This is a genomic window from Legionella stuttgartensis (genome assembly GCF_977063405.2).
Map to the genome: position 1 here is coordinate 1 of NZ_CDRUHA020000001.1, position 57,671 is coordinate 57,671.

Below are 57,671 nucleotides of genomic sequence, written 5' to 3' on the forward strand. Positions count from 1 at the left end.
CTGACTTTCCTCATCACTCACGACCATTGCTCTTAACAACAGCCGCATGAGGTGGTTTGAGACCTATCGCTGGTGATCGATCTCGGTGGGTCTACCACCATCTCTTCCGCAGCTTGCTACGGCATACCCCCGTTTCTGTAATTTAAGCCAATACGGCGATCGCTTCAAGCAAAGGCTTGTCAACTTCGCAAACAAATAGACTATAATAGAATATGCTTATTTAATCATTACATTTAATTTGTTTGAGTAAATGATTAAACATATTTTGTTGTAAGCGTGTTAAGAGAACAAAATATTTCGGGATCAGTCAAAGCCTACCGCAATAAGAAAAAATAAGAGAATTACCTATGCAAAATCTTTAAACCTGAGCTTTCTTCTAGATCGGATCCTCTACTAAATTCAGTACTGTAATCTGCTTTTATTTTAACTCCCACATGATGATTGGGGTCCAAAAGCAGGGGGTTTGTATGAGGATTTTGGTCTATTCTTAATGAGGTATTATTCCCAATCATCGCCTCAACGCTTCCATACCCCCACTCATTTCCTGTGTATGCAAATGCATCGGAAGGATTTAATATGCAAGGAGTATACTTTTTAATTTCTTCTTCCGTTAATTTAAGTACATCTCGTTCACTTCTATACACCTTGATTGGTCCCTTATAGTCCTCAAATACTCTATCGAACTGCTCCTGCTGTGCTTCATCAAATATTGGAAATTCAATTTCTGCTATCCAAGGATAAGATTGCTCTACAAGGAGCTTCTTATAAGCTCTTAAATAATAAGGAAATAGTAAATGCTGTATTCCATAAGATGTATCTATTTTTGCATAAAAGCCCATTCCAACTGCTGTTGCTTTTAATAAAGCTGGCTTTCCTGCTTCGAGACCTTTCTCGTTTACAGCGCTAAGAAGCATAGAGACATCTTCTAGTTGATGACGAAAATAAGGGCTTGTTAAAAAGATAATAGAGCTGTCTTTAAATAGCGTCGGCCGATAACTACCGTCAGTTCTTCTTCCTAGCAATGTAAATAATCCAACCCTGATTCGAGACATAGTCTCATGAGTATCGTAATCACCGATGGCCTTTTTGGCATCGCTAAAATTTGTTGGCACACCATCGTACAGATGAGAAAAGTGGGTACTTTTATGTAGAGATTGATTAAACTGATCCAGTGTAAAAACAGTAGCATGTTGATGAGGAACTTCAAAATTTGCTCCAGCTAATGAGAAAATAGAGGCAAAAAAAGGTTTGTTGTACTGCTTCAATGGATTTGTATTCGGGTATCCTCCTGTCGCAAAAACTAGACTGTCTGAATAGACAATTTTTTTAGCAGCAAGAAGCCTTTCTCTTGGGGACAGTAGATATGGATGACCGTTGGGTATTTTTGCAAAATAATCCGGTTTGCCCTCATTTGCTAATCCATCCTGAAAAACAACCGCCCTATCACCCGCTACGTTTATTGCAGGAATTTTAATTAAGGCATCATGAGGGCTCTTTAAATAATGGTTGTTATAATAAACTCGAACTGATGGTAAGGATTTTTCTAATTCTTTTTGTGATATTTTCTTAAACAGCCCAGAGTATTCCAATTGCTTTTTAAACCATTGCTCAGAAGCTTTTGTTCGACTATCACTGCTCAATTGTCTAAACATGTTGCTACCAAAAAAATTACCAGCACCCTTTGAAAACATATAAATCCCTCGCCACCAATGATTCTATTAGGTACATTTTGGCACAAATTAGAACCAAATATCAAATATTTTTTGATTGAGATGCTGTCTTGAGATGATGTGTAAAATATTGGGCTTACGAGCGGGTGCCCCCTTGACCTAGCTTTTCAACTCAGCCAGAAAAATCTTTAGAGTTGAATCAACTGTTACCGGTGCTTTTCGCACAATCATAAATACCCAGTAAGTTTCAAGATAATCATCTTTCAATTTCCAAATTGGTTTTGGTGAGAGGCGACAGAACCGAATTCTAGGCTAGACGAATTAGAAAAAGCATTTTGAGCATACCAACTAGCATATTCTTCTCGACTCGCGGTTGTTAATGCTTTCCAATCCCATCCGATTTTTTCTTTATAAGAAAATGGGCCTAAATCAAGCCCTTTAGACTCTGCTAGTCCTTTAATTAACAATTCAACGCAACTTGCATTTCCTAGTTTAACAGGTAATACATGAGCAAGAAGATGAGATAATCTACCTGCATTTTCCAGAAACGTTTGTACGCTTTTCTCATCACATGCGTGTTCCATTTCAGAATAATATTTATCGGCCAGTAATAAATCACCTTTTATCTTATCTTTATTAACTAGTGGGTATGATAACTCTATGACGCTTTTATTTCTTACATAACCATGCTTTTCTGCAACCTTGAAAACATGATTTTGATCGTCCTTTGTCAGATCTTTATTTTCAGATAAACAATCTTCTATAGATTTTAAATGCTCCCCAAACTCTTCATTTTTGATTATTATCTTGCTATTTTCACCAAATTCATTTTTAAATTCCAACACCATGTTTTCTTCATCTTTGTATAGATATAACATTCCCATTTGAATTCTTGTATTTTTTGGCGGCCTACCTAAGGCAATAACATACCAACCATCCTTTCTGTCACTTAACATGATGGTAGAAAGATATACCGAATGATCTTGTTCCTTACCCTGAAATTTAACTGTCTTAGACTTTTCTGGTGATTTTATCTTTATCGTGTATTCGTCAGATACTCTTTCCTTAAAATTAAAATCAGGGATGTGGCCAGTGTTTTTTGTTATCAACGTCTTAATTTGATTACCACTAAGACGCAATACGTTTTTTTTCTCTTTGTTCAGGTCATTGAGATCCTGTTCAAATTGGACAAGATCATCAATCACCACTTCTTTATCTATTCCTTCTGGTGTAATATAGTACAGCTTTTTTGTTCCATTATTACTCAAAAAAATATAACTCTCTTTATATTCTTTAAAATTTTGAGGCAGTTCAGACATCAAACGAATACAACCTTCAAATTCAGTAGTTCCATAACATTCAACGAACCTTCTGTGTAAGATGGAATAATCTTCAAAGTCAACTTCTTGATATTCAGGTAAATTTGCCTGAAGAGCCTTTTTCACTAGATTATGACAATTTTCAAAAATCTTATCTTTTTGTTGTTCCCAAGCCGTAACATCGTCTGAATAAATCATTTCAATTGATTCAAAATCTTGAGGTCTAATTGCTCCATACCACTTTGTTCTCTTTTCTTGTTTTGCATGCTCTAACGTTCTTGCTATTTCTGCTCTCTTGTCAGCTAAAAATGCATAAGCACACCCAACTTTAGTGTCTAAAAAATTATACTCATTGAGCAAGTCTCCATTTTCATCAAGAAATGATTGGCTTAGGTTTGGTTTGGTTTTCGGAAAATCAGGTAATAAATTCATCAAAGAGTATATTGTTTTTTCACAATGAGCTATCCATTTTTTTTGGTTCTCCGACGTGGGGGATCCGAAATCTTTAAATCTATCAGGAGATGATGCGTATCCATTAGGTGTATTAGGTTTAGAAAAAAAACGTCCAAACATTATTTTTTCTCCTCTCTATTTAAGTTAATAAACACAATAACTAGAGAATTGCTTCAAAATAAAATGTCGCCTAGCTGAGAAGTTGTTAAGAAAAAACTCCCCCAAGTATACTAGCTCGGTAAAAGGTCACCAACTAAACCCCTTCGACTTTATACTTTCAAGGTCATTGACACTCCTGACCACAACTTATACTGTATTTATAGCACAAATACGTCGCAATATGTTGCAAATACAGACACTTAATTCTGGTAGTAGTAAGGACAAAATGAGTGAAGAAACGCTGTATGCTTCTGCATCCAGCCCATGGCTGTTGTTGAAAAAAGTGTTTGCGTCCATTATAGGACATGAATTAGGACATTTCCGAGGCTATGACACCTTTTATATCATGCGATTTTCTACTGTTTATGTTGGTTTACTGATCATGTCTGAAATTTTCTGTTTAAACTTGATGAAGGCCTCAAATCAGCTTAGGAGAGACTCCATCTTTTAGATAAATCCCATCTTTAATTTGAGACTAAACCTAAAAATTGAGTCATCTATATACTGTCTTTAGGTGAGCTGGTTTAAGATTAGCGCCCCTTGAGCGCTCATGATTTGAATGAATAAACTAGCTCAAAAAACTAGACTAGGTTGCGTAATAAGCTGGTCAACGCTGCTATACACGTTCTTCAAATTTGATTTTTTTGTTTCACAGAATTTTTTAACTCCTTCAGCGTGTGCCTTAGGAGAGCCATGCCCTGAAGGCTCCGAACAGCCTATAACTTCAACGCCAAAGTCGCCTCCAAGGCCATCAAGAGAATTATCTGAATCAGTAATAGGAAAATCACCCTCATTATTTTTAAATTTATAGGACCTAATCACATTCTCGTTTTGGTCCATTATCGTGAGAACACTCTGCGCCGTTACACATCGATCAATGCCAGGGAGGCGTCTCATTTCAAAACCGATTAATTGCCGCCACACTAAACGAATCTTGTCATAATCATTACCGCTTGATTCATATAAATTATCCCATTCCCTGTCAAGTAATTCGAAAGCATGTTGAAGGCTGGCATAATTGTAGTGCATGCCGGGTTTAGTCAGAACTCTAGGCGCCCAATCTTTGCGAAATTTAACAAGTGCCTTACACAGTTCATTGTCGCCAGTCATGTTTTTATTAAGTAGTGCTGTTACTTCTTGAAGAGTTGCTTTTTTTATCAACTCAAACAATGGAGATAAATCATAAGGCTTCTGGTCCAACATGCTTTCAATATGCGGTTTATATCGCTCATATTGGCGCATCATTTGCTTTTCACCATCGTTTATTCTTGAAAAATAACCCTGTACAATCTCTGCCAACTCATAATCCCCAGCACCTAAGGCAAACTCATAAATAGTGACACGCCTTATTTCATCACCACCAGGTGTTTTTACATTGCCTGTTTCAAGCAGAAGACGTGGATTATCCTCTAACATGTTAATGAGCTCACGCACATCTTCTTTTCGGGCATAGGCGGCATATTGCAATGCCTTGGCAATATCACTATTTGGGCCTTCATGGAAATCACCAATTTCTTGAATTAATTCCATGGGTAATGTAGAAAAAAGGTTTTCTTCGCGATTACGTAACATGAGCATGGCGTAAACTTGGTCTCGGCTTGGCATGGATTTTATACCTCGTTGCTTTTCATTATTTTTTAATGCATCCAATAACAAATGCCTTTTTTATCGTCACATCGATTTAAAGTCAAGTCAAAATAAAAAGAAATTAAAAATTCATTTCAAACTATACTGAAGTTATTTGCAAACAAAGATGACGCTGATGCACATATAAAAAAGCATACTCAAAAATCCGAGTTTGATGCTCTTGAGAGCAGACCTCATCAAACGATAGCAACTGTAAAAAATACGAATACTTTATTTCGAATTTTAAGACCGGCTGGGAAAGAAAAAGGACTTGTATTAGATGTTCGTGGTAATGAGATATCTGAAAAACTTACATTTAAATAGTTTGTTGTAATTTCGGGTTGCGCAAATGGCTATGATTAAAAATGCTTATAACCAATTCTGAATAATAGCTCTGGTTTAAGCTTTGCCTATAATTATGAAATTAGTTAAAAAGCAAATTAAATTCTTTTGTATTATCGAGCATATAACTCCCAAGATGAAGATGTACCACTTGATATCGAAGATTGAGATAGTCTAAATCAAAGAATTAGTCTAGATTTCAACTTTGTTAAAAACACCCACTTATTGCGACAGCTTGGCATAGAAAAATACAAAAAAGGATCCTCATCTTGATGAAAAGTTGAGCCTTCGTCAATCGTACAAAGAACCATTTCGATTCTTATGTTTTTTATTTTAACCTATTGTTAAATAAAGAAAATCTATGTTAGATTGAAAAACTTATTATCAAAAGGAAAAGAACATGAAATATTTATTATTGGGTTTGGGAGTACTGACGCCCTTTTCATCAACAATAATCTATGCCTCTCCTCCTTCTCCAAATATACAACCTGTATCATGCATTACTTCCCAGTTTACTTCGACTGGCAACCAACATTGGAAATCCATCAACTTAAAATTGACCAATAACTGTGGACAAGTCGTTGATTTTCAAAATTCGACCATCACTTTTCAGACCACAACAGCTCTCAATACGTCTTTTTGGGGTGATTTTGGGCCATTGTCTTATCCTGATAATGCATTGAACATTAGTTCGCAGACGCAACCTGAAGGAAACTATCTGGCGGCATTAACGATGCATTTCCCAACGTTCCCCGGCGCCAACAGTAAATTACCAGCTGGCAGCTCAATCACCCTTAAGTACGGTGATTCTACTGACAGTCATATTGAAAATACAGTCAATATATATTTAGGAACGCCTGTTAATACTGGAAGTATACAACTGACGAATAGTGCTGCAAAACCTTCTAACGTAACCCAGAATTATGCCTTGGTCCATGTCACCCTTAATGGACAACCTCTCAGCGATGTGCAATTACCCTGGAGCGGTTCAAAATTAATAAACGGACTTGCCGCCGGCACTTATGGACTTGCTGCTGAAACTGTGACTGGTACGGATGGTAATACTTACCAGGGTACGGCAGTCCCCAATACTCTAACGGTCACGGCCAACCAGACGGTCAATGCAACCATCAGCTATGCATTGACACCTCAGAATGGAAAAATCACCATCAATACGCAACCACTTCCTGCTGAATTGACTGGTTACACAAATAATCCTTCGGTGCTACTGACTCGTTTACAAACGGGTGCTTCTCAATCACAAGTGGTAACTTGGGGTAATCCAGTCACGGTGAACCAACTCAAAGAAGGAGCATCTTATCAGTTTTCAACCCCTCAAATCAGTTTCAACAACACCACTTGCCAGCCTGTATTTACGCCAGCAACTGTTATTGCCAGTGAAACGAATGCACCAACCACTAATCTAGCTTACCAATGCGTTCAGGTTGTGCAAGACTCTGTCACGGTGAATGTTCAAGGAGCCCCCTCTTCATTAACAACGCTTAACTTTACCTTCACACCGAATAACAATTCTGCGCCAATTGTACAGACTATCGATTTGGTGAATGGAAGTGGCACTGCTATTGTGTCTCTGATTGATGGCGTCATTTACACTGTGTCAGGTCAGTCGGTAGCAGGTTACACCATGACTTTCTCGCCACAGCCTTTAACTGCAACAACGAATGCGATTGAAACGGTGACGTTTACGGCTAATCCAGTCAGTAATGGCCGTATTATTGGGTACTTGCCAGGCTGGAAAACACCTCCAACAGCGCAATCACTAGCTGATGCGGGTTATACCCATATGATGGTGTCCTTTGGAGTATTCAGCACCAGTACCCCTGGTCAGATTACGCCCGCATTTGATACAGTCACTAAAGCCTACATTCAATCTTTGCATCAAAAAGGTATCAAAGTTATCTTATCATTAGGTGGTGCGTTGACGAGCTTGCCGAATACGACTGTTGATTTTCACCAGGTCCTAACTGCTGCGACATCACCCGATGTCTTTAAACAAACCTTCATGGTCTCTTTGCTCGGGTTGATGAATGAATACGGATTTGATGGCTTTGACATCGACATTGAGCATGGTTTGAATGGAGGAGGAACTTTTGCCAACCCGCAAGGCGATATTGCCGTTTTAGCCAGCATTATCAATACGATGTATAGCCAGAATCCCAATCTACTGATCACTATGGCACCGCAGACAGCCAATATGGCCGCAACCAGTTTGTTTGACGGGGTCTGGGGTAACTATGCCTCATTAATTATGCAAACCCATAATTCTTTGGCTTGGGTGGGTATCCAGCTATACAATACTGGCTGTATGTTCGGCATTGATAGAGTGTGCTACGGTCCAACACCGGTAAGTAATCCTGATTTCAGTGTTGCTATGGCCACTGATCTGCTGGAAAACTGGCCTGCTCAAATTCCTAATGGTGGCAATACTGGTTTTCAACCTTATGTTAGTTATTTAAAACCATCCCAAGTAGTCCTCGGTTACCTAGCGGCCAATGCAAACGGCGGCGGTGATGGTTCCCCTGTTATCCCGACAAGCACTATAAAGCGCGCCATCCAGTGCTTAAAAACAGCAACAGCTGGCATTACAAGTTGCGGTACGTATGTTCCTCCACGAGCTTATGGAAATATTGGTGGTGTGTTTAACTGGGAAGTGACTTTTGATCAAAGTAACAACTTCAGGTTCGCTACTGACCTCAAAAATTGCGTTGTCAATGGTGTATGTAACTGATGTAGTGAGCGCTTCTTAAGAAGCGCATATCTTTCTTTAATGTCATAATAGGATGAATGATGAAAAAGCTAGTAGGAAGTATTAGTCTTGCAATGGCCAGTTTTTCGCTATTTGCTCATGGGGCTTTGGAAACACCTATTTCCAGAACCTACCAATGTTACAAAGAGGGTCCGGAAAACCCAAAATCTGCGGCCTGTAAAGCTGCGGTGCAGGTGGGGGGGACGCAACCTTTATATAACTGGCATGAGGTGAACCAGGGGACGGCCAATGACCAACATCGTGAACTGATTGCCGATGGGCAGTTATGCGCTGGTGGCAGAGATTTTTTTAAAGGATTTAATTTAGCACGTAGCGATTGGACCACCTCTGTGGTTCATCCCGACGCTAATGGCCATTTTCAATTTGTGTTTGTGGCGACTGCACCTCATAAAACCAAGTATTTCAAGTTTTATGCCACGAAAGATGGTTATGACTTCAATACTCATTTAAAATGGTCTGATCTTGAAGCAAGTCCATTTTGTACCATTACTAACGTGACCTTGGTTAATGGTCGTTATCAAATGGATTGTCAATTGCCAGCCAATATGTCAGGAAAGCGTATTTTCTACATGATTTGGCAACGCGAAGACAGCCCTGAGGCATTCTATGGATGCAGTGATGTTTTCATCGACGGAACAACGCCGGCGTCAACCTGGTATGAGCTTGAGAATTTTTATGAAACTGGCGATATTCCAGTTAATACCAAAGTCACTTTACGAATTTTTAAACACGAAACCGAAGTAGAAAGAAAGAGCATTACCGTGGATGAAAACAATCGGAAGAGCGGTCAATGGCCTCTAGCTTTAGGCACACTAGTCAATAACTCCTCTTCACTGGTACGTATCGGCCAGCTTGATCCGGAAAGCGGCCAAGTCGTACTAGTAGCCAATCAGGCCAATAAAATCTATCTCAGCGATGTTGATAAAGACAGCTACCACGTGATGGTTGATTTTACTGAGCCATCTAACAGCACGGATATAGTATACCCTGACGGTATTAGCAACTATAAAGCCGGTACGATTGTTGTAGGCCGCCTTGATCACAAACGCTATCAATGCAAACCTTGGCCTTATTCAGGTTGGTGCTCTCAGTCAGCGGCTTATTATGAACCCGGCGTTGGTCTTGCCTGGTCTCAAGCTTGGACTTTACTGGGTTAAACGTATTAATCCCCGCCTAGCGGGGATTTTTGAGCAAATTTAACTTTACTCTGTTCTGACAAAAAATCATTGAGGGCCTCTCAAATCGTTAATAAGAAGCGGTTATGCGTTCAAACGTGACTTTACCTAAACAGAGCAAACCTTAGGGACTAAAGCCAAATGCGACGATCGCACAAAGTATATTGACGCGGATATTTAGGAAATTAAGGCGATCCGGTTTTTCCTTTCGAACTTTCAAGATGTGTATGAATTTCTTCTTTTATTCTTTTTTCTGCTGAAGCAAACAGCCTCTCTACCGCTTTGTGAGAATCGGTTTTCAAGTGAAATCTGCTTGTCCATTGGCCTTGAGCTTTATCAAGAATTTGCATTTCAGGGGAGCGTAGGAACTGGTGTTTCAATTGTTGCAGTTCTTCAAGATTGTCCATTTGGTCTAAAGAGTATTTCAATTCACGAAGAATAGTTCTTTTCAAAGCATCGCCTTTTATGCTCTGATACTGCTTTTTGAAACTGGGGGATTGGAAATCATCTGAACTGACTTCGTGAAAAGTATGGGCCCTACTTTCTCGACGCCCAGATAGATACTCGCTAACTTCGATATCACTATGTTGTATGCGCATTTCATGTACCATACGAGGGGGTAAAGTAATTTTGCCTTGATTGTGAAATGCTAAGAGCACTTCAGGATAATCTGTCAACGCTTTCCCTGGGTTGTTGGTGTACCATTTGTCAATTGTCTCTCGCCATTGATTACGCTTTTTGTTATCCGGTGGAAATTTATAGTTATAGACATAGAGCCATTGATCTTTACCTGCTACTTTTGCGTTTGCTCTATCCTGATAAGGGTAAAAACCCGAATCCAAATCAATTGCTCTTATCCCTTTTTCTGTTGTAATTAAGTTTTGCGGGCTATTGTGTGTATGACTATTGGCTAAATCTGGATGTAGATAACCTAACTGATTGAGCTTTTTTAATCCGATAACAAAATCTTCATACATCAACTGCATTTGCTCTGCAGCAACATTCTGTTTTTCTTGCTTTGGCATATTAAAAACAACATTACCTCTGTCTTTAATATTCCACAATCCTAATACAAAGTACTCATCAATATTGTTATCTTTAAGCAAAAATTTTTGCCTTAGAATATCAAGGTTAGTGCCAATCTCATTACCCTTGTATTTTCTATCGCCCACCTGTTTAAAGGCCTTGTTTTCTGTTTTTTCATAAACATCTCCAAAGGTACCGGAACCAATGTATACTTTTTTGGTTTTCCCCTCACCCTTGTTACTTGTCCACAGAGATAAGAAATCAACGGGCACTGCTCCATCGTATCGAACTGCATAAACATCTTTATTGTGGCGAAAAATTTTAAATTCTTTGTTTGCATCACCAAGATAATGAGTTGTTATATCCGCGCTCTTGATAACGTCATTAATTGATATTGGCATAAAAAAAATGGATTAATCTCTTTGATTAAATTGTAGTAAATTAAATCAATTAGTCAATTAAATACCAATAATCGTTATTTTTAGTCGTTATTGGACAAATAAAATCACTAACAATCCTATGAATGAAATTTTTTATACAAAAACAGCAAGATGCACAGCCGTTAGAGTGATTTAATTAATGAGGTGACACCATAAAACCATTCATTGTAATGACACTCAAAAGTACAAGCGGTTAATTTATTCCTCATTAAAGTTTTTACTAAAAATACACCTGTTTCCGCAAAACTTCTAGGCTGGTATTTTGATTTAATTTTCCATTCTTTTTTACTGCGATCTCGTACTAGTTTAAACGCTTCATCTTTCATGCGTACTTAAGCAACGCTTTAAACAAGGCTCAGGCTGATCTTTTTTCACCAGCATAACTTTTAATCGTAGCTCCTTAACTGAACTAATAAACTTAATTTTCCTGACCACTTCATTATTGCCCTGCCAACTTAACGACCCTTGTAATCATCAGGGAGTTATTTTTGATTGTGTGAAATACCCCTGTTCCGATACTTTCTGGATCTCTTGAAATGATCGAATTATGTCGGGTAATACTTTCATTGCTTCAGCAAAACCATTGCCACACTTGCCTTCGTTTAACTGCTTTCTTAGATCTTCTTCTAACATTGAGGGCCCAGTTGGAGGCGTTCGTGATACCGAACGCATTATCTCATAATTATAAGGCATGATGTCCATAAATAATTTTAAAGATAATTTCTCAGCAGGAGTCATTTTATTCACTGCCTCATTTAACGCTATCATGGACGGAGACATGAGTACACTGTATTCACTCTCGTTGGCTCGCTTTTGGAAAGGGATAGCAACTCCTATTTTGTGAACTTCATACATGGCATCAAGAACTTCTTGAGGAATGTTATTTGCTAGCTCTGCTAGTTCAATAAGCCTGTCCTCCTGCTGATCTTTGGGACTACATAATTTATAAACTGCTTCCTTGATAGAAGGAAAATCTAACAGTTGCTGTATATCATTAGTAGTAAAATGAATTGTAGATTCTTGGCTATCCGGATTTAGGTAATCAACAAAGATAACTGGTCCATCAAGTTTTCTGAAATTTTTGATTATGTCGTCGACATTATACGCATATCCGCTCTCAGAAATGAACAATTTATCACTTGATATACCCCCTATAGAGTTTTTAACCTTTACTGCAACAGGTTGTTCTAAAGCTCTATTATTATTGCTCGTATTTTCTTCGGGCTCAGAGATTACTATGCCTAGATCATGCTTTTCGGGGGAAATAGATAACTGTTTCACGACGACCTCAGGCTTTGACCTTAAATCAGATAATATTTTCTTGGATTTTTCATAAAAAATCTGCGTGGTTTCTCCTCTTCTATTAAAAAAGCCATGCTCGTTTTCTTCAGCAGATTTTTTGAGTATTTCCTCTATATTTTCAAATGCTTTATTCCAAGTCGAATCTCCATTTTGCACCTTATCAATTTCCTGTAATATTTTACCCATCCCTTTTGGTACGGTATTTTTGATGCCTGTCTCTCTGTCAATAACTTTAAGTCCTCCAAAATAACCAATGTCCCACCTAGTGTTCAAGATTAAATAACGAACGCCTTCTAAGACTTGCTTTAGGGCTTCTTCCTCCGAACCGAGCTGAGTTTTTTTGAACTTTCTACAGATAATATATTCTCCTCAGACAATATTTGTTGTTGCCATAGTTTTACTTTATCTAAGTTATCTAATTGAAAAGTTAAGAGTTGCTTTTTAAATTCTTTTTTTACAGTACCGCTTTCTTTTGAATTTTTAATAGCCTCATGAATCTTACTAGATGGAATAGTGCGAAGGAGTGTTTCGTAAAGGAAAGCATTACCTTCAACACTACCAGGCTTGGCTTCTCTAGATACATTAACAAATATTTGTCCAGCTTGTTTGAGGGATTGATTATATTCATCAGAATCATCAATAAAAATGATACCATCGGAGTTTACCTTTTGAAAAATCTCATCAACTTCCCTTAGATAAGGCCTTTTTTTTCCGAAAATACGGTCAAGGCCTATATAAATATTCTTAATATATTTTCCATAAACCTTATCCTCTTCATTTCTCTGAACGCGTTGTGAGCCCATCACTGATGTAATATTATTTTGATGTAGGATGTCAAGCGTTAGCTTTAAAAAAGGCTTATTAGCTATGATAAAATCTGCGGGGTTGTCACTTTTTGGTAAATCTTCATTAGATTTAAATACAACAGGATTTATAAGGCTGCCAACACCCCACACTGCAATTTTTATACCCATATAAAACTCGAAATGTGAAATATGATTTTATTTTAGACTATTTTTTCAAAGAAAACCATCTGAGAGATCGATATCAGTCACTATGGATAAAGAATACATAAAATGCGAACAAATCGCGCAATACTATTACATTTATGAGATGTATAAATGAGTAAGAGAAGTTCAAGAAGTTATGATAAAGAATTTAAGCTTAATCCGGTTAAATTATATCTGGAAAGTGAACACAGCTATAGGCAAATTGAAGATGAAATAGGAGCTCCTGAAACTAAATTATCAATTATTACAACGCATACATATTCAGTTTATTAGGTGCATTATCCTGCAATAGCACTTGACCTCATCCGGTAAGCTGCAACAAATCGTATTTTGACAAATTTAACAAGCTATTGTGATCTTTTGCTGGCGACCCTTGTCTAATATTGAAAGAGTTGGGCTTTGTGCTGCCCTATCCATTTTCAGCGGGTATTCCAGCAACCTCTTAGCCTCATGAAGTTCTTCCTCGATGGCTTTGTCCATTTGATCGTGATTGTTCATGGGATTTCTCCTGTTCAAAATTTGGTTTTTGACGCTGATTTTCCAAATCCAAATCAGCAAAAGTGATTGGCATTTGATATTGAATAACTATCTGCAGGATAATCTTTTTAAATAATGGAGACCCATTCACACAAATACAGTCACCATAGCGCTGCCTTGCCATTTCCAAGGCTCTTTTAAGAGTAGGAATAGACCCGTCTTTAGAAATGATAATTTCCTTTCCATTGTCTCTAATAACACTGTTATCTTTTTTATAAATCTCAGTACCTTCTTTAGTAATAGAGTCGATTTGTCCAAAATTTAAAGAAGAAGAAAAAGTAGAGCCTAAACCTGATATGCTGTTTTTATGCGTATTTTTACGATTACGACACCGCATTGCCATTAAAGCATCCTGGTTGCCACCTTGTGCTTGTTGTTTCAGCCAATCAGCCCAGGTTTTTTTTTGATGAGAATTTAATAACTGACCACGTTCTTTTGCATAATTTTTCCTTATGTTCTCAATCTCATTATGCAGCGTTTTATTTATGTGTTGATGTAAGTACTTTCTCTGTGCTTTAGAAAGGTTCATTAACTTCAAAGCCACTCGTTTAATTCGTCCTCGCTTTTTCGCCTTTTCAATAAGTTTTGTTCTGGCCTCACGCAACTTTTTAAGTTGGTCTGAAACAAAACATTTATTGTGTGATTTTTCGTACTGATATTTAGCATAGAGATTGGTGCCAAGTACCTTTTTATTTAATGGCTCATAATGATAAACATTTGATGCAGGTCTATCGTCTTCTGGGTAAGATGGTACAAATGAACCTAGCTTGGATTCGAGATTTTTTTTAGAAAAGGTTCTGGAAATTGAACTTGCTTTAACAGTAAGCCCTTGGATATTGCAGAACACAAAACCATTGGCTTTAATACGAATTATCAACCCATGTTCTGCCAAAATACTATGTATTTCCTTCCAACTACTGGCTGCCTCGATTTTTTCTTTACAATAGCGTTTCATCCAATTAATTAAGCTTTCAATACCGGAGTGATGCTCCATATCGTCAGCAAGATTTTCTGAATGGTTTTTACGGGTTTGATGATTGGTTATTTGAAGACCTAATTCAATTTCTAGCTTGGATGCAGCCTGCGCAAAAGTCTTATATGCTCTGTAAGGTTCAATCATATTAAAGGTTTGAGGATGAATTTTATTAATCGCAACATGAATATGTAGATTGTCTGTATCATGATGAACAACGGAGATTCTTTGGTGCTCTTTAAATCCAATCGATGAAGCCACCGTATCTTCAATTTCCTGTAAAACTTGAGCCGAAGGGTTTTCTCCTGGAGCAAAGGAAATAAGCATATGGTAAGTTTTATCTCCAGTGGCTCTTTGATTTTTAGCTTGCGTTGCCAATACTTCCTGAACGGCCCAAATGGGGTCGAAACTATTACAGTTTGATAATCTGATCTTACCCACTCGCTCCTGCTTGTTCTGTGTATCAATAATGTACCTAACCAGAGATGAAAAGCTGCTTAATCTTGCTGATTTCATGGGAATATGGCGAATTATCATAGCTTTTTTACCACATCAAGCATTGCATCTTGTGTTAACCGAATCTTGCTTAACAGCGACATGACAAGTCGCTGGTCAAAATGTGCAACACGTTTATCTTGGCTAAGCCAAAGTTTTAGCAAGCCCCCAAGCCGTCCCATATCCGCATTAATTTTGGATAACTGAAGGATGCAGTCTTTATCAACAGTACTTTGAATTGGATATCCAAGGCTTACACGCCTTAAATACTCAGCAATCGATAGACCAGCCTTAGCCGCATTGGATTTGATTTGAATTTCTTCGGAGGGCAAAACAGGAACACGAAGGTGTCGTCCGTTTTTTCTGGTGGGTGTTTTAAGTTTTTTATCCATAAGGATGCTGACCTCTTCATTAAAGTGGTTTGCAATCCTTTGGGTATCAGTTTGTGAACTAGAAGCATCGATTTTTCGTTGAGCACCGAAGGTGCGAATAATACTTGTGAGATTTGATAACCAGCTTGCTGGTTAGCTAACTTCACCTATCTTGCCCTGCGTTTTAAGTTCATCTAATGGCATACTATCAGGTAATTTTATGTAATTTCAAGGCTATTTGTTTTGAAACAAAATTAATTTCTAATAATTACCAATAATTACGATAAATTACATATTTATGCGCTTTAGAGAAGGTTTAATTACGCCAAAAGGAAATAAAATAACTCCACTCATTGCACAGCAACAAAATAGTTTGTACCATCAGAAAGAGAACAATAATAAGTTGATGGTATGACATGGGAAACTCCCTCAGCGAACGAATCGCAGCAAAGCAAATGTTAAGAAAAGCCTCTGCTAAATCTGTAAATAAAGCCGCATTTCTTGCATTAAAAAATGATATCGCTTCAGCGCTAGCTGACGGCTGGTCTATAAAGCTTGTCTGGGAAACCTTAGTTGAGGAAGGCAAAATTTCATTTTCATATAAAACTTTTTGTGGCTATGTAGCACGTTTGATTGCTGCAGAAAAAAAGCCATCTATGCAGGAAAACACCAAGGATGATGAAAAGGCTAAAAGTAAGGCAAAAACCGAAATTCGCGGCTTTACTTTTAATCCCAAACCCAACTTGGAGGAACTCTTGTAATGGCAAAAATACATATCACACTGCAGGGAAAAGGCGGTGTCGGCAAATCATTTATTTCAGCAACCACAGCTCAATACAAACAACACAAAGGCCACACTCCGCTGTGTATTGACACCGACCCCATCAATTCGACCTTTCATGGCTTTAAAGCCCTAAACGTCGATCATATTCAAGTTATGAGTGGTGATGAAATCAACCCCCGTCTTTTTGATGCCCTCATCGAAAAAATTGCTTCAACAACTAATGATGTAGTCATTGACAATGGAGCTAGCTCTTTTGTACCGCTATCTCATTACCTCATCAGCAACCAAGTTCCAGCTTTGTTAAAGGAGTTAGGCCATGAAATGGTGATTCATACTGTAATCACCGGCGGCCAGGCTTTATTCGACACCATAAATGGTTTTGCACAACTGATTGACCAGTTTTCAAATGAAGCACAATTTGTTGTCTGGCTTAATCCCTATTGGGGAGCCATAGAACATGAAGGCAAAGCATTTGAACAACTGAAAGCCTATCGAGATAACAAGGACAGAATATCAGCCTTAATTCAAATCCCCGATCTGAAAAAAGAAACCTATGGCAGGGATCTAACAGAGATGCTTCAACAGAAACTGACCTTCGATGAAGTTTTGGGTATGCCAGAAAAAAGCATTATGACCCGCCAACGCTTAAAAATCGTGCGCGATCAACTGTTCGGACAGCTGGATAGCGCCAGGGTGATCTAATGTCAGAAAAACTGGATAAAATCATTCAAGACATCAGCATCAAACATGGTGTACTTTTGGGTAAAGACGATCCAATCCTCATGCTTCAGACTATGAATGCACAACTGATTGAGGAACATCGGAAAGCCCAACAGGATTTGCTGGTACAGTTCCGAGAGGAAATGGAAGGCATTTCCTCACAATGGAAAGATGATGCCAAAGAAAAAGCTGAAAAGGTTCTCAATGCAGCATTAGCTAGTAGTAAAGAAGCTATAACCAGATTGCTGAACGAATCTACCAAAGAATCGGTCCAGGCTATGCAGAAATTGATCTTGAACTCATTGACTGAGGCTCACTCCTTGACACGAAAGACACAAAAATTCAGTCAATTTGTACTGGTATTATCAGCCACATTGTTTGTTGCCTCATGTATGATTTTCTTATTGTTTTATAAATAAGGTCCTTCTGTTTAAGAGGCCCTAAATTGGGCTTCTTATTTTTATCTACTAAAATTAGGGTGTGTTGACAAAGAATATGGCACTTGAATCAAATTTCTGATCACAGCAATAACTTCAGTTAATGATTTCTGCTCTAGTTCATTTTTTCTCAAAAAGGCTTTCCACATTGACTCCCTGCTTGGGTCATTAGCAAACTCATCGGTCAGGCCAATAGGTAGCTCTTCAGGAAGATCCATACTTCGACGATTAAATGTAGCATGTATCGCTTTAGCCAAGATTTGATTATCTATCTGTTCATTACCTAATAATACATAAAGATCCAAGTAGTCTTTTAATCGACTATTAGTCATGCCCAATAATGCAATTGCGTGCAGTTTTTCTGCAATTACCGTATAAATTGGATAAGTACGGATTTTAGGGGCAGGAAGATCACTAAGAAGTACGGGATAATGGGCATCTATTGGCCCAGGGGTAACTGCATCACCATACCCTATATCAATTTGTATTTTAATCTTTGCTTTCGCCAATTCCCCAAATAACTCAACTCTTGCCCCAGTATAACCTCCATCTTTTTTGATAGTATCGGCCGTCACTGATTCAGACAGGAAACTTATTCCATCATCTGCAGAGATTCTGCAAATTTTACTGAATGTTTGTTTAATATACGCTAGATCATTATCACCAAACCCCAATAAATCAATATCTTTAGTTGGGCGATGAGGCATGTCATACCACAAGTTAAATAGTAAGGCACCTTTCAACAAAAACTGTTTAGAGTATTCTGATTCGCCAATTCGATATAACAAACGCTCTAGACCATAACGAGTCAATACCGCATTAAAATCAGAACCTTCTTTAACAGCTATATTCTTCAAACGAGAGCGTACAGACTCACCAATATTTTTTGTCATTGAATTGCCTCAATATAAGGACGCATTACGTTTGCAACGCGACAAATTTTCGCATAATGCCATAGTTCATCAACTGTGACTTTATTTTTTGTATAAGCCTCTTTGAGCGCTTCAATAGCCACATCAAGTCCAATTTTATTGCGATGTTTGAAACAATCTGCAATTGTCTTGGCAAAGTTATACACCCTTAGCTTAATATTATCTGATTCTATAATTTCAATTCCTTCACTAAAGGCTTCATCTGAATATTGCACCATTTTTAGAGGAGGATAATCCATTTTTGGCGCATGACTCCCTTTTGGCATAGCTATCCATACTTTTCGAGGTAGCTGTGTTGTTAGATCATGAATCTGCAAAGCAGTTAGCAGGCAAAACACTGCTTGGGGTACTCGGCTTGCTATAATAACCAGGCTTTCTTTTTCTGAAAACTCCGTCTCGGGCAAGCAATAGAGACCAGAAGCGAGTTTTTCAAGTTTGTTTTCGCTAACAAGCCTCGAAATGGTCGCTCTAGTGATCCCCCTTTCGGTTAGATCGGACATTCGAACAATGCCCGATTTACTAGCCATCTGGAGTACTTTTTGTTTATAGGTAGCTTCTGTCTTCATATTTAATATTATGATACATAATTTCGTTAATTACAAATAAATAACGAACATTTGTATCAAGCGACTTACATTTTACCTTATCCATCATTACGTCTCAAATAGTCATTTTTATGAAAACCAAATGGCTTTTTCAGTAAAATGCCAATAAAGTAGCTAAAATATCCTTGCGTGAGATTTGCGTGTTTGAGTACGACACTGTTATACTCTGTACGACAATTGTAGTGGTATCCCGTTGCAAATTATTAATTTAAAATCAACGAGTTAATTTTAAGGCTGGGGGCTCATAATCCGTTGGTCCTAGGTTCAAGTCCTAGTGGGCCCACCAATAAAATCAAGTAGTTACGAGTAGTTCTGAAAAAAATTATGACCTCCGTGGGACACTCACGGGGCACTTAGAAATAACAAATACCAATAACTCACAACTATTCAATATTATTTTTGATTATCATCTAAACCATATTGATGTCTTCTCAGTGCTTCATCTTCTGATGTACGTTGTTTTTCTGCCTCAATTTGCCTCTTAAGTATTGCTATGTAATTTTTAGCGAAAAGAACGACTTCACGATTTTGATCGTCTAACCACATCTCAACTTCTTTTATTCTCTCTTCATAGATGTATATAAAACCTTCTGTACCTTCAACAACTCCCGTTGATTGCAATGCGATGGCTACGGCATTAAGTAAATCCTCGTTGTTATTCGCAACCTTGATCAACTCTTTACATATTGGATATATAGACTTATTACCATCATAACCTCGTAATATATCAGCAATAAAAAAGTGAGTAAGGTCATCACCCTTATTCACGAGCTGAATCAGCAATTTTTCAAAAGCAGGTTGTTCTTCAAGTTTTGGAAAAATTAAATTTAACAACCTCGCAGCATTATAAGTAAACAGTCTATCGTCAAATTTCTTATAGGATAGAATCAATTCAATTATCTGTTCTGGAACCTTAGAAAGAGGCTCAGAAAGCGAGCTAAATTGAAATGGAAGAGCCTCAAATCTATCATCAGACTTTTCCTGAGGCAAAATGATGCGTTCACAGAAGAATTGCACTATTCTTCTAGGAGCCTGTTCAGCAATGGGCAATATGATCTCTTCAGCTTCATGACCAATTTTTTTTAGCCAAAGTAGATTTGTTAAAACAACATCATAATTACCTTCATCCATTTTATAGAATACGCTGACATACTCTTTACTAAACCACAGATCAAATATCCAATTTGAATATCGCAGTTCTGTGCATTTCTCAATGGCAGGTATCATAACCTCATTAATGAGCTTATTATCACTATTTTTATGTTGTGCAGCTGAAGTAGCAATTATTTGACTCAAAAGATGAGTGTTTTTTAAAAGCTTAGCTTTATCAAATAATTTTTTTAGAGTCGATAGTTTAAAGCTGGCAGTAAATTGCAAAAACCTTGCAACAGCAAGAAAAAACAGACCATTTCTAATCCAAGAGGAAATAAGACCAGACAGCACACTCTTTTTAGGGCTTTGCTCAACTCCTCGTAGAATTGGAACAATAAACCACCCAAGCTCCTCGGGAAACTCTGATAGTAGTTGTAACGCGATTTCAGACGATTCTTTTCCCAAACACTCTAAAAACTTCCCGAAATAAGGAAAGGTTGCCATATCATTTGAGCGAATAGCAGCATATTGAAAAACTCGCTTTTTCCAGACTGCATAATTTTGTTCATTGATACTTCCAACAAACTCAATAATCTTTTTTTCCCTAATTTTTCTTTCCTGTTCAAAATACCCTTTTTCCCGTTCTCCATCCCAATCATGAAAAATACTTTCAAACCCAATGAGTACACGAAATATTTGAAATTCTTCATTATCATCCAGTTTCTTTTTGACTGCTAATGCCGCTTTTTTTATATCGGAACTCAAGCTCCCTAAATGATAATAAAGCCAGTAGGCATCATGCTCTATAGTCTGAAGTACTTGGAGATCTTCTGATTCAACAATACAGTCACTCATAAATTGAAGAACAACCGTTGTATTATCTATTATCATTTGTTCTATTTCTTTGGTTCGCTTAGAGACACTAGAAAACCTTGTAGCTGTTAACATCACATCCAATAATTTTTTTTTGGTCTCAAGATTAGGAAGTTCGAAGTATATTTCTTTTAAAAAATTTAAAGCATTCTGGCGTAATTTGATTAATCCTTCTTCTGGAGGTATAGATGCAGTTTGAAATGCGACAGTGTTATATCCCCACACAACTCCTTCAATTGAAGGAGATAGAATTTTTTGAATACACGTAAAAATAACATTCAAATATATTTTTCTTTCATCTTTAGAAAAAGATTGAATTTTTTCAATGGCTTTTTCTTGTGGCCACCATCCTAACCGATTAAAGACATCTAAATTATATTGAGCGATAGCTTCAAGTCCTTTAATTGCTTGCTTTCTAACATCTTCATCTTCATGAATAACATATTCAAAAAGAATATTTAGAATTTTTTCAATGTCATAATAACGTACAGTTTCTAAAGCATTAAATACTTGAGTGATTAACTTTTCTTTAGTGTATATACTTTTTAATGTATCTAATGGAACATTAAGGATATCTTTATAACTTAACTCAATGGAATTTAAGCGAGGAAGTAATTCAAGATATATCGATATGACTTGTTTAGGGAGGCGCTGAGCTATAATCTTTAGGAATGCAATTTGTTCTGATATACCATCAAATTCAATACTCGATCTTAACTCTTTATCGGCTTTTTTTAGCTCATTTTGAATTGCATCAAGAGCACGCGAGTCTTTATCTGCCTTAGTAATAAGAAAATTAATAATTTTCTTTTTTTGTTTAAGATCCATGATTACTCTTACTCCAACATTCCAATGATTTCATCCATTACTCGTTCACTAGCAGCATGACAAACTTCTTTATCTCCGACGATATAATGAGTGCCGAGATCTTTTATATACGGATTGGGTTCCCCAGAAAGCATCACAGCACAAGCCTCTACTCTCCTGGGATTATACCCCTTCGAGCTTACTGCCTGTATGAGTGTGTCATGCGTTGGAGAGTCAAATGCCACTAGATAACCAAGTAGCCTCAAGTAAATTTCGCTATCTTGTTTATAAATTACTTGTTCTAGAAGGCGATTAAGAGAAGTCATGTCTACATTATCCTTCTCCATCTGAACATTTAACTCTAATTCTTGGGAATCTATATTTATTTCTGGTTGTGATATCCCAGCTTCTTCTCTATGCAAAATATCAAGCAGCTCCTCAAGTTTTATAGGGTGATAACCCAAACTTTGGAGAGCCTCTGACATAGTATTATCATTAGATAAAGAGTATCTTAACTCATATCTTCCATGCTCTGGTGTCTCTAAAACATTCTTCGCAGCCTCGTATATCCACGCATCTGGTATATCTTTCCGATTCTTTATCCCTTTAAATGGAGGTCTGCCGTGAAAATAAGCATCCCAAACCGGATCAATATGTTTTTCTAATGGTGGATAATTTTTTATACTGTTTTTTTCTAGAAACTCCTGAACAATGTTTTTACTTTTTTCGGTGAGATAAGCAATATCATCTAACTCTTCAAATATAATTGTATTCAGTAATAATTTTGAGAAATAATTTGTACCTTGATGTGAGGATATAGTGTGCCTAAACGTACGTAGATTATTTTCTAAATCCCTTATTTTTTGTGTCCGCCATTCTTCAAGACATAAGCTGGATGTACATAAAATAATTCCGCCATTCTTAGCATAATTAAATAAAGTGTTATACCCCTCATCTGTAGATTTGTATCTTTTGAAAAAACCAGTCTCTAAAAATATTATACAGTTTCCCAACAATGGCATATGTCCCTCATACTTTCTCAAAGAGTGCACTGATTAAGCGTCTATAGATAAAAATGCTATTAACCCTATATGGTAATGCATTAAATTTTAAATCACGATTATTGAGTTTTTAAAATTACTGTCCCACTAGTGCCCCATGGCTTCTTGTATATGAATATATATTTCTATTTTTCATAATCTTACCATAATTATCCATAGGATTAACTAACTGATGTTGCTATTTTTTGGGACATATTATAGTGTGTGGCAACTTATGTGTATTAATGTTTATTTATGGCTACCATTGAAGAAAGAGTCGATAAAGACGGCAAACCAAGTTACCGCGTTAAAGTCAGACTTAAGGGATTTCCTACACAGCAAGCTACATTCAGAAGAAAAACAGATGCTCGCAAGTGGGCAGCGCAAACTGAAGCAGCTATTCTTGAAGGTCGTAATTTTAAAACTACAGAAGCCAAACGTAGAACACTTGGAGAAATGATCGACCGCTACATCAAAGACATCCTACCTCTTAAGCCTAAAAATAATAAAAATACTATTTTGCATCTTAAATGGTGGAAACATGAACTTGGGCAATATTGTTTAGCAGACATATCACCGGCTTTGATTGCAGAACGAAGAGACAAACTATCTTCGGGTATCACAACAAGAAACAAACTCCGCTCTCCTTCTACTGTAGTTCGATATATGGCAGCCCTTTCCCATGCTTTTACCATTGCTGTTAAAGAATGGGGCTGGATTGAGGATTCGCCTTTACGCCGAGTTACAAAGCCCAAAGAGCCTCGCGGTAGGGTACGGTACTTATCAGATGATGAACGGAGACGCTTATTAGACGAGTGTAAAAAAAGTGACAGCCAATATTTATATACTGCTGTAGTACTCGCTCTTTCCACTGGGGCAAGAAAAATGGAAATACTAGGGTTGAAATGGCATGATATTGACCTTACTAGGCAAGTTATCACTTTGCATGAAACTAAAAATGGCGAGATACGTTCATTGCATTTACAGGGTCTCGCTTTTGAATTAATCAACCAATTATCAAAGATACGTCACCTAAAATGCGATTTAGTTTTCCCAAATCACAAATTTAAAAAACCTATCGATTTACGTACTCCTTTTGAAAATGCAGTTAAACGTGCAGGGATCGCTGATTTCCGGTGGCATGACCTGCGGCATAGCAGTGCATCCTATTTAGCAATGAACGGAGCAACCTTAGCAGAGATTGCCGAAGTTCTTGGACATAAAACCCTGCATATGGTTAAGCGTTACGCACATTTGTCTGATGCTCACACAAGTAAAGTTGTTGCAAGTATGAATGAGAAAATTTTTAGCAATACAAAGGATGGAAAATGATAATCGACAAAAAATTTATTAAAGCCATAACCGAGACTCATAAAACAGCTACAGAAATGCTTAAAATAAATACTATCAAGCCCCTCCCTGCAAACATTATTAGTGAAACAAATGCTGCCATAAATGATTTAATAGATTCAAACCTAAAGTTAAAATCATTTGGTAATTGTTGTAACAAAGGTAATCATTCGAAGGCTGACAACAAAACTCCCCCAATAACAAATAAGTCCACAAAAAAACAGAAAACCGTGCAAACTCGTGAACATGCACTTAATACACTTATAAAAGAAACGTATATTAAATCCAAAGATAAATCGCCTCGAGCAATTTGGAGTCAATTAGTAATTATTGCTCAAAATGAAGACTCAATATTACAAGAAGTAACTTCCTGGTCTGCAAAAAATCCGGTAATTAAATGGATTTCACCGGAGGGTATTGAGCAAGATCTACAACGCAATTCATTTCGAAATATCATATATAAATTAAAACGCATTAAATAAAAATACATCGCTAATTACACATCTACACAAAATGGAATTAGCTGTGTATTCCCACTGGTATACCTCTTAATACATAAGAATTCACTTATGTGTATAACGCTAATGAGAGGTATCTATGAATAATACACAACTCCCCCAGAATACTCGCTATATCCCTGTTCCCAATTGGGAAAAACACCATGAATGGCCGCGAATTGGTGGTTTGCGAAATCTTATTTTCAATAAGGATAAAAATGGTTTTGATAAAGTTATCAAGAAAGTTGGTAAACGCATACTAATTGATGAAGCAGCCTTTTTTGAATGGGTAGCAAACCAAGGGAAAGGGGTATAATCATGATTAAAAAGAATCGCCCAGTAAAACCGGGCAACCCTTCTAAAAATTGTCACGAATATAATAATTCAAAATCCAATCAACAAACAAGAATGCTTAAAGCTTTCAAAGAAAATCCAAGGAGATCTACATTTGCCTTTCATAACATGGGAATTGTAAGCCCACCCCCTCGTATAAAAGAGTTAAAAGAAAAACACAATATCGCCAAAGAGTGGACCAAGGAACCGGATCGGAATGGCATTATTCATAAAATTGCTTTGTATGTTTATCTAGGTCCTATTACTCAGGGGGATAATTAATATGTCTCGCATTCGGACAGTTAAACCAGAATTTTGGACAAGCGAGCAAATTTTATCTTGCTCGCTTAATGCCAGATTACTTTTTATTGGTATGTGGAATTTTTGTGATGATAATGGCGTACATACTGCATCCTACGTGCGTCTTAAAACAGAAGTTTTTCCAGCAGATGATTTCTCTCCTGCTGAAATAGAAAAACTCATCAATGAGCTTATTCAAAATAATCTATTATGCGAATATGAGGAGGATAATGCCCTATACTGGATGGTCACGGGCTGGAAAAAACATCAGCGTATTGATAAACCAACATCACGTTACCCCCTTCCACAATCTAAGCTCAATAAATTCGCCGATCACTCTTTGAGTACTATTAGAGGAGTAAACGAATTATTAGATAGTCCTCCGCAACTCCTCCATGAGCCCTCGACTACGGAATGGAATGGAAAGGAAAGGAGTAGAAAGGATATAAATATGTGTGAGGTCGAAACCTCACAAATTGCTGCTTCTCAAGTTAACTCGTCTATTTTTGTAGAAGAAATTTTTCAACATTGGCAAGTTACCATGGATCGTCCAAAAGCAAGGCTGGATAAGAAACGTCAAAATATAATCAAGTCAACTTTAAAATCAGGTTATACCCCTGCTGAGCTTAAACAAGCAATTGATGGCTGTGCTAAAACCCCTTACAACATGGGAAAAAATGATCGTAATCAAACCTATAACGATATCAGCTTAATTTTTCGTGATGCAGATCATATTGAGCGTTTTATTAATAATGCCAAAGAATATAGCACGTGGCATGGAGTTCAAAGCACTGATGACTTAATGGCGGGGGTAATTTGACATGATAATGGCTAAAGAAATTTCACAACAACTTGCACAACGGGCAGAGGAGATTGCTAGATATTTACTCCCGAACGGTAAGAAATCTGGGGCTGAATGGCGTGTTGGTAGCATTCATGGGGAAGTTGGAGAATCACTTAGAGTACGCCTTAAGGGGGAAAAAGCTGGTATTTGGTCAGATTTTGCAGAAGGTAGTAAAGGTGATTTACTTGATCTATGGGCATTGACGCATAATTTAACGCTAGCTAACGCAATTAAAGAAGTAACTCGTTATCTTGGTATACCGTCCCCACAAAAGTTTGAAGGTCATAAGAATTCTAGCTTTGCTAAACCTAAATTAAATAATATTGGAGAATTAGCTTTATCATCCCCTGTTATGAGCTATTTGGTTAATGAAAGAAAACTTACAGCTGAAACTCTTCGAACTTATCAAATTGGCGAACGGAATGGAGATGTTATTTTTCGCTATTGGCGTAATGAAGAACTTATATTAGTAAAATATCTTAAATTACACAGAGTGAACAATAAAAAGAAAATTTATGTTGAACCAGATTGTGAGCCTTGTTTATTTGGTTGGAACCAGATACCAACGAATGCTCGCAAGGTAATTATTTGTGAAGGGGAAATTGATGCAATGTCCCTATACCAATATGGCTTACCAGCTCTCTCAGTGCCCTTTGGAGGAGGCGGTGGAGATAAACAACGTTGGATTGAATATGAGTTTGATCGGCTAGCTATATTTGATCAGATATATCTCTGTTTAGATAATGATGATGAAGGTCACAAAGCTAAAGTTGAATTGATTGATAGATTGGGGCGTCATCGTTGCCACATTGTTACATTACCATATAAAGATGCAAATGAATGCCTACAATCTAATGTTTCTAGAGAAGTTATTCATCAATGTTTTGATGAAGCAAAAACTCTTGATCCAGAAGAGCTAAAATCAGCTCGTGAGTTTGTTAATCAAGTAATTGGTGAATTTTACCCATCTCCTGGCGTTCATATTGGATATAATGCTCCTTGGGAAAAAACAAACGATATAATTATGTTCCGTCCTGGTGAGTTTTCAGTTTGGACAGGAATTAATGGGCATGGAAAAAGCCAATTATTAGGCCAAGTCATCCTTCATATGATGAAACAAGGAGCTCGTGTTTGCATTGCAAGTTTAGAAATGAAGCCCAAACGTCTATTGATGCGCCTCACCCGACAAGCAAGTGCTCTAGCTGAACCATCCATTGAATATATTCATGCTATTCATGATTGGCTTGGAGACAAACTATGGCTATTTGATCTAGTCGGTACAGCAAAATCAAAGCGGTTATTAGAAGTTTTTCAATATGCTCGTCAACGCTATGGTATAGATGTTTTTGTTATTGATTCACTGATGAAATTAGACATTGCTGAGGACGATTATAACTTACAAAAAACTATTACGGATCAGCTCTGTGATTTTAAAAATCAACACAATTGTCAGATTCATCTAGTTGTACATCCGAGGAAAACAGAGGACGAATCAAAAATTCCGGGCAAATTAGATATAAAAGGTACAGGAGCAATTGCAGACTTGGCTGATAATTGTTTTAGTATTTGGAGAAACAAGAGTAAGGAAGATCTAATTAAAATGAGGTCAAATGGTGCGAAATTAAATGAATCCCAACTAAAAACTATTAATTCCTCGGATTGTAGATTGTATTGCAATAAACAACGTAATGGTGATTGGGAAGGTGCTTTAGGTTTTTGGTTCCATCCTCCATCTCTACAATACTTATCTCAACCAGATTGTAAACCAAAGAGAATTGTTGAGTATTCTGAATTATAACCTATTTTAGCATAATGTATTTTTTGATAATCAACCTGATCTGTTCATTTAACATATTATGCTATACTTGCTGCTATATACAAGGAGAATAAATGAACACAGCCTTTCAAGTTGCTGACTATTTTCTACATAAAGCTTCACAAGAAGAAGATGGCAGCGAATTAATCTCAAACCTTAAATTACAAAAATTAATTTATTATGCACAAGGCTTCCACCTGGCTATGTATGGTAAGCCTTTATTTGCGGAGGTAATTGAAGCATGGACTCATGGTCCTGTTTGCCCTGTACTTTACCATGCAAAAAAACAACATAAAAATGAAGCTGTGGCTCCTAATCCCGATTTTGATGCATCTGTTTTCAATAAGGAACAACAAGATCTCCTTAATGAAATATATGAAGTTTATGGTCAATTCTCAGCATGGAAACTCAGGAATTTAACTCATACAGAATCCCCTTGGCTTGATAATATTGATTCAGAAAGTAATAAAGTTATTTCACATGACGACTTAAAAGACTATTTTAAAAACCAATTGAATTAATCATGGCGAAAAGTAGCTTAAAATCCCCTCCTATCCAACAAGGAAAAAATTTTTCTGTAAAAACAGATAATTCTTCAACTAATCCGTATAAGCCATTATTTTCATTAGAACATTTACAGCCAAATTATTGTATTTCTGATTGCACTAAGGAACAAAAAGCTGCACTTGCAGATGCACTTAGGAAACGAGGAAAAATGACTTGGAATGAGATTATTCAGGCTCATAAACATGGATTAGGCACTGAAAAAATTGCTCAACATGCCATCAAAGCGCCCATGCCTAAAGATATAACTCCTGATACAAACCTTATTGCTTTACGGTTTGATGGAAAAGCGGCTATGGTTGGCCGCAGAGACGGAAGAGTCTTTATCGTATATTGGATAGATCATAACTTTACTTTGTACGACCATTAAAGCCTTCACTTTCATGAGAAATAGAACTTCCTAAGCAGGATTTTCAAGTTCATTTAATGGGGGGATAAGCTCCCCTACATTTACATTCAATGCAAATGCAATTTGGATTAAATTTTGAATAGAAATATTTTGCTCACCTCGCTCCACTCTACCCATATATGTACGCCCCATAGATGAAGCATCAGCAATACTCTCTTGCGAGAAGCCTTTAGCTTTTCTTAATTCTCTGATTCTGTCCCCTATTTTTATGAGGTTTTGATGTTTTTCTTTCATTTAATGAGTTAAGACGATCACACCCTATAAGTTCCACACCCAATAAGTGGCATTAATCTGTGTTACCCGATATAATTCCAGTCCCAGCAAGTTATGGGTATATGGAATCAAGAAGAACAAAAAGGAGAGTTGAATAAAATAACATTAAGCGGAGTTGTATCATGAGAACTTCAAACGAAATTCTTCTATCTAAGGCTGAAATCTATATTTTGCTCAGCATAATGACCAACCAATCTGAATCTGGCAGAGGTGTACTAAAAAGCACCATTTCAGACAACATAAGATCTTTAGGTGATAATGACTTTCTAAATTTTATAGATTTTAAACTCAACCTAAATATAGAGCATTTGATAGTAAAACAATTAATTGAGCGTTCGCATGATTCTATTGATCCTGCTTATGCAATTACATCTGCAGGAACAAATTGGCTATTTATAAATGAACACAGTCTTGATGAGTTACTTTCTTTGGATGGAAAAGCTAATGGCCCACATATAAATTTAATTGAAAATTGATGTTAGGGAAACATTCAATTCTTACGTCTTCGATTACTTTCCCTAATTGCTTGTCGACCAGCCTCAGTTTTAGGCCCTGTTGACAAGCCGCCATGCAGTTTACAACGTCCATTTACTGCTGTATCGCTAAAGTGATCCCAAACAGGTGGAGCCTGACATAAGGTGTTTTTTCTAGTCTTAGCATCGCATGTTCCCCTTTCAGATTTTCGAAGCTTTGGAGAATTAGCAAATAATGAAATACGAACATTAAAGTTCTTATCGAAATACACTGTAGCCATATTTTACGTCTCCCTATTTCTACAAATCCAGACCCCATGATGCGCGCGTGTGTAGTGTCACCCTTCATTTATTTGATCATAAAAAACCTAGTAATGACAGCAGTTATCAGAGGACAGTAGTGAGAATTCGTCTCATTACACGAGCGTATCTACTATATTTTATAAAAGAGATAGGGATAAAATTTATATAAAAGGAATGAATTATGCGAGGTTTACCTCTGAGACAAAGGGTAGGTATATCTTTCGGAATTTTATGGCTATTAGTTTCTATACTCGTTTCCCTATTTTTCGCAAATGTTGAAAGTGTAATGACAGGGGTCATTATATTTTTAATATTGGGCGTTTTTCCAGTGATTATAATAAGTTGCCTCTGGTGGATATCAGAAGGAGTGAACTGGACAAAGAACAAATTAATTGTAACCCTCAGTGTAATTATAACTGTAACTTTAATAGTTTTTTGCTATGCCTACATGTCGACTGATTCTTCAAAAGCTCTCTTAAATTCGAGATGGGGGATGTCTGAACAGGAAGTGAAGAATGCTAATGGTGAAGCTAACTCCCAGTGGGGAAAAGGCCTTATACCGCTGGATATAGATGGTGATAGAGGAGTAATACAACCAGCTCCAAGTTCAACTCATAATGCCGAGAAAGTTGTGGTGGTATCGCAAAATTCATTGTTTTTACCAGAATATAGCAAAAGTTTTATTGTAGGTTATTACTTTTTAGATAATAGCCTATATGGATATGACCTATCCTATTCTACAGATAGTAAAGAAGAAATTAATGCGATTTTGGAAAAGCTTAGAGATAAATATGGTAAGGGTATGGTACTTAAAAAAGCTCCTGAAGATGAGAATGAGATTGTAGCTATTGGCTGGGTACAAAAAAAAGAGCATATTTTTTTCTCTGTAAGAAGTAGAGTAGACGACGGTATACTTAAGTACTTTGTTAATATTGAAATTACTTATCTCCCTATCTATAACAAAATTTATAACCTTTGAGAGCCAATGCACTAAAATTAATCAACTATTGTGTAAATATAAGTCCTTTAAGCTATTTGCGTACTTTTTATTGTCTATAATCGTAATCAGGGAAAATGCGTAACATGGAGAGGTTATGAAAGCTAAAACGGAAATTTTAAATTCAAATGACTTTCAATATCATTTCGATCGCCACATATACTATAACAAGCAAAGCAAAAAAATCTTTAGTTCAGAAATTATCGAAGATAATACTGAAAAGTGGCTAGTTGATAAGATTCAAGAAAGAAATAACACGGGCAGTTGGCAAATATATTTTAATAATGGTTGTACTCTGGAAATGAAAAAAGAACTAATTTCTGAGCTTGATAGTTCTTCTTAAAATATCAGATTGAACCCATGGGGCACTGGTGGGGCACTCACAGATAAAAAATAACAATAATCTACAATAGACAAGAACAACCGTTTTGAGCTAACCTCTTGATTGATTTATTGTTATTTGTTGTCATTGATGGTCATTTGTTAATCACATATAACTCATAATCCGTTGGTCCTAGGTTCAAGTCCTAGTGGGCCCACCAATAAAATCAAGTAGTTACGTGTTGTTTTTATTAATTCGAATAAATCATGTAGACGCAATATAGACAAAACCAAAGGACTTTCAAAGAGAATTTTAGTCATCGCAATGGCCTCCTATTTTATTTAGCTCAAAATGAACATACTCCATGACGTCACCCTAAGAATCTTCGAATACTGTTAGCGATTTCTTGCACATGAGTTTCGAGAGCAAAGTGTCCGGTGTCAAAAAACTCCACGATTGTATTTGGATTATCACGCTTGAATCCCTCTGCACCTTGAGGTAGGAAAAACGGATCTCGTTTACCCCAAACAGCTAAAAATCGGGGCTTGTAAGTTCGAAAGTACTGTTGAAATTCAGGATAGAGAGAAACATTTGATTTGTAATCACCCAACAAATCCAACTGTATTTCATCGGCACCTTGTCGCTCCATATAATAATTGTCGAGCGAATAACCGTCTGGAGAAACTTCTGAAGCATCTTTAGTCCCATGCGTGTATTGCCAAAACGTTGTCTCTGGTGTCAAAAATGCACGTAAAGCTTCTCGGTTCGCGCTCGATGCATCTTTCCAATATGCCTCGATTGGCGTCCAACCATCACTCAATCCCTCTTCATAAGCATTCCCATTCTGAGAAATGATCGCTGTGATGCGCTCCGGATGCTTCATTGCAATCCGCAAGCCAATAGGTGCTCCATAGTCGAAAATATAAATTGCAAATTTATTAAATCTTATGACTTCTGTGAATTCATCGATCACCTTCGCGATGTTATCGAAGGTGTACCTAAATTCCGAACGTGGCAGCATTTCTGTTCTACCAAACCCGGGCAAATCTGGTGCTACGATATGGAATTGATCAGAGAGGAGTGGAATCAAGTCCCTAAACATATGGCTTGAAGTTGGAAATCCATGCAGCAGAAGCAATTTAGGTTGTCCTATGGTTCCCGCTTCTCGATAAAACAAATTCAGACTATTAACCTTTGCAGTTTTGAAGTGAATTTTGTTCATTTTATTTCCTTAAATAATAAAACCTCATTGAGGCATCATTTTTACGAATCAAATTCCATATATAACAGCGCTTATAATTCAGTAATAGGGCTTAAGATTGTCTCTACAATCACTTTAGCAAGTAGCCCGTTTGCTTGCAAACGGGTAAACCAACCTAAAATTTCTGAACAAAATAATAGATTATTTGCAGACGTATAAAAAACACATGGGACAAAAGGGATGTCACCCTCTTCAGGACTGCTTTATTTTCTTTTAGTGTAAGCTTTAACAAAATTTTTATTTTGCCTCTTCATTTTATTAGCACTTTTTAATGCTAATAAAGAGGGTATTCCACAGATTAATGGGCAGGCTTTTATTCCACAAATTTCTTTGCTGTTGGCTATCATCTTCACTATAAGTAGTCTGGCTGTTTTAATTAGCTTTATTCATCACATCCCTGAAAGTATTAATATGTCTAATGTGATTGCTTAAGTCGGAGAAGATTTAAATAGTCAAATCAGCAAAAATTATCAAAAACGGATCAGCCTTCGGGCTATAGAGCAGATATTGAGAATAAATTACGATTAATAACTAAACCAATTCCCTCTCAGGAGTTTTGTGACCTATATTTAGTAGAGAGCAACATTATGTATGTAAAGATAGGAATGCAACTTTTCATATGATCGAAATGATTATTTCTATACATAAAAACATCACTAATGATCTGCAGAGATCTATTTTAACCGCTCATGCACTATCGCTTAAAGAGGCCGCAAATGAAAGTCTTCCACTAAAAGAAGACCGTAAAAAACTTTTAAGCTTATATGAGCATCATTTTATTAAGGAAATAGGCTAGTTTATATCATCTACTTCCTGGTCATTTGTTTCAGGTACATTATTCCCCATACAACTCCTAATATAGCCGCGATAAGAGATCCCAGTAGCACTCCTAATTTTGCGGCATTTAAAAACTTCATATCATTAAAAGCTAACATGGCAATAAACATTGACATGGTAAATCCAATTCCTGCAAGAAGACCTACCAACCAAATACCGTTCCATGTCATACCATCTGGTAAATGACACCATTTTAACTTAACACAAATCAAGCTAATTCCAACGATCCCTATAGGTTTTCCACAAACTAGCCCTACAGTAATACCGGTTATAATAGATAACTCTGGAGCAGAATAAGTGCCTTCACTGAGATTTATACCCGCATTTGCTAATGCAAATAGTGGCATGACGATATATGCAATCCATGGGTGTAATGCTTGCTGAACTCGAACTACCGGAGGCAATAATTCTCTTTTAGCGACGTGAAGCTTCTGAAGTAGATGCCTTTGCCTCTGCCCTTTTTCTGACTTTATATCTCGCCCGGTAAGCTCGTGGGTAATGCGTGATAATAAATCTAAAGGACGCTCAGACATGGATTTGGAGCTTACAGGAGTCATTAGACCAAGAATTACTCCTGCTAAGGTAGGATGCACCCCACTCATAAGAATTCCAAACCAAATAAGGCTCCCTGGAATAAGATAGCTCCATGCTGAACCAATACCAATACATTGAAAACCCAACACCAATATAATACCGATTCCTGCTGTTAGAAATCCCCAATAATTGAGACCTTCCGAATAAAATAAAGCAATAATGAGTACTGCAAGAATATCGTCAATAATAGCTAAAGAGAGCAAAAATACTCGAACCTCCCCAGGAATAGAGCGGCCTAATAATGCCAGTATTCCCACTGCAAACGCAATATCAGTTGCGGTAGGAACAGCCCAGCCATTTTGCTGTATTGGTGCAAAATTAAAAGCTAGAAAGATTATTGCCGGAATGATGACCCCACCCAAGGCCGCAATAACAGGTAATATTGCTTGCTTAATTTTACTTAACGAACCCTCATGCATCTCACTACGAATTTCCATACCCACAATGAGAAAGAAAAAGGTCATCAGAATATCGTTGATCCAAAAATGAAGTGACTTAGAAAATTGAAGCTGACCTAAGCTAATAGAAAATGGGGTTTGCCATATATTTGCATAGCTATCAGCCCACGATGAATTAGCCCATATTAATGCTATTGTGGCTGAAATAAGCAAGATCACACCACTCACTGCCTCAATATGAAGGAAGTGTTCAATTGACGCAAAAGCGCGAGCAACCAAGGCTTGAGTTCGTGGCAAACTACGCTGCTTAGGATGGGGATTTATACTCATAACGGTCGACATCCTTCGTTGAAAAATATTAAAAAATATTAAATAAAATATAATAATCAAAACATATGCTATAACAAAACTGGGAGTTGAGCTGATTTAGTAATATAGCACGCTAGCTAGGTAGTCTTTAAATAATTGTGGCAAAGCAGCTTAAATGGTTAGCAACCACTGATTTAATTGATTAATAACCGCATCTATCTTTTCTGACTGACATACACCAAGCGACTGGGTTCGAGAAGTACCTAAAGCGCGTAAATGCCCAGCCCAAAGTCTGAAATAGATTCAGGCGTAACTGAACCTAAAGATGAGAGTTGACTATTATTTGAATCAAGACGATTTCTAATTGATAAACCAGTCCCGGGTAGGCCAATATTTGCAAAAAGACCTTTTTTCCCAATATTAATAGACGTCCCTCTTGGACCAAGAGATAAACTGCCACCTTTCTTACCAATATTTAACCTAACTCCGGGTAATAAAGTAATTCGTCTTCGAAAACGAAGCGCCACTATTCTCCCTCCTGATGATTCTTCCTAATATCCTGTATTGCATCACTAAAAGAAGCTGCCAATATCCCAGTAGGCATTGCAATCAGTCCGATACCTGTAATAGCAGTAATTGCACCAAATAACTTACCTAAAGGAGTTATAGGGTAAACATCACCATAACCAACAGTTGTCAATGTTGCTATTGACCACCACATCGCTCTAGGTATGCTACCAAAATGGTCAGGCTGTACTCCTCCCTCAACAATATACAATATAGAGGAAGACAGAATTAAAGCAAAAACTCCAATAGCAAAACTGATAATTAATTCAAATCGTCTTGAATAAATAGCATGCCCTATATTTTGCATAGCAACTGTATATCGTCCTAATTTTGCTATTCTTAAAACACGAAGCAATCTGGCTAATCTTAGAATAAATCCTTCAGTACCTAGGGTAGTAAGCAGAATTAATAAGACGGTTAAAAGATCTAAAATTGCTGCTGGAGTTAACATATAGACAAGACGATTTGAATATTTTGGATTTTCTATACTTACCCAGACTCGCGCTGCATATTCAATGGCAAAAATAATTGTAAAAATCCACTCCGAAGATAAGAACAACCATTCATGGCTTTGATAAATTAAACGTTCGGTTTCAACAATTGCTAATAATAGTGAGAGAATAATAATGATAATAATCGCTTTATTAAGGACGGATAACCCTGGTGATATTCTTAAAGATGGATCTAAGGACTCTGCAATTTTCCGTCTTAATGACATGCCTTCATCCTCATAGTAAATAATCCTTTTTTATTAATTATAGACATTTAAATTAGGAAAATATTACTAGTGTATCTCTAATTAGAATTGCATAACTGATGACTATGAAAAGCAAATTAAGGTAGAAAATGTTAAGATATCCGAGCCTTGATGCAAACACAACTGTAATCCGGGAGGCTGGGCATTGAACATCCCGGATTTAATTTCACTTCATGGGCTACGCTTGCTAGAGCGTGTTCTTTATTAGACTATTTTTGTCTAAGATTTAACTTTGATTTAATAAATTGCCTTAATTTATTATACCTTTCAGGAAGTTTCATTACCGGGTTTTGTATATAATTTAAATCAGTATTTTTTGAAAAAATAAAACTGTAATGTTCGTTTGAATTTTTATTGCCTGAGGAACTGAAATGCTAGGTTCGGGAATTTTCATTGAAGCCACAGTAGTTATATATTAACAAATTGCAATAATACGTTGCAATGGATAAGGAGATCATATGAAAGCAGCTATTGTACCCTCTGCGAAAGCTAAGTGGGAGATTCGTGAAGTTAAAAAGCCTGTTGTTGGTCCTAATCAAGTGCTCATTAAAATTCATGCTAGTGGCATTTGTTATACAGATGTTCATCAAACAAATGGTCATTTACCTGGCGAATTTCCTCGCACTTTAGGGCATGAACCTGTTGGCGAAATTGTTGAATTAGGAATTGGCGTCGTCAATCGAAAAGTTGGTGATCGTGTTGGGGTTCCATGGATTCAAACCACATGCGGGCGATGTGAATGGTGTTCAAGTAATCGTCCTATGTTTTGTTCTAACCAAATAGCAACGGGTATGCAACTGCCCGGAGGTCATGCTGAGTTTATGCTGGCTTATGCTGACGCCACCATGCTCGTTCCAGATAATGTCAGTTTTGAACAAGCGGCGCCTATCTTTTGTGCAGGATATACTGTCTGGTCGGGATTACGATGGTCAGATCCTAAACCTCACGAACGAATTGCTGTACTAGGCATAGGTGGTCTAGGTCATCTGGCTGTTCAATATGCTAAAGCTGCAGGTTTCGATACCATTGCAATTTCACATTCATCTGGGAAAGATAAGCTTATTAAAGAATTAGGCGCAGATGAAATAGTACGTTCTGGTGCCGAGCTTGCGAAAATGGGTGGTGCCGATATCATCCTGAGCACAACTAATTCAAACCAAGCCATGGTAGATAGCATAGCTGGATTACGTCCCGATGGGCGCTTTGTTGCAATGGGATTTGATGAAAAACCATTTCAAATTTCAATGACCGATTTAATTATGAAACGAATTCGAATTATAGGTAGTCAACAAAATGGGCGCGAATATCTTTATGAAGCTCTTGATATGGTATCAAAAGGAAAAGTGAAGGTTTATACAGAAACCTATCCATTCAAAGAAATACAACGAGCTTATGAAAAAGTTGATAAAGGGGAGGTACGATTTCGAGCAGTTATTACTTATGAATAAAAATTTTATGATTTTATTAAGAAGGGAACGGTTAGTTCCCTTCGCTGTGTAAAGCAAAAAGTAGTTTTCTTTACTTAAAACTTTAAGTCCTTTCCTGCTGATAATTTGTTGTAGGCTCTACACACCAACTTCCTAATGATAAAAAAGATTAATTTGATCCGAAACCAATTTACATTCTGCAACCGCAAGTCATGCTGAAACTGTGTGTGATTTTTCTGCTTCAAGTACGATAAAAAAACCTTCACGACCATTACTATATCCGGAAAAACCTTCGCGTAATTGCTTAGTAGGAGATAAGGATTTGTTCACGTTGTCCTTTGATACAAGTTTACCTAATCTACGATTACGCTGATCTTCTAAAGTCTCGATGATGGAGATTTTATGAATTCAATTCATTAGGAATAAATGCTCAGTTTAAATTATACTAAATTAGAAATTTTTCTCAAAACTAGAACAATGTCTCTGTGACTGCGAAACCTCACAATCAGAGTAAGCAAACCCAAACCCCTTAAAGAACAAGGAGAGTAGCATGTCAGTCAACACCATAAAACCGCTAGTAACTGCAACAGCAACTAATACAGGAGGACGCAACGGCCATTCTGAAACCACCGATCATTCGGTTAGTGCAGATTTTTCCGTTCCCAAAGAGATGGGGGGGCCTGGATTACCCAATACCACCACACCGGAACATCTTTTTGCTGCTGGTTATGCAGCTTGTTTTGGTGGCGCATTAGAATTTGTGGCGAGTCAACACAAGAAAAAAGTCAACGGTGCAACAGTAACATGTCATGTCTCTGTTGGTCCTCGTGAGGGTGGAGGGTTTGGTATTTCAGTTAGGATGAATGTTAAAGTTCCATCTCTTTCTACTAATGAAGCAAAAGAATTAGTAAAGGAAACGCACGAAAAAATCTGTCCCTACAGTCATGCCACACGTGGTAACATCGATTTTGAGTTGGAAGTCGAAGGTATGTAAAATTTTAGCAAGTGTAGGTCGGGCCGCGGGCCCGACCTACGCTCTCCTAAACCAGCTATTCCCTATTAGCCGAACCTTTTCATCATGGATGAGTTTTGAGGAGGAACATGAGTTTTTTGTTATTTTCAAAAATTTACCGCGGTAACAGTAATTTTCAGGCGTTTATAATGAATAAATATAGGGAAAATTTGAAAATCAATCAAATTTACCGCCATAACAGTAATTTATAGAGAATTAATGCAAAGAAATGCAATAATAAATTTATTTTTATCTTTTTTACTGCTATAACAGTAATATATGATTAATTTATGGTGTTCCATGTCCAAACACGAGATTGCCAATTTAGTCCATTACTACCGCAAACACAGCGGCTTATCGCAACAAGAATTAGCCCGGTTAGCGGGTGTCGGGAAGACAGTGATATACGATATTGAAAAAGGTAAAGAATCGGTGCGATTAAACACGCTGCTAAAAGTGTTCGATGTTTTAAATATCCAAATGAAATTTGAAACACCTTTTCCTCAAACAACGGATAATACATGAGAAAAGCATACGTATCAGTGAATGGTATGAACGCTGGAATATTAGAAGAATTACAAGGTGGAACCTATCGATTTACCTACTTTGATGATTATCAAGGCGCACCTGTGTCTCTCACCATGCCGTTAACCAATAAGGTCTATGATTTTGACGTGTTTCCGCCTTTTTTCGAAGGATTACTTCCTGAAGGCATTATGCTTGAAGCACTATTACGCAAATATAAAATCGATAAAAATGATTATTTTGGCCAATTGATACTAGTTGGTCAAGATGTAGTAGGCGCAGTGACGATTGAGGAACTAAGATGAAACACTGTCCTATTACTTATGAAAAGATAAGTGTTCAAGAAAACTATTCACAACGTGGATTGCATTTGCTTTCTCCTCAATTAAAAAATCTTAGCCCATTAGATTTAAGTGCTGATGAGCAGCGACAGGAAGCAATTGCTCGGGTAGGAAAGATGTCTATCCAGGGGGTTCAAAAGAAACTAAGTGCCAAATTAAAGATTAAAGAGGGATGTTTTGAAATCGTTGATCAAAAGGGTCAGTATATTTTAAAACCACAAAGTGATATTTATCCAGAATTGCCTGAAAATGAAGCCATTACTATGACCCTTGCAAAAACTATAGGCCTCGAAGTTCCGGTTCATGGTTTGGTTTATTCTAAAGACAACAGTTTGACCTACTTCATTAAACGCTTTGATCGAATAGGCCATAATAAAAAGTTAGCTTTAGAAGATTTTGCACAGCTATCAGGTGAAGATCGACATACAAAATATAAAAGCTCTATGGAAAAAGTAATTGCAGTCATTGAACAGTTTTGTACATTCCCAAAAATTGAATTCGTCAAATTATTTAAGTTGACCTTGTTTAACTTCCTGGTCGGCAATGAAGACATGCATCTAAAAAATTTTTCCCTGATTACTAAGGATAGAAAAATCTCCATATCACCAGCCTACGATTTACTTAACTCAACCATCGCTCAAAAAAATACCAAAGAAGAACTGGCTTTACCTCTAAAAGGAAAAAAAAATAATTTAACAAAGAGTGATTTTCTTAACTATTTTGCCGTGGAAAAATTAGGATTAAACCAGAACGTCATCGATGGGAGCGTACAAGAGTTCCATCAGGTAATACCAAAATGGCAAGAGCTGATTGGTTTCAGTTTTTTATCTCAACCGATGCAAGAAAAATATCTCGAATTGCTAGAGCAACGATGCAAGCGATTAAATTTGATTAACTGATATCAAATGCCAAAACAAATACCAGCTAATGAACCTATTTCTGATTCCAGAAAAAATAAACGGATTTGTATTTCCCAATCCCAGCGAAGTTCACGTATTTCGCGATTCCGACATCCGGTATTAACGGCAACCCCAGGCATCTAAACAATCCAAAGTACCGTATCAAATTTTTTAAAATTTAGACTTGAATTTTTTTCAATAACCCTTACATAAAAATTAACCAAAAACATATTTTAAGGAGACAGCATGAACACATTTAGAAGAACTATGCCCATGTACCGTGATATGGGTCAGTTGTTTGATGATTTTTTTAATCTCCAAAAGCAGGATGATTCATCCTACATTGAAACAGGCACTTGGTCGCCTTTGGTTGACATTAAAGAAGAGAATAACTGCTTCTTGGTTATTGCTGATGTCCCTGGGGTAAAAAAAGAAGACATTGATATTTCTTTAGAGAACCACGTTCTTACCCTTAAAGGTGAACGTCAATTTGAAAAAAACGAGGAACATCAAGGCTATACGCGGAGAGAAAGGACTCAAGGCAAATTTTATCGTCGCTTTAGCCTTCCTCAAACCGCGGATGATGACAAAATCACTGCACGCTACACTCATGGAGTTCTTGAAATTAAAATTCCTAAAAGAGAAGCGGCTACTGAAAAGAAAATTGAAATCAGCGTTGAAGAATAATGCACTAAGGCCTCATGATGAGGCCTCTTTATTCAGATACAATAAAAACTGCATTTCTTGTTTTAAATTTAAGACTCCACTAATTGAGCAATCGCTTCTACCCAAGATTTATGAGTATTTAAACAAGGAATTAGAGTAAATTTCTTTCCTCCTAAATCATGCCACCGCTCTTTAAGGCGCATGCCTATTTCTTCTAATGTTTCCAGACAGTCAACCGTAAACGAAGGGCAAACCACTGCAAGATGTTGCACTCCCCGTTCAATTAACTCAAATAAAACTTCATCCGTATATGGTTTTATCCAGGGTGTTTTCCCCAATCTTGATTGAAATGCCGTGGTATATTGATGTGCCTCTAAGTTTAATTCTTTTGCAAGCAAACGACTTGTTTCAAAACATTGCGCCCGATAACAAGCTCGATTTTTCAAGCTTGTTAAATGACAGTCTTTCGAGCATATCGTATCGCACCCTGTCTTGATAATGTGGCGCTCAGGAATGCCATGATAACTAAATAATAAATGAAATTCCTTTTCTAAATGGTTTTGAATGACCTCACTTTGTGAAGCGAGGTAGGCAGGGTGATAATAAAAATCACGATGTACACGAAGCGAAGGAATCACGTTTCTCTGAGCTAAGACGCGCATTACTTCTTCAATCGATGAGCCTGTGGCAGCAGCAGAATACTGAGGATATACCGGAAGAATGGTAATCTCGTCACATGATTCTAATTCATTAAGAGCTTGCTCTATGGAAGGAGCACCATAACGCATGCCTAATGCCACTTGATATTGAGCCCCCAAGCGTTGTTGGATAGAAATCGCCAAGTCCTGACTATATACCATTAAAGGCGACCCCCTAGAAGTCCATATCGATTGATATGCATGCGCTGTATTTTTCGATCTAAAAGGCACGATTAATCCATAGACCAAAAAATAACGAACCATCGCCGGTAAATCAATGACTCGTTTATCAGTCAAAAACTCGCGTAAATATCGCTTAATGTCCCGCCTACTCGTAGAATCTGGCGTGCCTAAATTAATTAATAACAATCCTTTTTTCATAGTGAGTAAGCCTTAAAAAAGTGGCATCATAACGTATCATCAATAAATTAAGCTATCCTTTAAGGGTTGCAATAATCACAATAGGTAGGATCGGCTTTTAACAAACCATCTCGTCTCATTTTGTATTCTTGGTGTTCACAAGCAATACAACCCCAAACCTCTTCCTCATAAAACGAGGTTGGAGAGCCACAAAGCGCGCAAGGTAATGCTCCTTTAGTTGCTTTAAATCCAAAGCCAGGGCGTTCACATCGAGCACAAAGAGTAGCAATTCGTTGTGTTAATTTATTCGCCAACTCACCAATCACTTCCATTCGAGTAGGATTCATCATAGCCCGCATGTCCGTTGCTAAAAGAAGCTCTTTTTCAATTTTAAAACCAAGTTCCAGGTGATGAGTCAAGGATTCTATATGGTTAACGCCTTTGGCCAACACACGGTTATTAGAGGGAACTTGCACAATGAGTGCATGAGATGGAAATTGAACTCGTTTAAGAAAAGCATCCAGAACTGTATTTTTGTTAATTGTTATCATCTCATAATTTGTTTTTTGACTTACTAGCTGCTCTGCAATCACCCAATCCCGCGCTCTATCAACAAACACCATCAGCTCGTGAGCGCTCGGTACAAAAGGGAAGGCAGGATGAGGCCCAAAACTTCCCTCCGAAGCAACAGCAAGTGCATAGTCATAGCGCTCTGCTGCTGTTTTAGCCTTTAAAAGGCAGGTTTCATAAGGGCTCAGAGTTCGTGCAATCTCCCCGGTAAACGTCCCAAACTGATCGGTATCAAACTCGTGCACATGCAAAGTGCACGATAATCTAGTCATAAAAGGTAGAGCAATCACTTGCTCTTTTTCATGTTTGGAAGCTAATAAAACATTCTGATTTTTGTAGTACATGATTAAGCCCCTGTAACAGAGTGAAAATAGTCAATTCGCGCCACATTGACATCAGAGACAAACATCACACCTGAATTCTGTTGAAATAAGGTTTTCATGCCTAAAGCAAGGGTTGCAATGACTTCCTCAGGAGCTACGGCAAGAAACATAATCAGCGAAGCTCTGTCATTGAATAATATTTTTCCTTCATGAAATCCATTATGGCCTTTACCTGAAATGTTTCTAAATAAGGTAAATCCGGTGACTTTTGCCTCCTCCATCATCGAGCTGATGAGCTGCTCATGCTCACCAGAAACGATGATTTCTATTTTTTTCATCGGATGCAAATTAATCCCAATATCTTTTCGTTCTTGAACTTTAATAATACTCATTTTTTTCTCCTCGCTATTAGTTTATAAAACTCCACTCACCAGATTGGTTGAGTTGATAAGCAACTTGATTCGTTGGATCAATAACTGCCAAATGCACCCATTGGTTAAAAAATAAGTTTTTTAAGATAGAGTGTTTTTTAATCACTTGAAAAACCATCTCTTTAGGTGCATAGACGACCGTCAATAAACGCTGTGGCTCATGATAGGTGTTCTCATCAGAGCTCATGACCGATTGCAGAGGAAGTCCATGCATCAAATCGCTTCCATTGCCCTGCATTACCCCAATCGCACCAACAACATTGTGAGTGACTTTACTCCCACTCCCAAAGGCCACGTTATCTAAGGTAGAAAATAAATATTGGGTATTTATCCATTCAGCCACCACCATAGGCGCGGTCAAAATCGTCTCAAGCAATGCTCCGTCATGGTCTTGTTCAAAGCGATACGAGTGCAAGAAACAACGACCATCAAGAGGAATATTTTTTGTTAGATGCCGAGGTGCTACAATAAAGGCAGCATTGCGTGCCAAGCCCCATTCATGTCGTGTTTCAGACCAGTCTAAGCTTCGTCTTATGATGTCTTTATGAGGCGTGTCACTGTGTAATTTAATACCCCGCTCTCGGTTGGTTATAAGCCTTGCTTCTTTTAAATCGTTCTGAAGTTGACTTAAAAGCTCAGGATAAAGAGGTTTTACTCTATCTTGTGCATATAGTTCGACACTGTCCGTCGTTGTATTATGCAGGGCCCCGTAAAATACCGTATCTAAGGGAATGTGTATGCCGCAGTCCTCCAAACCTTGTCGAACCTCACGTTTATTAAGAATGGACGCCAACAGTCGCGCGTTGATACCACCATGATTTCCACCACAAGCCCCACAATCCAAGGCAGAAGCATAAGGATTATTTTCAGTAGTACTGCCATGGCCACAGAGAATAATGAGTTTAGCAAAACCTGAGGTGAGCCCCATAAGTCGTAATACTGTTTCAGCATAACTAATCTGCTCGTTCAAGGACAAACCTTGCTTTGAATCGGTTTCACTTAACTCATAGGCGACTTTGGTCGGAAGTGCAGGTTTCAACCAACTCTTGATGGTTGAAACTGAATGTTTCGTTAATTCTGGTGATAAGGATTTTAAAGTCATATTTAGACCACACCAAAGCCCTAAAGATTCGACTAAGGCAAACGGTGTCGACACATTGTGTTTGAGTTGCGTATATAGGCTTTTACAACTGTTAATGAGTTTTTTTCCTCGCTGATAACGCTCAAAATCGTCTTTATTCGCAGCATCCGGTATTTCTTTAATAGCATATTTTGGCTTTAACAAGACAGGACAGCACTCTTTATTTTTATTGCTATCGAACTCATCGATACGAACAGGGAGACCAAAAAATCCGGCAAAACCAAAGGTTTCATACTCCCCTAAAGACTCAATGGCGCGACGAAAAGGTTCTGACCGAACGTCAATACAAAAAACCAATTGTGCATTTCTTCGAGGAACCTGGGCGGCTTCTTTTTGTATCTCTGGCAAAAGCTGACTTAATAGCTTTTGCCGATAGGAGTCTTCATTACTTTTTAATTGCCCCAACACTTTTTTAACCAAAGAGCCATTGTCGACGTTTTTTTTTTCGTTGGCAGCATCAGGCCAGAGGATGCAGGTGAGAACCAAGCGCACCGCTAGAAAATCAATAAGAGTGACCGGTGTTTCTCCTGGCCTCTTTGAATTCTGCCAGTCTGTTTTCCACTTCACAAGCCCAGCCCATCCGGGTAAATAGGAAAGTGTCTTTGAAAGAAATTCTTCTTGTCCTTCTGAAACATGAAGTCTTTGCATACAAATTCTAATTGCCTCTTCTGCCGATTCAGGCAATTGCTGCAGAAACTCTTTTGCTTCTTTTTTATTATGGTGCACTTGCTTGTCAAAATATGCTAACTTCAAGAACCCATAATAAAACCCCTGTTCACGATGAGGCATGTCAATAGTGCCTTGGCCGGCATCAAAAAAACCACCGCACCATTTAATCATTTGCAAATTAACCTCTTCGAGCTGTATATTGCGCTCTGCTCTTTGGCGTCTAAAGCCACCTTGGGCCAATGCCTCTTCAAAGGTTTGTGCTTCAAAGCCTTGCAAGGGATTACAGGCAATAAAAGTTTCAAGCGGCCAAACGGGCGCAATGCATTTTGCAGCGTTGTGCACTAAGACATGTAGTTCAAGGTCTTTGTTTTTTCCAGGATCAATGGTCATACCTACTTTTTTAATGCCGTTGGTTGCCATATCTTCTTTCGATAGCGTTTTTGCAGTAGACATAAATACTCCTTAATACCTTTAGTAGTTGTAATGATTTCGTAACGCAGTGACAGTTTTTCTAGAGGGCTGACTTGAATTGAACAAGCTCATATAAAGCCAACAACCCAGCTTTGATTGCCCCATTGTTTGATGCACCCCTAGATTAAAGACCGCCCATAAAGCCCCAAATAAAGCCATGATGATCCAATGAATAATCGATAACGGGTGGGCTTGCATTGTTGATATGCTTGGGATCAACCACTGAATCAGCTGAATACTCGCGCCATACATAAGCCCTGAAAGCAGAGCAAGAACAAGGCCTGAGACTAGACTTAACAACGTTTGATGAGCACGAATCCAAGTAAGCATGAGTTGTGCACCGGCAATTAAGGCAAAGAACAAGACAAAACTACTTGCCTCATACACTGACAGGGACTTATGTGTCACGAAAGCAAAGGAAATCATTGCCACCCCACCACCAGCAAGAGAAGTGAGAAGTATCATGGGAGATACTTTAGAGGAATGAGTCTCTGATTTTTTTTGTTTCACTGCAGAGCCCGAGCTTAAAAATAGATAGGCTTTGAATAACCCGTGCCAACACAGGTGCGCTATGGCTGCAGCAAATAAACCCACACCACATTGCATCATCATAAACCCCATTTGCGCCATGGTGGAGCAAGCCAACATTTTTTTAATATCATGTTGCATCAATTTCCAAACTGTACCCAGTAATGCAGATATGGAACCGAGTAGGAACAGTACAGTTAACAATCCTGGATAAAGCATCATTAGTGACGCAAATTTAACGATTAGAATTCCTCCACCATTAACAAGGCCTGCGTGCATTAGAGCAGAAACCGGAGTTGGCGAATTTAAAGAGCTGATAACCCATCGATGAAAAGGAAACAATCCAGATTGGGCAAATCCGCCCACCAAGATAAGGCCCGTCGAAAGTGAAAGTAATGATAAGTGACCAGGGTTAGATAGTTGGGTCAAAGTCGAAATAGAGCATGTTGAGTAAGTAACACTTAAAATAATAAATGCAACTAGTAAACACAGACTTCCTATCGACAACGTATATAAGGCCAAAAGACCAGAGTTTTTGGAGGCCACCCATTCTTTCTTATGCACCATCAACAGCACTAGCAAAACATTTGAAGCAAACCAAGCGCCCCAGAATAAAAATAAATTATCGGCAAGCACCATGAGCATGGCCGTTAATGTCAGTGCCGATAAAAGAAGAAAAAATCGTCTGTAGAGTCTGTCTCCATGCATGTACCTTAATGAAAATCGATGCACGATAAAACTCACCAATAACACTAAATTACATAACAACAGACTCAGTGTATTAAGGCTAATTAATAAGTAGATTGTAGGATTGTGCGATAAGGATAAGTAAGATAGTAATCCCACCCCAATCAAAAATCCTACCCCAATACAATAACCTGCCAAGCGCGCCCCAATGATTGGTCGAGAAATTAAACCGCAATTAAAGGCAAGCGCGATTATTGGACAGGCTAACATAAGACATAAAAAAATTAGAACTATTGTATTCACACCATTCCCCATTAGAAATTGTTTTGCTACAATTGAAATGTATTAGATATACTGATATAAGTAAAATTAAAAATATTTATATTTACTATTAGGAATCCTAATGTCACTAGATACAGTAACGTTACAATGCTTTTTAGCAGTAGCAGAAACTCAAAGCTTCACTAAAGCAGCCTCTCGTGTGGGCCGAACTCAATCGGCCATCAGTCAGCAAATAGCAAAGCTTGAGAATTTAATTGAAAAACAGTTAATTACACGTGGAAGAGAGTTATCTCTAACCCCAGATGGGGAGATTTTTTTAAGCTACGCGAAACGAATTTATGAACTGCACCGTGAATCGCTTGATCGATTTAAAACCCCAGAACTTCAGGGTGAACTACGTTTTGGTCTGCCAGAAGACTTTGCATCCATGATGCTCTCGGATATCTTGGTGGAATTTTCAAGGCTTCACCCGAGAGTCATGCTCAATGTGGAGTGTGATTTAACTCTCAACTTAATTGAACGATTTAATCGGGACGAATTTGATTTAATTTTGATAAAAACGAATGAAAGAAATCAAATTTCCGATGGGGTGAATGTATGGAATGAATCCGTAGAATGGGTAGGCAAAAAAGAACTACTGCCAGCACTTAATGATAAAGCAGTTATTCCATTAGTTCTTTCACCTACTCCCTGTGTCTATCGCGGCAATGTCATTGAGTCACTTAATCAACTTCACTTAAAATGGCGCCTGGCATTTAGTAGTCCAAGTTACGCCGGTAAAATGGCAGCCGTTCGAGCAGGCCTTGGGATTACCGCCATACAGCGTAGTATGATTCCAAACTATTTGGATAGGCTGGATGATTATTTTCTACCCTCTTTAAAGGACATCCATGTCTCCTTAATTAAAAAGGAAGATGCAAACAAAGCAATTGATTCCCTGGAGTTTTTTATAATGGATAAATTTAAACATTAAGCAAAGGATATGGGGCGTTTAATGAAACAGGAAATGAATTCCATTGTTGAGACCTTAGATAAAGCGACTATCGCATCAATAGTCATGATAAGCGTGATAGTGAGCCTACTCACCTTAAGCATTCCTATTGCAGCTCAAACATTAGTCAATCTGCTTGCTTTTGGTAAACTGCTACAACCTGTTCTTACTCTAAGCGTAATGGTGCTTGTCTTAATGATTGCTCTAGGAGCTTTAAATATTTGGCAAGCGATTATCATTGAAGTTATTCAACAAAAATTAATGGTGAAAATAAGTCTTAACCTAACTCGTCAATTTACTCATTTGTCACTAGATAATTTCTCCTCCCATCATGGGCCCGAGCTCGTTAATCGTTTTTTCGAAGTGGTGACTATCAACAAAGCGCTATCAAGTCTATTACTCTATGGCGTGAACTTAATTTTGCAGCTCTTTTTTGGTTTACTCTTGCTTCTTTTTTATCATCCATTCTTTCTGGTATTCGATGGATTTATTGTACTAAGTATAATTTTGATTGTTTTTCTACCTTACCGAAAAGGATTGGCGAGTGCCGAAAAAGAATGCGCGGAAAAACATCAAGTAGGTGCATGGCTAGAGGAGTTACTGACCAATCGCTTTTTATTTCGCTTTAATCGTTATCATAACTATGCAACTCAACAAACAGATAAGCGCTTGGTTTCCTTTTTAAAAGCACGCAACATGCACTTTAAACAACTTATCAAACATCAGGTTGGTTTTTATCTCCTCTCGGCAATCGCCAGCAGTCTTCTACTCGGCTTAGGAGGCTATCTCGTGATTAACAACCAATTAAGTTTAGGTCAGCTCGTTGCGGCAGAGATTGTTCTTGGCGCGTTAATCTATGCTTTTAAACGTTTTGGTGTTCTTTTGGAAAATTATTACGACTTAGTAGCTTCCGAGCATAAAATTGACGTTGTATTAAATCTCCCAAGCGAAACGATTAACACCGAATTAAGCGAACTTATTATTCCCATAAGAAGCATCACACTAGTCACTGAAAATCAAAAAAAGGCCTCCAGCACTCCTGAAAATCCCCTTGTTATTTGTATAAATGAAACACAACAACAAGAATCACTTAGCGATTTTATTTTAGGTTTTAAAAATAATAATGCTCTCACCCTGTATATCAATGAGACCTTCTGTCATCAAGAATACAGACGCTCCCTGCGTGAGCACACTCTGCTGCTTAGAGACAAAGAATGGTTTGCAGGCAGCATTTATGACAATTTACGACTTAATCAACCGTCTTTTTCGATACAGCAATTAAAAGAGGTTTTAGAATCATTTGGGCTGATGGATAAAATTATGGGCCAACCCCAGGGCTTAAAAAGCATAATCTATGACTGGGAGTACGTATTTAATGAGCTTGAACTCATTCAACTCATGGTGATTCGTGCGCTACTTTCAAAACCTCAGCTTATTATAATCGATAGAGCTTTTGATAGACTGACCACAAAAGACATTGAGTTATTGCTGTTTCATTTAAGAACGCTTAATAACACGCTTTTGATTGTAATCACCCAATACCCAAAACTTATTCCACTGTCTAACTGCCGGGTGCTCTCATGAAGCTGCACGCTTATCAGATGATTGGCAAATTACCTAATCCTCGCAAAATTGCCAAAATTATTTTTTTAGTTCTTTTGATTTTAATTTTATTTTTAAGCTTTACCCCTTGGCAACAGTTTGCCCTTGGGGATGGAAAGGTGATTGCTTTTTCACCCACTGAGCGATTGCATACCGTCAATTCACCTATTTATGGCAGAATTAAAAAATGGTATGTTGACGAGGGTGTCCGGGTTAAAGCGGGCGACCCCATTGTAGAGATTACCGATAATGATCCCGAACTACTCAAACGATTGGAGCTGGAAAAAAAGGCCATTTTGCTTCGCATCGAAGCGGCTCAACAATCATTAATAGCAGGAAAAGCCAATGTTGATCGCCAAAAGAACTTATACCAACAAGGCATTAATTCAAAGCGTCAATACGAATTGGCTCAAATTGAATACGCCAAATACCAGAATGAATTAGCACAAGCCAATATTGATAAAGTCAGCATAGATGTTCGGATTGCCAGACAACAAACCCAGCTCATCAAAGCGCATGTCCCAGGAATCATCTTTAAGCGCCTGGCGGGACAAGAAAGCGTTGTTGTTAAAGAGGGGGAAATATTAGCAGAGATTATACCTGTAACCGAATCAAGAGCCGTAGCACTCTGGATTGATGGCAATGACATTCCATTTGTTCAGCTGAATCAAAAAGCACGCCTTCAATTTGAAGGATGGCCCGCCATTCAATTTAGGGGTTGGCCGCAAATCGCCGTAGGTACTTTTGGTGGGAAAGTAGCGTTTATTGACCCCACAGATAATGGCATGGGGCTATTTCGTGCCGTGATTGTGCCTGATGAGCCCTGGCCTGAGCCTACCTTTTTAAGGCAAGGAGTGCGGGTACATGGCTGGGTGCAATTAGGCGAGGTACCGTTGTGGTATGAGTTATGGCGCCAGTTTAACGGCTTTCCTCCTGAAAGCTCAGCACAAAAGGCAAGCTCATGAGGAGATCAACGGTACGGGGGTTAGTCCTTATCCTTTTTGGACTAAATGGTCTATTGGAGTATCCAAAATCGCACGCCTCCCAAAAAATACAAAAGTTAAGCTTAATGGAGGTACTGCAAAGCATCGACACTCATTACCCTCAAGTAAAAATAGCCCGCCTTGAAGTAATTAAAGCCAGTGGCGCTTTTGTCAATGCAAAGGGACAATTTGATCCCTCATTAGAAGCCAGCACTCGCTCGCAACCCGCAGGGGGTTATATTAATAACTATGGCGATACGCAACTTACCATTCCAACGCTTTATAACGGTGTGAAGCTTTTTGCAGGCTATCGTAATGGTGAAGGAAACTGGCCCATTTACTATCAAAACTATTTGACGAACTCCGGTGGAGAATATAGAGCAGGATTATCGCTTCCCCTGCTCCGCGACCGCTTAATTGATAAAGAGCGAACCGGATTATTGTCTTCTGCACAATTGATGCTGATGAAGGAACAAGATGCAGAGGCAATCAAAATAAAAATTTATCAAGAAGCGATTAAAGCTTATTGGCAATGGGTAGAAGCAGGCCTTCAATTAAAAACATTTAAACAACTCCTGCAATTAGCACAAAAACGTCAACATGCAATTGAACAACAGGCCAATCTTGGGGATTTGCCAAAACTTGCCATCAGTGAAAATTTACAACAAATCATTCAACGAGAACAATTACTCAATCAAGCTCAAATGATATTTGAACAAACAAGCATTAATTTATCTCTTTATTTTCGCGACCCAAAGGGAAACCCATTAATTCCTAAAGGACGGTCTTTACCTGCTTTGACCAGTTCCTCATACACCTTCGAGGCCTCACTTAAAGAACACCCAGGAATAAAAAAACTTAACCATTATGCCAATATGATGAAACTCAAACGCAATCAGGCACGAAACGAACTCCTACCTCAATTAGATGCAAGTGCCTACACCTTCAAACAAAATGGAACGGGAGGATACCCCTTATTAATTCCACAAGCAGCAATGGTCGGTGTCTCGTTTAAATTTCCTTTGCTGCAAAGACAAGCCAAAGGGAACCTAATCCAGGCGGAAGGTGAATTGCGTCAAGTTCGTGTTGAAAAGAGATTCTTATACGAACAACTCCACAATGAATTTGCAAATATCCTGATTGGTATCAACAGAAGTAAACGACAAGTCAGTTTATTGAAAAAAGAATTAAGTTTGGCTCAAAAGGTGCAGCACGGAGAAACAAAAAAGTTTTATCAAGGAGACAGTACTTTATTTTTAGTGAATCAACGCGAGCAAATGACCACCCAGGTACAACTCAACACCATACAAGCTCAGGTCCAGTTAGAGGAATTAAAGGCTAGGGCTCGCTATTTCGCTTCAACTCACAGAGCAAATAGCTCTACACAACAAAAATAAATAAGGAAGACATGAGTAGCGCATTAGTTTGGTTTAGACAGGATTTGCGGTTAGCTGATAATCCCGCATTTTTTGAGGCTTGTACGAATCACGAAACAGTGATTCCAGTCTATATTTTGGATGAAAAAAACAGCGTCCTTGGCGAAGCTCAAGCCTGGTGGCTTCATCACAGCCTTCAGGCTCTCAATAACTCGCTAACCACACAACTCGGATTAACACTTATTCTGCGCAAGGGAAACCCATTAGACATTATTTTAGATCTTATAAAGACTGTAAGAGTTGAGGCTATTTATTGGAATCGATGCTATGAACCTAAGAATATCGAGCGCGATAAAGAAATCAAAGCAGCACTTCAAAAATCTGGAATGGATGTCTTCAGCTTTAATGGAAGCTTATTGAATGAACCTTGGACAATAAGAAATAAAACTGGTGACTTTTTTAAAGTCTTTACTCCTTATTGGAAAACGTGTCGACAAGCACTTAGTGCTCAACCAGAACAATTAATATCGCATCATTTTACTTCCGTTTCCTTAAAAAGTGATGAAATTAACGATTGGAGGTTATTACCACATCTCGATTGGGCATCACAATTTCCTGATTTTTGGACACCAGGAGAAGAAGGAGCAAAGCGACGACTGCAAGAATTCATCAAGAACCATCTTCATGGTTATAAAACAAATCGAAATATCCCTGAAAAAAATGCCACGTCACATCTATCTCCGCATTTACATTTTGGTGAAATCAGCCCCTGGACTATTTTAAGAGCCGTTGAGTACGCCAAACTCAACCCACAATGTGATTTAGCGGGAGCCGAGCACTTTTTATCAGAACTGGGATGGCGCGAGTTTTCTTATTACCTGCTTTATCATGTACCATCTTTACCCTATCAAAATTTTAAAAATGAATTTGATTCCTTTCCCTGGCATAACGATGAATCGTTATTAAAGAGATGGCAAAAAGGAATGACGGGGTACCCCATCGTCGATGCAGGCATGCGAGAACTATGGGCTACTGGATACATGCACAACCGAGTAAGAATGATAGTTGCTTCCTTTCTCACTAAAGGCTTATTCATCGATTGGCGATTGGGTGCTGATTGGTTTCTAGATACTTTAGTTGATGCTGACTTAGCCAACAATAGCGCCAGTTGGCAATGGGTTGCTGGTTGTGGGGCTGATGCAGCGCCCTATTTTCGCATTTTTAATCCGGTTCTTCAAAGCCAAAAATTTGACCTCAATGGGGTTTATATACGTCGCTGGGTACCAGAGCTTTCTTGCCTAAATAATGGTGAAATTCATGCACCTTGGGAATCCAAGAATGCTGCATCAATTTATAGTACAAACAATTATCCTAAACCTATCATTAATCACAGCGAATCACGTTCCAAAGCCTTAGCTTATTACAATCAACTAAAGAAGAGGACTAATCCATGAGTCCTTTAATTCCCTTTTCAGAAGCTTATTCATCTCCCGTGGAACAAGAATTTTACGCGAATAACCGGCGAGTTTCTCATTTAAAAATCAAAAAAGAGTTACATGTTGCTTTGAAATACCCAACTTACAAAGAAGGACTGACCCAAATTTGGAGAACTGATTTTGCACTTAAATAAGCTAATGAAATTAGCATTATGGATTGTGCTCTTTGAGAGCATAGGCTTTTTAATGGGTTTGCTCACTCAGGCTAATATTTACCCTTGGTACGAGCATCTTAATAAGTCTTCCTTAACTCCCCCTGGGTTTGTTTTTTCGGTTATTTGGATCTTATTATATGCACTTCTTGCCATCATTGCCTGGTTTTTATCAAGCAATAATACCGAGTTCTCTAAAATAGTTAAGATGCTTTTTGTATCACAAATGCTGATGAATTGGGCATGGACTCCGCTTTTTTTTGGCCTGCACTGGTTAATACCTAGTGCTCTATGGATTATTAGCTTAACTTGTTTGAATGTGCTCTTAATCATTAAAGTTAAAAAAACGCATAAAAGCATTGCCTGGTTATTAAGTCCTTACGTATTTTGGCTGATGTTTGCTTCATATCTCAATGTGGTTATTGCAATAATGAATTAAAGGAGTTAAATCATGAATATGCTTATTGCAGGAGTCTTCACGACAGCCAACAATTCGATATCATCATTAATTTATCAGAACCTAGTATTGGCTCTAAACGTTGGAGCTAAAAGGTAAAAAAGGAGCTTATTGAAATGAACTCAGTTTAAATTCACTTACCCTAAGGTAGAGTCTGCGCTCGATGAAGAGTTTTCGATACCATAACGCATAAGGACAAATGATGAATGGAATAACATTAAAGCTATTTTTTATTGCTTTTTTTATATTTATTATTACAGATATGATTTGGTTGGGCTTTATTGCCAAGAATCTCTATTTTCAAAATTATGGGCCCTGGTTAAACCTTGTAGACGGCCAATTAAAACCTATTTGGTGGGCGACCCTTATAGTGTATCTCTTGTTTGCTTTAAGTGTTGTCTTATTCATAATTCCACTGGCTCATAATTCACCCTATTGGGCTGCTTGTTACGGAGCCGTTCTCGGTGCCGTAATTTATGGCGTCTACGATTTTACCTGCCTTGCGATTTTTAAGGGTTTCCCCATAGGAATGGGGATCTTAGACTGGTTTTGGGGAATCCTTCTTTGCTCTTGGAGCTCTTTTTTGACCGTTTATTTAGGCAGCCATTTAAAGTAATGCAGGCAAACCATCAGTAACATGAATTATTTATCCCTTGCCTTAAGTTCCGATTGGCAGGATTTCTAGTGATAGTGTCCTGTCGATTTTCCTCGGAAGAGATGATAAGCATACAGTGTATACGCAAGGAGTATAGGAAGCATAATCACGACACCAACAAGAATAAATTTAAGCGTTGAATCAGGAGCCGCGGCTTCCCAAAGCGTCACCTCATGCGGAATTAAATAAGGATAAACACTAATCGCAATTCCTACGTAAGCACACAAGAATACAATGATACTGTAGATGAACGGCTTGTACTCACTTGCCGCATCTAAGTTTTTCCAAACTTGATAAATAGCAACAGCGGCAAACAATGGTAGAGGACTTAATAAAAACACGTTAGGAATACTATACCAACGATGAAAAATTTCATCACTGTGCAAAGGGGTCCAAATACTCACAAAAATCAAGAATAAACCGACTAATACTAACAATCCTCGTGCGTGATGAATCATTGTACGCTGAAGTCTTCCAGTGCTTTTGATAACCATCCAAGTCGAACCTAAAAGAGCATACCCGCACACCAAAGCAATTCCAGTACATAGGCTAAAAGGGGTTAACCAATTGGGATTATTAACAGTCATTGAAGATTCATTGATGGAAAAACCCTGGACAAAAGCACCTAAAATAACTCCCTGAAAGAATGTTGCAGCAACCGAGCTGATTGCAAAAATCCAATTCCAGATTGGTTTCGATCTCATCGCCTTAAAACGAAACTCAAAACTCACACCACGAAATATTAAAGCAATTAGCATGAGCATGATGGGCATGTAAAGAATGGGTAGCAGCAAACCATAGACTTTTGGGAATGCACCATAAAGCATCGCACCGCCAAAAACGAGCCATGTCTCATTACCATCCCAAACGGGGGCAATGGAATTCATCATAGTATCACGGTCTTTTTCATTGGATGTAAATGGAAAGAGAATACCAATGCCTAAATCAAAACCGTCGAGGATGACATACATCAGAATAATAAATCCAAGAAGTGCGGCAAAAATAAGTGGTAACATTATTTTTTCTCCTCAGGAATATCGGTCATATACTGAAATGCATGATGCTCTACTTCTTCTATTAATGTCTCTGGCCCATGTGCAATTAGTTTGAGTAAATAATAGAGATAAAAACCAAAAACAACCCCATAAGCAAGAATAAGCAACGAAAAGGAAATCAGCACCTCTTCATACCCTATAGAAGATACCGCATCTTTTGTCTTTAAAAGATTATAAACTACCCACGGTTGTCGGCCAATTTCAGCGGTTAACCATCCTGCAATACTCGCAATAAATCCTAATGGAGCCATCGCAAAACACCACCGATGAAACCAACGAAGCTTAAACAGTATACCTTTTAAATACAGAAAAACTCCTACTATGGCAGTGAATAACATCAAAATTCCAATACCTACCATAATTCGGAATGAGAAAAAAACAGGGAGCATGCGTGGCTGCTCAGCAGCAGGAACTGAACTCAAACCTATAAGCTCGCCATTCCACTCATGCGTGTTAATAAGGCTTGCAAGCTTTGGCACTCCAATTTGATAAAAGTTTTTTTGTTGTTCTTGTGACGGGATCGCAAACAACACAAGGGGCGCTCCTTTTTGGGTCTGCCAAACCCCTTCCATCGCCGCAGTTTTTAAAGGTTGGTAGTGATGCACATTAATACCCACTATATCGCCAACACCTATTTGCAAAGGAACTAAAATCAACGCTGCCCACAAACTAAACGCTAAGCATCTTTTGGCAATCGCGTTACACTTTTCCCGTAACAGATAATATCCAGAAACAGCCATGATGACAAAACAAGTGGTCACATAAGAGGCCAATAGCATGTGAATAAAACGTGGAATAAAACTAGGATTAAATACTACGGCCCACCAGCTATCGACAATGTACTTCCCATCAACCAATTGATACCCGCTAGGAGTTTGCATCCATGAATTCGCTGACATAATCCAGAATGCGGATATTGTTGTACCAATAGTTACCAAAAGCGTGGCAATAAAATGAAGCTTTGGCGGAACTCTTTTCCAACCAAATAGCATCACCCCTAAAAATCCAGCCTCGAGAAAAAAAGCAGTCAAGGTTTCGTATGCAAATAAAGCGCCCAAGACGTTTCCAAACTGCGTGATAAAGGGGCCAAAATTAGTGCCAATTTGATAGGCTAAAACAATTCCAGAAACTACTCCCATTCCAAAGGTCAAAGCGAAAATTTTAGTCCAAAGTTTGCAGATCTCGAGATAAATTGGATTTTTTGTTTTCAACCAAGTTGCTTCCATAATCACAAGAAATACCGCGAGACCAAGATTTAATGTAGGAAACAAAATATGAAAACCAATACTAAAACCAAATTGAATTCGAGATAGAATTTCTACAAGCATAAAGATCTCAACCGTGTGAATCGATCCATAAATTGTAGCATATTTACTCTTAAGACATACTGTTAAAATTGATAGGTATAAGTATTTTTAATTAAGACAAGGCCATACAATTTTTTATTGACCAAAAGCTGTTAACTAGTCTAGTTTTCTTCTTTTCAGGGGTGACTTTTTATTATAACTGCTCAGCATCTAATGCAGTCAACACTTGAGCTGCCTTGACAAGGATGGCTTTTTTCTTTTCTTGGTCCATTTTATCCCAATTAAAGTACGCATAATGAAGACGGGGGTTGTTTTTAAGCCTGTCTTGATGTTGCTCTATAAAATTCCAATAGAGGGAATTAAACGGGCAGGCATCTTCACCGACTA

General features: G+C 37.9%; 61 protein-coding genes and 1 pseudogene (1 of these 62 running past the window's edge). 33 read left to right on the forward strand and 29 right to left on the reverse strand.

What is annotated here, in order from left to right; translation table 11 throughout:
- Positions 1–341 precede the first annotated feature (341 nt).
- Complete coding sequence (locus ACWTEW_RS00005; protein ID WP_028378762.1) at positions 342–1,691, reverse strand: hypothetical protein; 1,350 nt, start codon at positions 1,689–1,691, stop codon at positions 342–344.
- A 242-nt stretch (positions 1,692–1,933) separates the two neighbouring features.
- On the reverse strand, positions 1,934–3,562 hold the full coding sequence (locus tag ACWTEW_RS00010; protein WP_454783286.1) for a hypothetical protein: 1,629 nt from the start codon (positions 3,560–3,562) through the stop codon (positions 1,934–1,936).
- Positions 3,563–3,827: 265 nt separating this feature from the next.
- On the opposite strand from ACWTEW_RS00010, the gene ACWTEW_RS00015 reads away from it, so the two are divergent.
- On the forward strand, positions 3,828–4,052 hold the full coding sequence (locus ACWTEW_RS00015; RefSeq protein WP_028378764.1) for a hypothetical protein: 225 nt from the start codon (positions 3,828–3,830) through the stop codon (positions 4,050–4,052).
- A 122-nt stretch (positions 4,053–4,174) separates the two neighbouring features.
- Here the strand turns inward: ACWTEW_RS00015 and ACWTEW_RS00020 are convergent, their stop codons facing one another.
- Positions 4,175–5,251, reverse strand: a complete 1,077-nt coding sequence (locus tag ACWTEW_RS00020; RefSeq protein ID WP_050598501.1) for a hypothetical protein — start codon at positions 5,249–5,251, stop codon at positions 4,175–4,177.
- Positions 5,252–5,969: 718 nt separating this feature from the next.
- On the opposite strand from ACWTEW_RS00020, the gene ACWTEW_RS00025 reads away from it, so the two are divergent.
- Both ACWTEW_RS00025 and ACWTEW_RS00030 read left to right on the forward strand, forming a co-directional pair.
- The gene (locus ACWTEW_RS00025) at positions 5,970–8,318 is read left to right on the forward strand and encodes a glycosyl hydrolase family 18 protein (protein WP_454783287.1); all 2,349 of its coding nucleotides are present in this window, start codon (positions 5,970–5,972) and stop codon (positions 8,316–8,318) included.
- A 92-nt stretch (positions 8,319–8,410) separates the two neighbouring features.
- On the forward strand, positions 8,411–9,514 hold the full coding sequence (locus ACWTEW_RS00030) for a lytic polysaccharide monooxygenase (protein WP_454783390.1): 1,104 nt from the start codon (positions 8,411–8,413) through the stop codon (positions 9,512–9,514).
- Between the two features lie 203 nt (positions 9,515–9,717).
- Here ACWTEW_RS00030 and ACWTEW_RS00035 read toward each other — a convergent pair whose 3' ends face one another.
- From ACWTEW_RS00035 to traJ, 6 genes are all read right to left on the reverse strand, one after another.
- Positions 9,718–10,959, reverse strand: coding sequence for a hypothetical protein (locus ACWTEW_RS00035; protein WP_028378767.1), 1,242 nt, complete (start codon positions 10,957–10,959; stop codon positions 9,718–9,720).
- 161 nt (positions 10,960–11,120) lie between these two features.
- On the reverse strand, positions 11,121–11,324 hold the full coding sequence (locus tag ACWTEW_RS00040) for a hypothetical protein (protein ID WP_028378768.1): 204 nt from the start codon (positions 11,322–11,324) through the stop codon (positions 11,121–11,123).
- A 148-nt stretch (positions 11,325–11,472) separates the two neighbouring features.
- Positions 11,473–12,573, reverse strand: coding sequence for a hypothetical protein (locus ACWTEW_RS00045; RefSeq protein WP_058479877.1), 1,101 nt, complete (start codon positions 12,571–12,573; stop codon positions 11,473–11,475).
- A gap of 32 nt (positions 12,574–12,605) precedes the next feature.
- Positions 12,606–13,274: a hypothetical protein gene (locus ACWTEW_RS00050; RefSeq protein WP_028378770.1), complete on the reverse strand. Its 669-nt coding sequence runs from the start codon at positions 13,272–13,274 to the stop codon at positions 12,606–12,608.
- A gap of 484 nt (positions 13,275–13,758) precedes the next feature.
- Positions 13,759–15,357 carry a TraI/MobA(P) family conjugative relaxase gene (traI, locus tag ACWTEW_RS00055; protein ID WP_080274386.1) on the reverse strand — a complete coding sequence of 533 codons (1,599 nt, stop codon included), beginning with the start codon at positions 15,355–15,357 and terminating at the stop codon, positions 13,759–13,761.
- A complete protein-coding gene (traJ, locus tag ACWTEW_RS00060) occupies positions 15,354–15,707 on the reverse strand; it encodes a conjugal transfer transcriptional regulator TraJ (protein WP_028378771.1) in 354 nt (117 codons plus the stop codon). The genes traI and traJ overlap by 4 nt, the downstream gene beginning before the upstream one ends.
- A 395-nt stretch (positions 15,708–16,102) precedes the next feature.
- On the opposite strand from traJ, the gene ACWTEW_RS00065 reads away from it, so the two are divergent.
- The 3 genes from ACWTEW_RS00065 to ACWTEW_RS00075 are packed head-to-tail and all read left to right on the forward strand — an operon-like array spanning position 16,103 to position 17,609.
- A complete protein-coding gene (locus ACWTEW_RS00065) occupies positions 16,103–16,447 on the forward strand; it encodes a TraK family protein (RefSeq protein WP_028378772.1) in 345 nt (114 codons plus the stop codon).
- Positions 16,447–17,172: an ArsA-related P-loop ATPase gene (locus ACWTEW_RS00070; RefSeq protein ID WP_028378773.1), complete on the forward strand. Its 726-nt coding sequence runs from the start codon at positions 16,447–16,449 to the stop codon at positions 17,170–17,172. Before ACWTEW_RS00065 ends, ACWTEW_RS00070 begins: the two co-directional genes overlap by 1 nt.
- The gene (locus ACWTEW_RS00075; protein WP_028378774.1) at positions 17,172–17,609 is read left to right on the forward strand and encodes a conjugal transfer protein TraM; all 438 of its coding nucleotides are present in this window, start codon (positions 17,172–17,174) and stop codon (positions 17,607–17,609) included. The genes ACWTEW_RS00070 and ACWTEW_RS00075 overlap by 1 nt, the downstream gene beginning before the upstream one ends.
- 41 nt (positions 17,610–17,650) lie before the next feature.
- Here the strand turns inward: ACWTEW_RS00075 and ACWTEW_RS00080 are convergent, their stop codons facing one another.
- From ACWTEW_RS00080 to ACWTEW_RS00095, 4 genes are all read right to left on the reverse strand, one after another.
- Positions 17,651–18,520: a nucleotidyl transferase AbiEii/AbiGii toxin family protein gene (locus tag ACWTEW_RS00080; protein WP_028378775.1), complete on the reverse strand. Its 870-nt coding sequence runs from the start codon at positions 18,518–18,520 to the stop codon at positions 17,651–17,653.
- Positions 18,517–19,086, reverse strand: a complete 570-nt coding sequence (locus ACWTEW_RS00085) for a type IV toxin-antitoxin system AbiEi family antitoxin domain-containing protein (RefSeq protein ID WP_229309780.1) — start codon at positions 19,084–19,086, stop codon at positions 18,517–18,519. Before ACWTEW_RS00085 ends, ACWTEW_RS00080 begins: the two co-directional genes overlap by 4 nt.
- A 471-nt stretch (positions 19,087–19,557) precedes the next feature.
- A complete protein-coding gene (locus ACWTEW_RS00090) occupies positions 19,558–21,957 on the reverse strand; it encodes a hypothetical protein (protein ID WP_454783288.1) in 2,400 nt (799 codons plus the stop codon).
- Between the two features lie 8 nt (positions 21,958–21,965).
- Positions 21,966–22,958: a PIN domain-containing protein gene (locus ACWTEW_RS00095; protein WP_454783289.1), complete on the reverse strand. Its 993-nt coding sequence runs from the start codon at positions 22,956–22,958 to the stop codon at positions 21,966–21,968.
- A gap of 273 nt (positions 22,959–23,231) precedes the next feature.
- Here ACWTEW_RS00095 and ACWTEW_RS00100 point away from each other — a divergent pair, with 273 nt between their 5' ends.
- From ACWTEW_RS00100 to ACWTEW_RS00135, 8 genes are all read left to right on the forward strand, one after another.
- Positions 23,232–24,308, forward strand: a complete 1,077-nt coding sequence (locus tag ACWTEW_RS00100; protein WP_454783290.1) for a tyrosine-type recombinase/integrase — start codon at positions 23,232–23,234, stop codon at positions 24,306–24,308.
- The gene (locus tag ACWTEW_RS00105; RefSeq protein WP_454783291.1) at positions 24,305–24,808 is read left to right on the forward strand and encodes a hypothetical protein; all 504 of its coding nucleotides are present in this window, start codon (positions 24,305–24,307) and stop codon (positions 24,806–24,808) included. Before ACWTEW_RS00100 ends, ACWTEW_RS00105 begins: the two co-directional genes overlap by 4 nt.
- Positions 24,809–24,923: 115 nt before the next feature.
- Entirely contained in the window at positions 24,924–25,139 is a 216-nt protein-coding gene (locus tag ACWTEW_RS00110) for a hypothetical protein (protein WP_058511783.1), read from the forward strand.
- Between the two features lie 2 nt (positions 25,140–25,141).
- Entirely contained in the window at positions 25,142–25,438 is a 297-nt protein-coding gene (locus ACWTEW_RS00115) for a helix-turn-helix domain-containing protein (protein ID WP_058511782.1), read from the forward strand.
- Between the two features lies 1 nt (position 25,439).
- Positions 25,440–26,276: a hypothetical protein gene (locus tag ACWTEW_RS00120; RefSeq protein ID WP_454783292.1), complete on the forward strand. Its 837-nt coding sequence runs from the start codon at positions 25,440–25,442 to the stop codon at positions 26,274–26,276.
- 7 nt (positions 26,277–26,283) lie between these two features.
- The gene (locus ACWTEW_RS00125; protein WP_454783293.1) at positions 26,284–28,098 is read left to right on the forward strand and encodes a bifunctional DNA primase/helicase; all 1,815 of its coding nucleotides are present in this window, start codon (positions 26,284–26,286) and stop codon (positions 28,096–28,098) included.
- A gap of 92 nt (positions 28,099–28,190) precedes the next feature.
- Positions 28,191–28,637, forward strand: a complete 447-nt coding sequence (locus ACWTEW_RS00130) for a Panacea domain-containing protein (protein WP_058511779.1) — start codon at positions 28,191–28,193, stop codon at positions 28,635–28,637.
- A 2-nt stretch (positions 28,638–28,639) separates the two neighbouring features.
- Complete coding sequence (locus tag ACWTEW_RS00135; protein WP_454783294.1) at positions 28,640–29,050, forward strand: hypothetical protein; 411 nt, start codon at positions 28,640–28,642, stop codon at positions 29,048–29,050.
- A gap of 30 nt (positions 29,051–29,080) precedes the next feature.
- On the opposite strand, the gene ACWTEW_RS00140 is transcribed toward ACWTEW_RS00135, so the two are convergent.
- Positions 29,081–29,323 (reverse strand): helix-turn-helix domain-containing protein, encoded by a 243-nt coding sequence (locus ACWTEW_RS00140; protein ID WP_058511778.1) that lies wholly within the window; start codon positions 29,321–29,323, stop codon positions 29,081–29,083.
- A gap of 161 nt (positions 29,324–29,484) precedes the next feature.
- Here ACWTEW_RS00140 and ACWTEW_RS00145 point away from each other — a divergent pair, with 161 nt between their 5' ends.
- Positions 29,485–29,838, forward strand: a complete 354-nt coding sequence (locus ACWTEW_RS00145; protein WP_454783295.1) for a hypothetical protein — start codon at positions 29,485–29,487, stop codon at positions 29,836–29,838.
- Between the two features lie 14 nt (positions 29,839–29,852).
- Here the strand turns inward: ACWTEW_RS00145 and ACWTEW_RS00150 are convergent, their stop codons facing one another.
- On the reverse strand, positions 29,853–30,116 hold the full coding sequence (locus ACWTEW_RS00150) for an HGGxSTG domain-containing protein (RefSeq protein WP_058461119.1): 264 nt from the start codon (positions 30,114–30,116) through the stop codon (positions 29,853–29,855).
- 203 nt (positions 30,117–30,319) lie between these two features.
- Between ACWTEW_RS00150 and ACWTEW_RS00155 the strand changes: the two genes are divergently transcribed.
- Positions 30,320–31,117, forward strand: coding sequence for a hypothetical protein (locus tag ACWTEW_RS00155; RefSeq protein WP_454783296.1), 798 nt, complete (start codon positions 30,320–30,322; stop codon positions 31,115–31,117).
- Between the two features lie 115 nt (positions 31,118–31,232).
- The gene (locus tag ACWTEW_RS00160; RefSeq protein WP_058461117.1) at positions 31,233–31,478 is read left to right on the forward strand and encodes a hypothetical protein; all 246 of its coding nucleotides are present in this window, start codon (positions 31,233–31,235) and stop codon (positions 31,476–31,478) included.
- Positions 31,479–31,633: 155 nt separating this feature from the next.
- Here the strand turns inward: ACWTEW_RS00160 and ACWTEW_RS00165 are convergent, their stop codons facing one another.
- Positions 31,634–31,777 (reverse strand): hypothetical protein, encoded by a 144-nt coding sequence (locus ACWTEW_RS00165; protein ID WP_454783297.1) that lies wholly within the window; start codon positions 31,775–31,777, stop codon positions 31,634–31,636.
- 50 nt (positions 31,778–31,827) lie between these two features.
- Entirely contained in the window at positions 31,828–32,679 is an 852-nt protein-coding gene (locus ACWTEW_RS00170) for an alpha/beta fold hydrolase (protein WP_454783298.1), read from the reverse strand.
- Positions 32,680–32,961: 282 nt separating this feature from the next.
- Between ACWTEW_RS00170 and ACWTEW_RS00175 the strand changes: the two are divergent.
- Positions 32,962–33,150: pseudogene (locus ACWTEW_RS00175) on the forward strand (DUF2254 family protein); the annotation flags it as partial.
- Between the two features lie 187 nt (positions 33,151–33,337).
- Entirely contained in the window at positions 33,338–33,514 is a 177-nt protein-coding gene (locus ACWTEW_RS00180; protein WP_483099553.1) for a hypothetical protein, read from the forward strand.
- 10 nt (positions 33,515–33,524) lie between these two features.
- Here ACWTEW_RS00180 and nhaA read toward each other — a convergent pair whose 3' ends face one another.
- The 3 genes from nhaA to ACWTEW_RS00195 form a co-directional block, all read right to left on the reverse strand.
- Positions 33,525–34,877 (reverse strand): Na+/H+ antiporter NhaA, encoded by a 1,353-nt coding sequence (gene nhaA / locus ACWTEW_RS00185; protein ID WP_454783300.1) that lies wholly within the window; start codon positions 34,875–34,877, stop codon positions 33,525–33,527.
- Between the two features lie 242 nt (positions 34,878–35,119).
- A complete protein-coding gene (locus ACWTEW_RS00190) occupies positions 35,120–35,383 on the reverse strand; it encodes a DUF4236 domain-containing protein (protein WP_454783301.1) in 264 nt (87 codons plus the stop codon).
- Entirely contained in the window at positions 35,383–36,141 is a 759-nt protein-coding gene (locus tag ACWTEW_RS00195; RefSeq protein ID WP_454783302.1) for a potassium channel family protein, read from the reverse strand. Before ACWTEW_RS00195 ends, ACWTEW_RS00190 begins: the two co-directional genes overlap by 1 nt.
- Positions 36,142–36,638: 497 nt before the next feature.
- On the opposite strand from ACWTEW_RS00195, the gene ACWTEW_RS00200 reads away from it, so the two are divergent.
- The 5 genes from ACWTEW_RS00200 to ACWTEW_RS00220 all read left to right on the forward strand — a co-directional run bounded on the left by ACWTEW_RS00200 (position 36,639) and on the right by ACWTEW_RS00220 (position 40,384).
- Positions 36,639–37,628 (forward strand): alcohol dehydrogenase catalytic domain-containing protein, encoded by a 990-nt coding sequence (locus ACWTEW_RS00200; protein ID WP_454783303.1) that lies wholly within the window; start codon positions 36,639–36,641, stop codon positions 37,626–37,628.
- Positions 37,629–38,157: 529 nt separating this feature from the next.
- A complete protein-coding gene (locus ACWTEW_RS00205; RefSeq protein ID WP_454783304.1) occupies positions 38,158–38,601 on the forward strand; it encodes an organic hydroperoxide resistance protein in 444 nt (147 codons plus the stop codon).
- Between the two features lie 318 nt (positions 38,602–38,919).
- The gene (locus ACWTEW_RS00210) at positions 38,920–39,144 is read left to right on the forward strand and encodes a helix-turn-helix transcriptional regulator (RefSeq protein WP_454783305.1); all 225 of its coding nucleotides are present in this window, start codon (positions 38,920–38,922) and stop codon (positions 39,142–39,144) included.
- Entirely contained in the window at positions 39,141–39,449 is a 309-nt protein-coding gene (locus tag ACWTEW_RS00215; RefSeq protein ID WP_454783306.1) for a HipA N-terminal domain-containing protein, read from the forward strand. Before ACWTEW_RS00210 ends, ACWTEW_RS00215 begins: the two co-directional genes overlap by 4 nt.
- Positions 39,446–40,384, forward strand: coding sequence for a lpg2370 family Dot/Icm T4SS effector (locus tag ACWTEW_RS00220; RefSeq protein ID WP_454783307.1), 939 nt, complete (start codon positions 39,446–39,448; stop codon positions 40,382–40,384). Before ACWTEW_RS00215 ends, ACWTEW_RS00220 begins: the two co-directional genes overlap by 4 nt.
- Positions 40,385–40,386: 2 nt before the next feature.
- Here the strand turns inward: ACWTEW_RS00220 and ACWTEW_RS00225 are convergent, their stop codons facing one another.
- On the reverse strand, positions 40,387–40,524 hold the full coding sequence (locus tag ACWTEW_RS00225; RefSeq protein WP_483099554.1) for a hypothetical protein: 138 nt from the start codon (positions 40,522–40,524) through the stop codon (positions 40,387–40,389).
- 106 nt (positions 40,525–40,630) lie between these two features.
- On the opposite strand from ACWTEW_RS00225, the gene ACWTEW_RS00230 reads away from it, so the two are divergent.
- The gene (locus tag ACWTEW_RS00230; RefSeq protein ID WP_454783308.1) at positions 40,631–41,071 is read left to right on the forward strand and encodes an Hsp20/alpha crystallin family protein; all 441 of its coding nucleotides are present in this window, start codon (positions 40,631–40,633) and stop codon (positions 41,069–41,071) included.
- A 68-nt stretch (positions 41,072–41,139) separates the two neighbouring features.
- Here the strand turns inward: ACWTEW_RS00230 and hemH are convergent, their stop codons facing one another.
- The 5 genes from hemH to ACWTEW_RS00255 are packed head-to-tail and all read right to left on the reverse strand — an operon-like array spanning position 41,140 to position 47,231.
- On the reverse strand, positions 41,140–42,129 hold the full coding sequence (gene hemH / locus ACWTEW_RS00235) for a ferrochelatase (protein ID WP_454783309.1): 990 nt from the start codon (positions 42,127–42,129) through the stop codon (positions 41,140–41,142).
- Positions 42,130–42,188: 59 nt separating this feature from the next.
- The gene (locus ACWTEW_RS00240; protein ID WP_454783310.1) at positions 42,189–43,022 is read right to left on the reverse strand and encodes a DUF6671 family protein; all 834 of its coding nucleotides are present in this window, start codon (positions 43,020–43,022) and stop codon (positions 42,189–42,191) included.
- 2 nt (positions 43,023–43,024) lie between these two features.
- Positions 43,025–43,393: a P-II family nitrogen regulator gene (locus tag ACWTEW_RS00245; RefSeq protein WP_454783311.1), complete on the reverse strand. Its 369-nt coding sequence runs from the start codon at positions 43,391–43,393 to the stop codon at positions 43,025–43,027.
- A gap of 16 nt (positions 43,394–43,409) precedes the next feature.
- Positions 43,410–45,695 (reverse strand): DUF2309 domain-containing protein, encoded by a 2,286-nt coding sequence (locus ACWTEW_RS00250; protein WP_454783312.1) that lies wholly within the window; start codon positions 45,693–45,695, stop codon positions 43,410–43,412.
- 18 nt (positions 45,696–45,713) lie between these two features.
- Positions 45,714–47,231, reverse strand: a complete 1,518-nt coding sequence (locus tag ACWTEW_RS00255) for a proton-conducting transporter transmembrane domain-containing protein (RefSeq protein ID WP_454783313.1) — start codon at positions 47,229–47,231, stop codon at positions 45,714–45,716.
- 100 nt (positions 47,232–47,331) lie between these two features.
- Between ACWTEW_RS00255 and ACWTEW_RS00260 the strand changes: the two genes are divergently transcribed.
- From ACWTEW_RS00260 to ACWTEW_RS00295, 8 genes are all read left to right on the forward strand, one after another.
- Positions 47,332–48,183: a LysR substrate-binding domain-containing protein gene (locus tag ACWTEW_RS00260; protein WP_454783314.1), complete on the forward strand. Its 852-nt coding sequence runs from the start codon at positions 47,332–47,334 to the stop codon at positions 48,181–48,183.
- A gap of 21 nt (positions 48,184–48,204) precedes the next feature.
- Positions 48,205–49,785, forward strand: coding sequence for an ABC transporter transmembrane domain-containing protein (locus ACWTEW_RS00265; protein ID WP_454783315.1), 1,581 nt, complete (start codon positions 48,205–48,207; stop codon positions 49,783–49,785).
- Positions 49,782–50,768 (forward strand): HlyD family secretion protein, encoded by a 987-nt coding sequence (locus ACWTEW_RS00270; protein WP_454783316.1) that lies wholly within the window; start codon positions 49,782–49,784, stop codon positions 50,766–50,768. Before ACWTEW_RS00265 ends, ACWTEW_RS00270 begins: the two co-directional genes overlap by 4 nt.
- Positions 50,765–52,183, forward strand: coding sequence for a TolC family protein (locus tag ACWTEW_RS00275; RefSeq protein WP_454783317.1), 1,419 nt, complete (start codon positions 50,765–50,767; stop codon positions 52,181–52,183). Before ACWTEW_RS00270 ends, ACWTEW_RS00275 begins: the two co-directional genes overlap by 4 nt.
- 11 nt (positions 52,184–52,194) lie before the next feature.
- A complete protein-coding gene (locus tag ACWTEW_RS00280; RefSeq protein ID WP_454783318.1) occupies positions 52,195–53,616 on the forward strand; it encodes a cryptochrome/photolyase family protein in 1,422 nt (473 codons plus the stop codon).
- Positions 53,613–53,792, forward strand: a complete 180-nt coding sequence (locus ACWTEW_RS00285) for a hypothetical protein (RefSeq protein ID WP_454783319.1) — start codon at positions 53,613–53,615, stop codon at positions 53,790–53,792. Before ACWTEW_RS00280 ends, ACWTEW_RS00285 begins: the two co-directional genes overlap by 4 nt.
- 4 nt (positions 53,793–53,796) lie before the next feature.
- The gene (locus tag ACWTEW_RS00290; RefSeq protein ID WP_454783320.1) at positions 53,797–54,249 is read left to right on the forward strand and encodes a TspO/MBR family protein; all 453 of its coding nucleotides are present in this window, start codon (positions 53,797–53,799) and stop codon (positions 54,247–54,249) included.
- A gap of 217 nt (positions 54,250–54,466) precedes the next feature.
- Entirely contained in the window at positions 54,467–54,883 is a 417-nt protein-coding gene (locus ACWTEW_RS00295; protein ID WP_454783321.1) for a DUF2177 family protein, read from the forward strand.
- A 65-nt stretch (positions 54,884–54,948) separates the two neighbouring features.
- On the opposite strand, the gene cydB is transcribed toward ACWTEW_RS00295, so the two are convergent.
- From cydB to ACWTEW_RS00310, 3 genes are all read right to left on the reverse strand, one after another.
- Positions 54,949–55,938 (reverse strand): cytochrome d ubiquinol oxidase subunit II, encoded by a 990-nt coding sequence (gene cydB / locus ACWTEW_RS00300; protein ID WP_454783322.1) that lies wholly within the window; start codon positions 55,936–55,938, stop codon positions 54,949–54,951.
- Positions 55,938–57,305: a cytochrome ubiquinol oxidase subunit I gene (locus ACWTEW_RS00305; protein WP_454783323.1), complete on the reverse strand. Its 1,368-nt coding sequence runs from the start codon at positions 57,303–57,305 to the stop codon at positions 55,938–55,940. The genes cydB and ACWTEW_RS00305 overlap by 1 nt, the downstream gene beginning before the upstream one ends.
- A gap of 172 nt (positions 57,306–57,477) precedes the next feature.
- A protein-coding gene (locus ACWTEW_RS00310) for a cryptochrome/photolyase family protein (RefSeq protein WP_454783324.1) crosses the window boundary here: on the reverse strand, positions 57,478–57,671 show its 3' end. Its footprint extends 1,345 nt past the window's final position; the window shows 194 of its 1,539 coding nt (coding positions 1,346–1,539); the start codon falls outside the window, past its right edge; it ends in the stop codon at positions 57,478–57,480.

Coding starts and splice junctions, on each gene's coding strand:
- ACWTEW_RS00230 (WP_454783308.1), top strand. CDS start 40,631: ATGAACACATTTAGAAGAACTATGCCCATGTACCGTGATATGGGTCAG.
- ACWTEW_RS00195 (WP_454783302.1), bottom strand. CDS start 36,141: ATGTCATTAAGACGGAAAATTGCAGAGTCCTTAGATCCATCTTTAAGA.
- ACWTEW_RS00050 (WP_028378770.1), bottom strand. CDS start 13,274: ATGGGTATAAAAATTGCAGTGTGGGGTGTTGGCAGCCTTATAAATCCT.
- ACWTEW_RS00080 (WP_028378775.1), bottom strand. CDS start 18,520: ATGACAAAAAATATTGGTGAGTCTGTACGCTCTCGTTTGAAGAATATA.
- ACWTEW_RS00110 (WP_058511783.1), top strand. CDS start 24,924: ATGAATAATACACAACTCCCCCAGAATACTCGCTATATCCCTGTTCCC.
- ACWTEW_RS00095 (WP_454783289.1), bottom strand. CDS start 22,958: ATGCCATTGTTGGGAAACTGTATAATATTTTTAGAGACTGGTTTTTTC.
- ACWTEW_RS00040 (WP_028378768.1), bottom strand. CDS start 11,324: ATGAAAGATGAAGCGTTTAAACTAGTACGAGATCGCAGTAAAAAAGAA.
- ACWTEW_RS00275 (WP_454783317.1), top strand. CDS start 50,765: ATGAGGAGATCAACGGTACGGGGGTTAGTCCTTATCCTTTTTGGACTA.
- ACWTEW_RS00090 (WP_454783288.1), bottom strand. CDS start 21,957: ATGGATCTTAAACAAAAAAAGAAAATTATTAATTTTCTTATTACTAAG.
- ACWTEW_RS00170 (WP_454783298.1), bottom strand. CDS start 32,679: ATGAACAAAATTCACTTCAAAACTGCAAAGGTTAATAGTCTGAATTTG.
- ACWTEW_RS00070 (WP_028378773.1), top strand. CDS start 16,447: ATGGCAAAAATACATATCACACTGCAGGGAAAAGGCGGTGTCGGCAAA.
- ACWTEW_RS00115 (WP_058511782.1), top strand. CDS start 25,142: ATGATTAAAAAGAATCGCCCAGTAAAACCGGGCAACCCTTCTAAAAAT.
- ACWTEW_RS00130 (WP_058511779.1), top strand. CDS start 28,191: ATGAACACAGCCTTTCAAGTTGCTGACTATTTTCTACATAAAGCTTCA.
- ACWTEW_RS00290 (WP_454783320.1), top strand. CDS start 53,797: ATGAAATTAGCATTATGGATTGTGCTCTTTGAGAGCATAGGCTTTTTA.
- ACWTEW_RS00125 (WP_454783293.1), top strand. CDS start 26,284: ATGGCTAAAGAAATTTCACAACAACTTGCACAACGGGCAGAGGAGATT.
- ACWTEW_RS00280 (WP_454783318.1), top strand. CDS start 52,195: ATGAGTAGCGCATTAGTTTGGTTTAGACAGGATTTGCGGTTAGCTGAT.
- ACWTEW_RS00025 (WP_454783287.1), top strand. CDS start 5,970: ATGAAATATTTATTATTGGGTTTGGGAGTACTGACGCCCTTTTCATCA.
- ACWTEW_RS00210 (WP_454783305.1), top strand. CDS start 38,920: ATGTCCAAACACGAGATTGCCAATTTAGTCCATTACTACCGCAAACAC.
- ACWTEW_RS00075 (WP_028378774.1), top strand. CDS start 17,172: ATGTCAGAAAAACTGGATAAAATCATTCAAGACATCAGCATCAAACAT.
- ACWTEW_RS00200 (WP_454783303.1), top strand. CDS start 36,639: ATGAAAGCAGCTATTGTACCCTCTGCGAAAGCTAAGTGGGAGATTCGT.
- ACWTEW_RS00085 (WP_229309780.1), bottom strand. CDS start 19,086: ATGGCTAGTAAATCGGGCATTGTTCGAATGTCCGATCTAACCGAAAGG.
- ACWTEW_RS00260 (WP_454783314.1), top strand. CDS start 47,332: ATGTCACTAGATACAGTAACGTTACAATGCTTTTTAGCAGTAGCAGAA.
- ACWTEW_RS00270 (WP_454783316.1), top strand. CDS start 49,782: ATGAAGCTGCACGCTTATCAGATGATTGGCAAATTACCTAATCCTCGC.
- ACWTEW_RS00030 (WP_454783390.1), top strand. CDS start 8,411: ATGGCCAGTTTTTCGCTATTTGCTCATGGGGCTTTGGAAACACCTATT.
- ACWTEW_RS00265 (WP_454783315.1), top strand. CDS start 48,205: ATGAAACAGGAAATGAATTCCATTGTTGAGACCTTAGATAAAGCGACT.
- ACWTEW_RS00165 (WP_454783297.1), bottom strand. CDS start 31,777: ATGACTAAAATTCTCTTTGAAAGTCCTTTGGTTTTGTCTATATTGCGT.
- ACWTEW_RS00240 (WP_454783310.1), bottom strand. CDS start 43,022: ATGTACTACAAAAATCAGAATGTTTTATTAGCTTCCAAACATGAAAAA.
- ACWTEW_RS00180 (WP_483099553.1), top strand. CDS start 33,338: ATGATCGAAATGATTATTTCTATACATAAAAACATCACTAATGATCTG.
- ACWTEW_RS00285 (WP_454783319.1), top strand. CDS start 53,613: ATGAGTCCTTTAATTCCCTTTTCAGAAGCTTATTCATCTCCCGTGGAA.
- ACWTEW_RS00245 (WP_454783311.1), bottom strand. CDS start 43,393: ATGAGTATTATTAAAGTTCAAGAACGAAAAGATATTGGGATTAATTTG.
- ACWTEW_RS00145 (WP_454783295.1), top strand. CDS start 29,485: ATGAGAACTTCAAACGAAATTCTTCTATCTAAGGCTGAAATCTATATT.
- traJ (WP_028378771.1), bottom strand. CDS start 15,707: ATGGATAAAAAACTTAAAACACCCACCAGAAAAAACGGACGACACCTT.
- ACWTEW_RS00140 (WP_058511778.1), bottom strand. CDS start 29,323: ATGAAAGAAAAACATCAAAACCTCATAAAAATAGGGGACAGAATCAGA.
- ACWTEW_RS00100 (WP_454783290.1), top strand. CDS start 23,232: ATGGCTACCATTGAAGAAAGAGTCGATAAAGACGGCAAACCAAGTTAC.
- ACWTEW_RS00305 (WP_454783323.1), bottom strand. CDS start 57,305: ATGCTTGTAGAAATTCTATCTCGAATTCAATTTGGTTTTAGTATTGGT.
- ACWTEW_RS00065 (WP_028378772.1), top strand. CDS start 16,103: ATGGGAAACTCCCTCAGCGAACGAATCGCAGCAAAGCAAATGTTAAGA.
- ACWTEW_RS00150 (WP_058461119.1), bottom strand. CDS start 30,116: ATGGCTACAGTGTATTTCGATAAGAACTTTAATGTTCGTATTTCATTA.
- ACWTEW_RS00160 (WP_058461117.1), top strand. CDS start 31,233: ATGAAAGCTAAAACGGAAATTTTAAATTCAAATGACTTTCAATATCAT.
- ACWTEW_RS00105 (WP_454783291.1), top strand. CDS start 24,305: ATGATAATCGACAAAAAATTTATTAAAGCCATAACCGAGACTCATAAA.
- cydB (WP_454783322.1), bottom strand. CDS start 55,938: ATGTTACCACTTATTTTTGCCGCACTTCTTGGATTTATTATTCTGATG.
- ACWTEW_RS00010 (WP_454783286.1), bottom strand. CDS start 3,562: ATGTTTGGACGTTTTTTTTCTAAACCTAATACACCTAATGGATACGCA.
- traI (WP_080274386.1), bottom strand. CDS start 15,357: ATGATAATTCGCCATATTCCCATGAAATCAGCAAGATTAAGCAGCTTT.
- ACWTEW_RS00155 (WP_454783296.1), top strand. CDS start 30,320: ATGCGAGGTTTACCTCTGAGACAAAGGGTAGGTATATCTTTCGGAATT.
- ACWTEW_RS00250 (WP_454783312.1), bottom strand. CDS start 45,695: ATGTCTACTGCAAAAACGCTATCGAAAGAAGATATGGCAACCAACGGC.
- ACWTEW_RS00220 (WP_454783307.1), top strand. CDS start 39,446: ATGAAACACTGTCCTATTACTTATGAAAAGATAAGTGTTCAAGAAAAC.
- hemH (WP_454783309.1), bottom strand. CDS start 42,129: ATGAAAAAAGGATTGTTATTAATTAATTTAGGCACGCCAGATTCTACG.
- ACWTEW_RS00135 (WP_454783294.1), top strand. CDS start 28,640: ATGGCGAAAAGTAGCTTAAAATCCCCTCCTATCCAACAAGGAAAAAAT.
- ACWTEW_RS00035 (WP_028378767.1), bottom strand. CDS start 10,959: ATGCCAATATCAATTAATGACGTTATCAAGAGCGCGGATATAACAACT.
- ACWTEW_RS00295 (WP_454783321.1), top strand. CDS start 54,467: ATGATGAATGGAATAACATTAAAGCTATTTTTTATTGCTTTTTTTATA.
- ACWTEW_RS00215 (WP_454783306.1), top strand. CDS start 39,141: ATGAGAAAAGCATACGTATCAGTGAATGGTATGAACGCTGGAATATTA.
- ACWTEW_RS00015 (WP_028378764.1), top strand. CDS start 3,828: ATGAGTGAAGAAACGCTGTATGCTTCTGCATCCAGCCCATGGCTGTTG.
- ACWTEW_RS00225 (WP_483099554.1), bottom strand. CDS start 40,524: ATGCCTGGGGTTGCCGTTAATACCGGATGTCGGAATCGCGAAATACGT.
- ACWTEW_RS00120 (WP_454783292.1), top strand. CDS start 25,440: ATGTCTCGCATTCGGACAGTTAAACCAGAATTTTGGACAAGCGAGCAA.
- ACWTEW_RS00005 (WP_028378762.1), bottom strand. CDS start 1,691: ATGTTTTCAAAGGGTGCTGGTAATTTTTTTGGTAGCAACATGTTTAGA.
- ACWTEW_RS00205 (WP_454783304.1), top strand. CDS start 38,158: ATGTCAGTCAACACCATAAAACCGCTAGTAACTGCAACAGCAACTAAT.
- nhaA (WP_454783300.1), bottom strand. CDS start 34,877: ATGAGTATAAATCCCCATCCTAAGCAGCGTAGTTTGCCACGAACTCAA.